This is a genomic window from Agaricicola taiwanensis (assembly GCF_014635245.1).
GTDB lineage: Bacteria > Pseudomonadota > Alphaproteobacteria > Rhizobiales > Methylopilaceae > Agaricicola > Agaricicola taiwanensis.
In genome coordinates this window covers 1-57671 of record NZ_BMCP01000001.1, presented here as the reverse complement: position 1 = coordinate 57671, position 57671 = coordinate 1, and the positions used below count along the sequence as shown (strand labels likewise).

Annotated in this window: 50 protein-coding genes and 1 tRNA gene (1 of these 51 running past the window's edge); 30 read left to right on the top strand and 21 right to left on the bottom strand. The window is 64.0% G+C overall.

Annotated elements, in window-relative coordinates:
• Both IEV58_RS00255 and IEV58_RS00250 read right to left on the bottom strand, forming a co-directional pair.
• Positions 1 to 1689, bottom strand: the 5' portion of a protein-coding gene (locus IEV58_RS00255; protein ID WP_188407678.1) for a hybrid sensor histidine kinase/response regulator. Its footprint begins 840 nt before the window's first position; only the first 1689 of its 2529 coding nucleotides appear in the window; the start codon lies at positions 1687 to 1689; the stop codon falls past the left edge of the window.
• A 31-nt stretch (positions 1690 to 1720) separates the two neighbouring features.
• Positions 1721 to 3868 carry a GGDEF/EAL domain-containing response regulator gene (locus IEV58_RS00250; RefSeq protein WP_188407677.1) on the bottom strand — a complete coding sequence of 716 codons (2148 nt, stop codon included), beginning with the start codon at positions 3866 to 3868 and terminating at the stop codon, positions 1721 to 1723.
• Positions 3869 to 4258: 390 nt separating this feature from the next.
• On the opposite strand from IEV58_RS00250, the gene IEV58_RS00245 reads away from it, so the two are divergent.
• From IEV58_RS00245 to IEV58_RS00215, 7 genes are all read left to right on the top strand, one after another.
• Entirely contained in the window at positions 4259 to 6745 is a 2487-nt protein-coding gene (locus tag IEV58_RS00245; RefSeq protein WP_188407676.1) for a mechanosensitive ion channel domain-containing protein, read from the top strand.
• Positions 6746 to 6749: 4 nt separating this feature from the next.
• Positions 6750 to 7268, top strand: coding sequence for a CAP domain-containing protein (locus tag IEV58_RS00240; protein WP_188407675.1), 519 nt, complete (start codon positions 6750 to 6752; stop codon positions 7266 to 7268).
• A 78-nt stretch (positions 7269 to 7346) separates the two neighbouring features.
• Positions 7347 to 8612, top strand: coding sequence for a D-alanyl-D-alanine carboxypeptidase family protein (locus IEV58_RS00235; RefSeq protein WP_229729084.1), 1266 nt, complete (start codon positions 7347 to 7349; stop codon positions 8610 to 8612).
• 13 nt (positions 8613 to 8625) lie between these two features.
• Positions 8626 to 9702 (top strand): CobW family GTP-binding protein, encoded by a 1077-nt coding sequence (locus IEV58_RS00230; protein ID WP_188407673.1) that lies wholly within the window; start codon positions 8626 to 8628, stop codon positions 9700 to 9702.
• Between the two features lie 107 nt (positions 9703 to 9809).
• On the top strand, positions 9810 to 11612 hold the full coding sequence (locus tag IEV58_RS00225; protein ID WP_188407672.1) for a long-chain-acyl-CoA synthetase: 1803 nt from the start codon (positions 9810 to 9812) through the stop codon (positions 11610 to 11612).
• A gap of 2 nt (positions 11613 to 11614) precedes the next feature.
• Positions 11615 to 12154 carry a DUF924 family protein gene (locus IEV58_RS00220; protein ID WP_188407671.1) on the top strand — a complete coding sequence of 180 codons (540 nt, stop codon included), beginning with the start codon at positions 11615 to 11617 and terminating at the stop codon, positions 12152 to 12154.
• A gap of 113 nt (positions 12155 to 12267) precedes the next feature.
• A complete protein-coding gene (locus IEV58_RS00215) occupies positions 12268 to 14787 on the top strand; it encodes a GNAT family N-acetyltransferase (protein ID WP_188407670.1) in 2520 nt (839 codons plus the stop codon).
• 5 nt (positions 14788 to 14792) lie between these two features.
• Here IEV58_RS00215 and IEV58_RS00210 read toward each other — a convergent pair whose 3' ends face one another.
• On the bottom strand, positions 14793 to 16298 hold the full coding sequence (locus tag IEV58_RS00210) for a glycosyl transferase family protein (protein ID WP_229729083.1): 1506 nt from the start codon (positions 16296 to 16298) through the stop codon (positions 14793 to 14795).
• 175 nt (positions 16299 to 16473) lie between these two features.
• Here IEV58_RS00210 and IEV58_RS00205 point away from each other — a divergent pair, with 175 nt between their 5' ends.
• The 3 genes from IEV58_RS00205 (at position 16474) to IEV58_RS00195 (ending at position 21416) form a co-directional block, all read left to right on the top strand.
• A complete protein-coding gene (locus tag IEV58_RS00205; protein ID WP_229729082.1) occupies positions 16474 to 18663 on the top strand; it encodes a TonB-dependent receptor domain-containing protein in 2190 nt (729 codons plus the stop codon).
• A 102-nt stretch (positions 18664 to 18765) separates the two neighbouring features.
• Positions 18766 to 19977 (top strand): putative DNA modification/repair radical SAM protein, encoded by a 1212-nt coding sequence (locus IEV58_RS00200; RefSeq protein ID WP_188407669.1) that lies wholly within the window; start codon positions 18766 to 18768, stop codon positions 19975 to 19977.
• A gap of 2 nt (positions 19978 to 19979) precedes the next feature.
• Positions 19980 to 21416, top strand: a complete 1437-nt coding sequence (locus IEV58_RS00195; RefSeq protein ID WP_188407668.1) for a UdgX family uracil-DNA binding protein — start codon at positions 19980 to 19982, stop codon at positions 21414 to 21416.
• Here IEV58_RS00195 and IEV58_RS00190 read toward each other — a convergent pair.
• Entirely contained in the window at positions 21381 to 22436 is a 1056-nt protein-coding gene (locus IEV58_RS00190; protein WP_229729081.1) for an ABC transporter substrate-binding protein, read from the bottom strand. The two genes, IEV58_RS00195 and IEV58_RS00190, sit on opposite strands and share 36 nt — an antisense overlap.
• Before the next feature lie 174 nt (positions 22437 to 22610).
• On the opposite strand from IEV58_RS00190, the gene zapE reads away from it, so the two are divergent.
• The 9 genes from zapE to lpdA all read left to right on the top strand — a co-directional run bounded on the left by zapE (position 22611) and on the right by lpdA (position 33696).
• The gene (zapE, locus tag IEV58_RS00185) at positions 22611 to 23780 is read left to right on the top strand and encodes a cell division protein ZapE (RefSeq protein ID WP_188407667.1); all 1170 of its coding nucleotides are present in this window, start codon (positions 22611 to 22613) and stop codon (positions 23778 to 23780) included.
• Positions 23781 to 23919: 139 nt separating this feature from the next.
• The gene (gene mdh, locus IEV58_RS00180; RefSeq protein WP_188407666.1) at positions 23920 to 24885 is read left to right on the top strand and encodes a malate dehydrogenase; all 966 of its coding nucleotides are present in this window, start codon (positions 23920 to 23922) and stop codon (positions 24883 to 24885) included.
• 83 nt (positions 24886 to 24968) lie between these two features.
• A complete protein-coding gene (gene sucC / locus IEV58_RS00175; RefSeq protein ID WP_188407665.1) occupies positions 24969 to 26168 on the top strand; it encodes an ADP-forming succinate--CoA ligase subunit beta in 1200 nt (399 codons plus the stop codon).
• A complete protein-coding gene (gene sucD / locus IEV58_RS00170) occupies positions 26168 to 27052 on the top strand; it encodes a succinate--CoA ligase subunit alpha (RefSeq protein ID WP_188407664.1) in 885 nt (294 codons plus the stop codon). Before sucC ends, sucD begins: the two co-directional genes overlap by 1 nt.
• 116 nt (positions 27053 to 27168) lie before the next feature.
• Positions 27169 to 30129, top strand: a complete 2961-nt coding sequence (locus tag IEV58_RS00165) for a 2-oxoglutarate dehydrogenase E1 component (protein WP_188407663.1) — start codon at positions 27169 to 27171, stop codon at positions 30127 to 30129.
• A gap of 44 nt (positions 30130 to 30173) precedes the next feature.
• On the top strand, positions 30174 to 31409 hold the full coding sequence (gene odhB / locus IEV58_RS00160; RefSeq protein WP_188407662.1) for a 2-oxoglutarate dehydrogenase complex dihydrolipoyllysine-residue succinyltransferase: 1236 nt from the start codon (positions 30174 to 30176) through the stop codon (positions 31407 to 31409).
• A 19-nt stretch (positions 31410 to 31428) separates the two neighbouring features.
• The gene (locus IEV58_RS00155) at positions 31429 to 31869 is read left to right on the top strand and encodes a VOC family protein (RefSeq protein ID WP_188407661.1); all 441 of its coding nucleotides are present in this window, start codon (positions 31429 to 31431) and stop codon (positions 31867 to 31869) included.
• Positions 31869 to 32279 (top strand): MAPEG family protein, encoded by a 411-nt coding sequence (locus tag IEV58_RS00150; RefSeq protein WP_188407660.1) that lies wholly within the window; start codon positions 31869 to 31871, stop codon positions 32277 to 32279. The genes IEV58_RS00155 and IEV58_RS00150 overlap by 1 nt, the downstream gene beginning before the upstream one ends.
• A 16-nt stretch (positions 32280 to 32295) precedes the next feature.
• Positions 32296 to 33696, top strand: coding sequence for a dihydrolipoyl dehydrogenase (gene lpdA / locus IEV58_RS00145; protein WP_188407659.1), 1401 nt, complete (start codon positions 32296 to 32298; stop codon positions 33694 to 33696).
• Positions 33697 to 33883: 187 nt separating this feature from the next.
• On the opposite strand, the gene IEV58_RS00140 is transcribed toward lpdA, so the two are convergent.
• The 4 genes from IEV58_RS00140 to fsa are packed head-to-tail and all read right to left on the bottom strand — an operon-like array spanning position 33884 to position 36294.
• The gene (locus IEV58_RS00140; protein WP_188407658.1) at positions 33884 to 34849 is read right to left on the bottom strand and encodes a tyrosine recombinase XerC; all 966 of its coding nucleotides are present in this window, start codon (positions 34847 to 34849) and stop codon (positions 33884 to 33886) included.
• 47 nt (positions 34850 to 34896) lie between these two features.
• Positions 34897 to 35325: a cupin domain-containing protein gene (locus IEV58_RS00135; protein WP_188407657.1), complete on the bottom strand. Its 429-nt coding sequence runs from the start codon at positions 35323 to 35325 to the stop codon at positions 34897 to 34899.
• Positions 35325 to 35627: an antibiotic biosynthesis monooxygenase family protein gene (locus IEV58_RS00130; RefSeq protein ID WP_188407656.1), complete on the bottom strand. Its 303-nt coding sequence runs from the start codon at positions 35625 to 35627 to the stop codon at positions 35325 to 35327. The genes IEV58_RS00135 and IEV58_RS00130 overlap by 1 nt, the downstream gene beginning before the upstream one ends.
• Positions 35628 to 35640: 13 nt before the next feature.
• Positions 35641 to 36294 carry a fructose-6-phosphate aldolase gene (gene fsa, locus IEV58_RS00125; protein WP_188407655.1) on the bottom strand — a complete coding sequence of 218 codons (654 nt, stop codon included), beginning with the start codon at positions 36292 to 36294 and terminating at the stop codon, positions 35641 to 35643.
• Between the two features lie 75 nt (positions 36295 to 36369).
• Here fsa and IEV58_RS00120 point away from each other — a divergent pair, with 75 nt between their 5' ends.
• From IEV58_RS00120 to IEV58_RS00080, 9 genes are all read left to right on the top strand, one after another.
• Entirely contained in the window at positions 36370 to 36762 is a 393-nt protein-coding gene (locus tag IEV58_RS00120) for a VOC family protein (RefSeq protein WP_308790690.1), read from the top strand.
• Complete coding sequence (locus tag IEV58_RS00115; protein ID WP_188407654.1) at positions 36759 to 38921, top strand: primosomal protein N'; 2163 nt, start codon at positions 36759 to 36761, stop codon at positions 38919 to 38921. Before IEV58_RS00120 ends, IEV58_RS00115 begins: the two co-directional genes overlap by 4 nt.
• 220 nt (positions 38922 to 39141) lie before the next feature.
• Positions 39142 to 39702, top strand: a complete 561-nt coding sequence (locus tag IEV58_RS00110; protein WP_188407653.1) for a F0F1 ATP synthase subunit delta — start codon at positions 39142 to 39144, stop codon at positions 39700 to 39702.
• Entirely contained in the window at positions 39702 to 41231 is a 1530-nt protein-coding gene (atpA, locus tag IEV58_RS00105) for a F0F1 ATP synthase subunit alpha (protein ID WP_188407652.1), read from the top strand. The genes IEV58_RS00110 and atpA overlap by 1 nt, the downstream gene beginning before the upstream one ends.
• Positions 41232 to 41251: 20 nt before the next feature.
• Entirely contained in the window at positions 41252 to 42124 is an 873-nt protein-coding gene (locus IEV58_RS00100) for a F0F1 ATP synthase subunit gamma (protein WP_188407651.1), read from the top strand.
• A gap of 21 nt (positions 42125 to 42145) precedes the next feature.
• A complete protein-coding gene (gene atpD, locus IEV58_RS00095; protein ID WP_188407650.1) occupies positions 42146 to 43591 on the top strand; it encodes a F0F1 ATP synthase subunit beta in 1446 nt (481 codons plus the stop codon).
• Positions 43592 to 43620: 29 nt separating this feature from the next.
• Positions 43621 to 43866, top strand: coding sequence for a hypothetical protein (locus tag IEV58_RS00090; protein ID WP_188407649.1), 246 nt, complete (start codon positions 43621 to 43623; stop codon positions 43864 to 43866).
• 21 nt (positions 43867 to 43887) lie between these two features.
• A complete protein-coding gene (locus IEV58_RS00085) occupies positions 43888 to 44310 on the top strand; it encodes a F0F1 ATP synthase subunit epsilon (RefSeq protein ID WP_188407648.1) in 423 nt (140 codons plus the stop codon).
• A gap of 134 nt (positions 44311 to 44444) precedes the next feature.
• The gene (locus tag IEV58_RS00080; RefSeq protein WP_188407647.1) at positions 44445 to 45410 is read left to right on the top strand and encodes a DUF2167 domain-containing protein; all 966 of its coding nucleotides are present in this window, start codon (positions 44445 to 44447) and stop codon (positions 45408 to 45410) included.
• Here IEV58_RS00080 and IEV58_RS00075 read toward each other — a convergent pair.
• The 8 genes from IEV58_RS00075 to IEV58_RS00040 form a co-directional block, all read right to left on the bottom strand.
• Complete coding sequence (locus tag IEV58_RS00075) at positions 45352 to 45861, bottom strand: RNA pyrophosphohydrolase (RefSeq protein WP_188407646.1); 510 nt, start codon at positions 45859 to 45861, stop codon at positions 45352 to 45354. The two genes, IEV58_RS00080 and IEV58_RS00075, sit on opposite strands and share 59 nt — an antisense overlap.
• Before the next feature lie 10 nt (positions 45862 to 45871).
• Positions 45872 to 47104, bottom strand: a complete 1233-nt coding sequence (locus IEV58_RS00070) for a divergent polysaccharide deacetylase family protein (RefSeq protein WP_188407645.1) — start codon at positions 47102 to 47104, stop codon at positions 45872 to 45874.
• 54 nt (positions 47105 to 47158) lie between these two features.
• Positions 47159 to 48538: a S41 family peptidase gene (locus tag IEV58_RS00065; RefSeq protein ID WP_229729080.1), complete on the bottom strand. Its 1380-nt coding sequence runs from the start codon at positions 48536 to 48538 to the stop codon at positions 47159 to 47161.
• Positions 48538 to 49815 (bottom strand): murein hydrolase activator EnvC family protein, encoded by a 1278-nt coding sequence (locus tag IEV58_RS00060; protein WP_229729079.1) that lies wholly within the window; start codon positions 49813 to 49815, stop codon positions 48538 to 48540. Before IEV58_RS00060 ends, IEV58_RS00065 begins: the two co-directional genes overlap by 1 nt.
• 60 nt (positions 49816 to 49875) lie before the next feature.
• Positions 49876 to 50352, bottom strand: a complete 477-nt coding sequence (gene rlmH, locus IEV58_RS00055; RefSeq protein WP_188407643.1) for a 23S rRNA (pseudouridine(1915)-N(3))-methyltransferase RlmH — start codon at positions 50350 to 50352, stop codon at positions 49876 to 49878.
• A 15-nt stretch (positions 50353 to 50367) separates the two neighbouring features.
• Positions 50368 to 50763 carry a ribosome silencing factor gene (gene rsfS / locus IEV58_RS00050; RefSeq protein WP_229729078.1) on the bottom strand — a complete coding sequence of 132 codons (396 nt, stop codon included), beginning with the start codon at positions 50761 to 50763 and terminating at the stop codon, positions 50368 to 50370.
• 101 nt (positions 50764 to 50864) lie between these two features.
• The gene (locus tag IEV58_RS00045; protein WP_188409011.1) at positions 50865 to 51446 is read right to left on the bottom strand and encodes a nicotinate-nucleotide adenylyltransferase; all 582 of its coding nucleotides are present in this window, start codon (positions 51444 to 51446) and stop codon (positions 50865 to 50867) included.
• A 41-nt stretch (positions 51447 to 51487) separates the two neighbouring features.
• Positions 51488 to 52729: a glutamate-5-semialdehyde dehydrogenase gene (locus IEV58_RS00040; protein WP_229729077.1), complete on the bottom strand. Its 1242-nt coding sequence runs from the start codon at positions 52727 to 52729 to the stop codon at positions 51488 to 51490.
• A 125-nt stretch (positions 52730 to 52854) separates the two neighbouring features.
• Between IEV58_RS00040 and IEV58_RS00035 the strand changes: the two genes are divergently transcribed.
• Entirely contained in the window at positions 52855 to 53622 is a 768-nt protein-coding gene (locus tag IEV58_RS00035; RefSeq protein ID WP_188407641.1) for a DUF72 domain-containing protein, read from the top strand.
• Here IEV58_RS00035 and proB read toward each other — a convergent pair.
• The 5 genes from proB to rplU all read right to left on the bottom strand — a co-directional run bounded on the left by proB (position 53607) and on the right by rplU (position 57305).
• On the bottom strand, positions 53607 to 54752 hold the full coding sequence (gene proB, locus IEV58_RS00030; RefSeq protein WP_229729233.1) for a glutamate 5-kinase: 1146 nt from the start codon (positions 54750 to 54752) through the stop codon (positions 53607 to 53609). The two genes, IEV58_RS00035 and proB, sit on opposite strands and share 16 nt — an antisense overlap.
• A complete protein-coding gene (gene obgE, locus IEV58_RS00025; protein ID WP_188407639.1) occupies positions 54749 to 55789 on the bottom strand; it encodes a GTPase ObgE in 1041 nt (346 codons plus the stop codon). Before obgE ends, proB begins: the two co-directional genes overlap by 4 nt.
• An 84-nt stretch (positions 55790 to 55873) precedes the next feature.
• Complete coding sequence (locus IEV58_RS00020; protein WP_188407638.1) at positions 55874 to 56485, bottom strand: GNAT family N-acetyltransferase; 612 nt, start codon at positions 56483 to 56485, stop codon at positions 55874 to 55876.
• Positions 56486 to 56597: 112 nt separating this feature from the next.
• Positions 56598 to 56867, bottom strand: a complete 270-nt coding sequence (rpmA, locus tag IEV58_RS00015) for a 50S ribosomal protein L27 (protein WP_188407637.1) — start codon at positions 56865 to 56867, stop codon at positions 56598 to 56600.
• A gap of 33 nt (positions 56868 to 56900) precedes the next feature.
• Entirely contained in the window at positions 56901 to 57305 is a 405-nt protein-coding gene (gene rplU / locus IEV58_RS00010; protein ID WP_188407636.1) for a 50S ribosomal protein L21, read from the bottom strand.
• A gap of 203 nt (positions 57306 to 57508) precedes the next feature.
• Here rplU and IEV58_RS00005 point away from each other — a divergent pair.
• Positions 57509 to 57598: transfer RNA gene (locus tag IEV58_RS00005), tRNA-Ser, on the top strand.
• The last annotated feature ends 73 nt before the right edge of the window (positions 57599 to 57671 follow it).

Below are 57671 nucleotides of genomic sequence, written 5' to 3'. Positions count from 1 at the left end.
GGTTGCCGGCGTCCCGGAATAGCGGCTGGCAAAGCGCAGCGCCGACAAAAGTTCATGGCTGCTTGGGCGCGACGAGACGGCGCTGGCGAAGCGTTGCTCGGTCACCTGCCTCTGGATTATCTGCGGGTTGCTCCTGAGAAGGATGTGCCCCCGCGGCGACAGTGACGCCGACCTGGTCAACTCCTCCATGACCTGCTGATCCGCCGAGACGAGGTTCTCATCGATAAGCACGGAATAGCGGTCGGCATGATCCGCGCGCAGGGTGGCGAGTTCAGCCACGCTCTCGACCGTCGTCGGCTCGATGTCGAGCCGCTGAAGCTGGTCACACAGTCGCTGGCGCAACAGCGCATCCGATGTCAGGAGGATGACCCTTTGGCCGGTCGCAGCAAGATCGGAGGCGCGCGCGAAGTCGATCTCGAAGGGTATTTCGAACCAGAAGGTACTGCCGGCGCCCCGTGTGCTGGTGAGCCCGATGGTGCCACCCTGCAGTTCGACCAATTGCTTGCTGATGGTCAGGCCAAGGCCGGTGCCACCGTGGCTGTCTATGATGGTTTCGTCGGCTTGCGTAAAGCTCTCGAAAATGCGGGCTTGGGCGTGGGGCTCTATGCCGATGCCGGTATCCGTCACATCGAACCGCAGGAGGGCGCTGTCCGCTGTCTGCCGCACCGTCGTTACCGCGATGGTGACCGATCCCCTGTCGGTAAACTTCACGGCGTTGCCGGCCAGGTTGACCATGATCTCCTGGAGATGGCGGAGGTCGCCCCGCAGGGCGAAGGGCGTGTCGGGGGTTACGAAGACGTTGAGGTCTATGCCTTTGGCATGTGCCTGGGCGGTAACCATGGATCTCACGTCGTGCAGCACGCTGTGAAGATCGATATCGACCACGCTGCTGGGCATCTGCCCCGCTTCCAGGCGTGAGAAATCCAGCAGACTGTTGATCAAACTGAGCAGTGCGCTGGCCGAGACGCGGATCGTCGAGCTCATGTCGCGCTGTTCGGCGTTCAATGTCGTGCCATTCATCAACTCGCTCATGCCGATGATGGCATTCAGCGGCGTGCGCAGCTCATGACTGATGCTGGCGAGGAACTGGCTTTTCGCCTTGCTGGCCTCCTCGGCCTGACGCTTGGCCTCGTAGAGCTTGCGGATCAGCGTGGAGGCATAGAGCGGGATGACCACCAATGCCCCGAGCAGACCCATGGCGAGATGGGGATTGTTCTGCCAGTACGGTGTGGTCCCGATCACCGCGCCGAAGCCGGCCACCGCGATGCCGCCAGCGATGGCGAGGCTTTTGACACCAAAGCGGAAGCCGTTGCCGAGGATGACCCACAGGTAGAACGGATAGAGCAGAGACGTCAGCTCGCCGCCCGCATAAAGGCCATAGGAGATGATGGCGTGATCGCAGACCATGGCGATCACGCGCCTGAACTGCGAGACGTTGTTGCGAAGGCCGAGGTCGGCCAGAAGGCCGAGCGACGCCAGGAAGTAAAGCCCCAGGAACATCACGGGGCCGCCCATGATCTCGCCGGCGCTCTGGACCCCTAAGGCATGCGCGATCAGAAGATAGGCGAGAACAAGAACCGCGATGGCCAACCGGTTCAGGGCCATCTCGTGCTCGCGGTCCTGGCGCGCGGCAAAGTGCGCCTGAAACCGCTTTACGAGAGAAGATCTCCTGTTTGGTTGATCGGGCATCGGGCCTCGGCTCCAACAGTTCGGATGGCCATCAGGCCCTCAGCGACCGCGGATTTTGTTCCTCGACCCGCGCCAGCAGGTCTTCCAAGGGCATCGGCCGGCCGAAGTAGTAGCCCTGGAACTCATCACATCCTTCCGCCCGAAGTATGGCGGCTTGCTCGGCGGTTTCCACGCCTTCGGCGGTAATGCAGAGCTTGAGGCTGTGACCCAGGCTGATGATGGCCCGCACGATGGCCGCATCGCTGGGATTATTCTCCAGATTGCGGATGAAGCACTGGTCGATCTTGAGGCGATCGACCGGGAAATTCCTGATGTAGGAGAGCGAGGAATAACCGGTGCCGAAGTCGTCGATTGAGAAGGACACGCCGAGATCCTTCAGCTTCAGGAGATCGCGTGCCACGGCCTCCGTGTTCTGCATGAGGATGCTTTCGGTCAACTCCAGCTCAAGCTGCCGCGGATTGAGCTTGGTGTCATTGAGTATGTCGATCACCAGTTGGCAGACATCCTGCTTGCGGAACTGGACGGGCGAAAGGTTCACCGCTACGCGGAGCGGCGGCAGGCCGGAACGCGTAAATTCCGCCGCCCTGCCGCACGCTTCCCGCAGAACCCATTCGTTGATGGGTACGATCAGCCCGTTCTCCTCGGCCAGCGGCAGGAAGGTGGTGGGCGATATCATGCCGCTGCCGGGATGCTGCCAACGCAGCAGCGCTTCGGCTCCGATGATCTGACCGCTCGCGACGTCGATCTGGGGCTGGTAGTGCAGGACAAATTCATCGCGCTGCAACCCACGGCGCATGTCCGATTCCAGCACCATGCGATCCCGCGCCTGCACGTTCATGTCGGGAGCATAAAGGCGATAGGCGTTCCGGCCCGCCGCTTTCGCCTGATACATTGCGACATCGGCGTTTTTCATCAGGAGATCGACATCCGACCCATCGGAGGGATGGGTGGTGATGCCAAGGCTGGCACTGGTCGTGATCTCCTGCTCGTCTATGACGAAGGGCTCCGACAGGGCCGCCAGGATCCGCTCGGCAAGATCCGTTGCCTCTTGCGGACGCATGACGCGTGTCTGAAGGATGGCGAATTCGTCGCCACCGAGCCGTGCCACGGTATCGCTGTCACGTACGACGCCGCACAGGCGCTCCGCTACACTTTTCAGGAGGCGGTCGCCGATCTGGTGCCCCAGTGCATCGTTGATCGACTTGAAATGGTCAAGATCCAGAAGATGCAGCGCAAAGGGCCGGTCGCCACGCCGGGTGCGCGCCAGTTCGCGGCGCAGCCGGTCCTGCAGCAGCACCCGGTTGGGCAGATCGGTGAGGGTGTCGTGATGCGCCAGATGCAGCAGATGGCTCTCGGCACGCTTGCGATCGGTGATGTCGAGAGAGGTCGTCAGGACATTGATGATCCGACCCGCGCCGTCGCGCAACGGGGACTTTGTCGTGAGATAGAAATTGGTGTTGCCGGAGGCATCGACAATTTCCTCCTCGAAGCTGGTGATCGGTTTGCCGCTGCGGAACACCAATTGGTCGAGTGCCAGGCTGCGCTCGGCGCGTTCGGCGCCGATGATATCGCTCATCTGGCGATTGATGACGCTGTGGGAATCAAGGCCGTGCATGGCTGCCTTGTGCGCATTCATGAAAATGCAGCGGCCCTTGCGGTCCGTGGCGCTGATGAGGGCGGGAACGGTGTCGATGACCTGAGCGAGCTTCTCAGAGCTGTCGCGCAACGCGGCCTCGCGCGAGCGCTCGCTGTGCAGAAGCTCCAGTTCAAGGCTGGTCGCGCGGCTTTTGATGATGAGCTGCTGCTTTCGCAGCTTGAGAAGGTTGCGCGCTCGGGTCACGAATTCATGATGATCGACAGGGCTTTGCAGGAAGTCGGTGGCACCCGCTTCCAGAGCCTTGAGCCGGAAACTGCGCTCTTCATAGACGGTGATGACCACCACCGGCACATCGACACAGTCTGGCTTTTCACGGAAGCGGGCGGTGAAGGTCGCCCCATCCATGGTCGGCATCTTGTAATCGGTGATGACCAGGTCCGGCGTGTTGGTGTCGATCCAGGCGAGAGCTTCGATCGGATCACCGAAGGTTCTCACCACGGCGTTGGTTTCGATGGACGCGGCAAGCTGCGCAAAGATATTGCGGTTTGTGCTCCGGTCGTCGAGGATCACGATGAGCGACATACGCTTACACCATCCTTTGGTCGCCGAATGGCACATCGGCGATCTGTCTCAACCAAACTTGCAGGCTTCGCCGGATTATACAACCTCAGCGTTCCAGCACCCCCAGCTGATACGTTTATACGAGACTGCTTAATAAATGCCCCTCTGAATCAGCAACCTCCTCATTTTCACCGGAGTTGATGTCTTCCCGCTTCTCAATTGCATTGCTCGAAACTTCGGAGTTATTGCCTAAATTGCGAGCAATCGCCGCTTTAGACCATTTGCTTACCGAAGGTTGAGAAGGGCGACGGCTACCTACGGGAATCGGTAAACTCACTGCGCGCCTCGCCGCCGCCTCAATGTTCGCACAAGGCACACTCCATCTTGGTCAACCGCGCGTCCATGTCTCCGATGTTCCGATCCCGCCTGTTGGTTCTGGCTCTCCTGCTTCCGCTCGGCTTGGGCTGGGGCGTGCCCGTCTCAGCACAAGAGGCGCAGCAGCCCTCGCCGGCGATCAGCACGGTGGTGGCCGAGGCGAACACCGATCTTGACCGCGTCAAGGCCGCGCTCGACCCCATTGAGGCCAGCCTCTCCCGCGAGGACCTGTCCGAGACTGAATTGGCCGACATACGCGGGCGGGTCGAGCCGCTGCGCACGCAGCTGGAAGCGATCATCGTCCGGCTGCAACCTCAGATTGATAACATCAATCGGCGTCTGGCGGAACTGGGGCCGGCGCCGGCGGATGGCGCCACCGAGGGCGCAGAGGCGGTGGAAGAACGGACCGCGCAAAATGCCGATCTGCGCGCCGTCGACGAGGCGATGCGCCGCGCCCGTGTGCTGCTTCTCCAGGCGGCGGAAACATCCGAGACGGCTGCGGAACGACGGCGCGCCAAATTCACGACGGAACTCTTCGCCCGGCATTCCTCGCTGCTGAGCCCAGATCTCTGGCTTGCGACGGCGGAAGGCTTCAGCCGCGACATCACCAGTGCCTCGTTCATCATTCGCGATGTGGCGGCCCGCTTCCGGGACCGGATGACGCCGGTCAATGGCGCTATCCTGGGCTTCAGCCTGGTGTTCGCGCTGCTCCTCGGGGGTCCAGGCCGCAAATGGGCCAATGCCATGGGGCAGCGCTACGCGGTGCAGCAGGTGCCGCCGCATCGCCTGCGACGTTCCGCTCACGCGGTCTGGGTCCTGGTGGTGACGCTGATCGCACCGACCGTCGCCGCGCTCGCCGTGCTTTATGGTCTGCGGCTGGCGCAGATCCTGACACCACGACTGGAGCCATTGGTCGTCACCCTTGTGTTCGTGGTTGCCTTCACCGCCTTCGTGGATGGGCTCGCCAAGGGGATTCTGGCGCCGGAAAAAGCCTCCTGGCGGCTGCCCCAGATGTCGGACGATCTCGCCTCCGGCATCCGAATCCAGGCCGGCTTGGTCTCGATCGTCTATTCGCTGGGACTGATCATCTCGTCGCTGAACCTCGTGGTGATGACCAGGCCTGAAGCGACATTGGTCACCGACGGGCTTTTTGCACTTGCCAATGCCGTGACCTTCGCCATCGCCCTCAGGGTGTTGCGCGCGAACGACGAACCCGAGGGCGAGGAGCAGCCTGCCGGGCCGGAGGCCCATCCGATCCTCGGGTTGTTCCGCATTCTGGTGTGGATCGCAATCGCCGCCATTCTGGGTGCGCTGATCATCGGCTACATCGCCTTCGCCAAATTCCTGGCGCATCAGGTCATCTGGATCAGCATCATCGGAGCGCTGCTTTATCTGTTCTCCGCCCTGATCGACGATCTGTTCACCATCGGCTTTTCGAGCGGCGGCAGCATGTGCCGCTGGATTCACAGCACCGTCGGCCTGAAGCCGAGGTCGGTTGAACTGATCGGCACGCTGCTGTCGGGCTTCTTGCGGGTGCTGCTCTTTGCAATGGCCGCCCTGATCATCCTGGCGCCGTGGGGCATCGGCTCCTACGACGCCTTCGGCTGGCTTCGGGGCCTGACCTTCGGCTTTGCCGTCGGCGGCGTGCGCATTTCGCTATCGACTATCCTGTTTGCCGTCGTCATCCTGATCCTTGGCATTCTTGCAACGCGCGGGATACAGCGCTGGCTGGAGACGCAGGTCCTGCCCAAGACCCGGGTGGAGCCCAGCCTGCAAAATTCCATCAGTACCGGCATTGGTTATCTGGGTGTCATCCTCGCCGGCGTCTTCGCGCTCGGAACGGTGGGGCTCAACCTTCAGAACGTCGCGATCGTGGCCGGTGCCTTGTCCGTCGGTATCGGTCTTGGCCTGCAATCCATCGTCAACAACTTCGTGTCCGGCCTGATCCTCCTGGCGGAGCGGCCGGTCAAGGTCGGGGACTGGGTGGCGCTCGGCACCTCCGAAGGCAATATCCGCAAGATCAGCGTTCGTGCGACCGAAATCGAGCTCTTCGACCGCTCGACGCTCATTGTTCCGAATTCGGAACTGATGACCAAGGCCGTGGTCAACAAAACGCACGCCAATCCCCTTGGCCGCGTAAAGATCACTTTCAGCGTTCCCGCCGATTCCGATCTTGATCTGGTGCGTTCGGCGCTGCTGGAGAGTGCGAAGGCGCATTCGGAAGTGATGGGAGATCCTGCCCCCTCGGTGCTTCTGGACGCCATCGGTTCTGGCGCGTTCGACATGACGCTGCTGGCCTACGTGGCGACCCCGCGCCGCTCTGCGTCGGTCAAGAGCGATCTGCAGTTTGTCATCATCCGGCGCTTCAAGGAGGAAAAGATCGTTCTTCCCGTGGCCGCGCCTGACGAGAAGGCCGAAAGCATCAAAGAAGTGGCCCGCGCCATCGAACAATTATCCGCCCGCATCGAGACCATGTCGGCTCCGACAGGCAACACCAGACCAGCTTCACCAAAGGAGAGTTGAGTTCATGCGTATCTCCCCCATCGCAGCCGTCGTCGCGGCCCTTGTCCTTTCCGCCTGCGCCAAATCTTATGATCCACCCCAGCAACCAGCCTTTATGCGCAGCCTGGTGCCTGCCGGCAGCCAGGTGGATGCCGATGCCGCGGCCGATATGTTCTCTCAATACCGTATGGCCAATGGGCGCGGCCCGCTGGTGGTCGACCCCGTTCTCCAGACCATTGCCCTGGAGCAGGCACGGGCCATGGCGTCAGAACAGAAGGTCGGGCATAATGTCGGCATCGGTACGCTGGACAAGCGTGCGGCGCGGGCGGGTTATGATTACGATAACATCGCCGAGAATGTTGCAGGCGGTTACCACTCGCTGGGCGAAGCTTTTTCCGGCTGGCGCGATTCGAGTGGTCATCGCAAGAACATGCTGATGCCTGAGGCGACGCGAATGGGAATCGCGGTCGCGCAGGCGCCGGGGTCGAAATATAAGGTGTTCTGGGCCATGGTTGTGGCAAAGCCACATTCGCCTGGGCGTTGATAACGGGGAAGAGCACTGGCGCTAGGGGTTCCAAAACGGTATCACGACAAGATGCAGCGGCTCCTGGGGATCATCGCGATGCTTTGGCTCGCGCTCGCGACGGTGACACCGTCGTGGGCGGTCGACGGACGGCCATCCATCGTCATCGACGCCGCGACAGGAAGCGTGCTTCACGCCGAAGAGGCCAGCCGCTCCTGGTACCCGGCCTCGCTGACCAAGCTGATGACCGCTTATGTGGTCTTTGATGCGATCCGCACCGGCGAGCTCACCCTCGACACGCCGCTGACCTATTCCGCCAACGCCGCCGCCACCCCGCCGTCCAAGATGGGCTTCAAGCCCGGAACCGTGGTCACGGTGGACAATGCGCTCAAGATGCTGATCGTCCGGTCCGCCAACGACGTCGCCGTGATGATCGCGGAAAACCTCGGCGGTGCGTTGGGCGTGGATGGTTTCGTGCGGCGGATGAACGCCATGGCGGCCCGGCTCGGTATGACGGGCTCCCGCTTCATCAACCCGCACGGTCTTCCCGGCGAGGGCCAGGTGACGACGGCCCGCGATATGGCCCTGCTGGCACAGGCAATCTATCGCGATTTCCCGGACAATACGGCCTACTTCAAGATCGGCGCGCTCAAGTTCGGCAAGCGCACCTTGCGCGCGTACAACATCCTGCTGGCGCGTTACGACGGCGCCGACGGCATGAAGACCGGTTTCATCTGTTCGGCCGGCTTCAACCTCGTTGCCAGTGCCACGCGCGGCGGGCAGCGGCTGATCGTGGTGGTGCTGGGATCCACCTCCGGCCTCGCTCGGGCCGAAACGGCAGCCCGGCTGATGGAAGAGAGTTTTACCGGCGCGCCGGTCTTCGCGGGTGGCGCGCGCGTCACCCAAATCGGCTCGCGGCTTGGGGAGCCAGTTGATCTGCGGCCGGAGATCTGCGGCCCCCGGCGGGTTGCAAAGGCGACGCCGAGCGAAAGCGACGGTCTCGACGGTGAGGGCGACAAGGGGGAAGTCCAGTCCGTGCTGGCGGAAAAACCCGCGCCCATCGAGCCGGTGACGGTTTTCATCGGACCCAACCCCGACCGCAAGGACGAGGCTCCGATCGCGCTCGCATTGAACCCGCTCAATCCTGTTCCGCTGCCGAGCCCCTTCAACGAAGGAGGGCCAGCGATCGACACCCTCGATCCCGCCAAGATCGTGCAGGAGGTGCGCCGTGCCGTGGCCGGCAATCCGATCCCTCGCGACCCATTCGCGCGGCGGCCGAACCTGGCGGCCAGTTCGAAGGCCACCACACCGCCGAGCCCGGCTGACAGACCAACGCCTTCCTTGCAGCCGCAGGCGCCGCGCTAGCAGGCTGGACGGCATGTCAGCACCCCAGGCACCCGCCCGGCCAACCCCCATACCGATCACGGTGCTCACCGGCTTCCTGGGCGCGGGGAAGACGACCCTGCTCAACGCGCTGCTCCGCCATAGCGAGCTTGCGGACACGGTGGTCCTCATCAACGAGTTCGGTGAGATCGCACTGGATCATCTTCTGGTGGAGCCGGTGGCAGGTGAGGTCTTCGCGCTGCCCGGCGGCTGCCTCTGCTGCGTCGTCAACGACGATCTTCTGGCAACATTGGAGGATCTCATCCGCCGACGTGACAATGGCCGCATTACGCCGTTCCGCCGGATGGTGATCGAAACGACGGGCATGGCGGATCCGGTGCCGATACTGCAGGCGGCGGCCCGCCACCCTTACCTTAGCCTGCGCTATGCGGTTGATGGCGTGGTGGCGGTGATCGCCGCTCCCGGCGCGGAGGCGGTGCTCGATATGCAGGAGGAGGCGCGCCGGCAGGTGCTCTTCGCCGACCGCGTGGTGTTGTCCAAGACATCAGGCGCCTCCGGAGGGGTCATCGACAAAGCTCGACGCGCCGTCGAGAAGATCAATCCCGGCGTTCGAATGCTGGATATGGACCGGGGAGAAGCGGCGCCGGGCGAAATCTTCGATCTTGCGCCGCTGGGGCCTGCCGGTGAGGCGCGCGTAGCACGCTGGCTGCAGGCTTCCATCAATGATCAGCATGTGGGAAATGTCCAAAGCACGGTGCTGTGGCGGGATCAGCCCCTGCCGCCGGGCGCACTTCCGCTCTTCACCGAACTTCTCTCCTCGACCTACGGATCGCAGATCCTTCGCCTGAAGGGCCTTCTCGCGCTCAGTGATGATCCGTCGCGACCCGTGGTGGTCCATGGTGTGCAGCACGTCTTTGAGGCACCGCGGCGCCTGGAGGCATGGCCGGACGATGACCATCGCTCCCGTCTCGTCGTCATCGCCCGCGACCTTCATCCCGCTCTCCTGGCGCGGATCTATGACGCGCTCGCGGGGATCGCGGTGGACGTGCCTGACGCCGCGGCGCTGACCGACAGCCCGCTTTCGCCAAAAAGAGGAGGACTTCTGGGCTAACAGGCGCACGGGATATCTTGCGTCCGGGCTCCGAGCCCGCTTCACTAGGCGCAAGAACGAGAACAATGGCGCGGGCATGTCTCCGCGTGCGTGAGGAGGAATGGCGAATGGGTTTTTTCACCCGGCTGAGGAACGAATGGCTCGGCCTGCGCGGCTCGTTACGCACCCTTCGTCTCATCACACCTATTGCGAAAAATCCCACCCGCGTTTTTCCCTACGTCTTCGAAGAGATCGCGCAGCGGAACGGTGACCGTGAAGCGCTGATCTCGGAACGTGAACGCTTCACCTATCGACAGCTCGACGAGCGCGCCAACCGCTATGCGCGATGGGCGCGGGCCCAGGGGGTCGGCAAGGGCGACGTGGTCGCGCTCCTGATGCTGAACCGGCCGGAATATGTTGCGATCTGGCTTGGCATCACCCGCGCCGGCGGTGCGGTCGCTCTTCTCAACACCAATCTTTCCGGCGCCTCCCTTGCCCATTGCATCAACATCGTGACGCCGAAGGCTGTTATCGCAGGCCAGGAACTCGCCGGTGTGCTCGGAACGGCGCGCCCCATGCTGACCAACGGTCCAGCCGTATGGATGTTCGGAGACGCCGACGGCAGCGACCCGCGCCTGGACACATTGATCGAGGAGTTCAGCGCCGAGTCCATACCAGCCGGCGAGCGGCCGCCGATCACCATCGAGGATAAGGCCCTTTTCATCTATACGAGCGGCACCACCGGCATGCCGAAAGCCGCCAACATCAATCACTACCGGCTGATGGCCATGACCCACGGCTACTGCGGCGTCATGAACGTCAAGCCGGACGACCGGATGTACGATTGCCTGCCGATGTATCATTCCAATGGCGGCGTGCTCGCGGTGGGAGCCCCGCTGGTCGGGGGTGCCACCGTGGTCATCCGCGAGAAATTCTCGGCGCGCGACTTCTGGGACGACGTGGTACGCTGGGATTGCACCCTCGTGTTCTATATCGGCGAACTCTGCCGCTATCTCGTCAATACGCCGGTCAGTCCATCTGAAGCCAAGCATCGGGTGCGCGCCTTCTGCGGCAACGGCCTCAGGCCCGATATCTGGGCCGAATTCAAGACCCGCTTCCGCATTCCTGAAATCCTGGAGTGGTATGCCGCCACCGAGGGCAATGTCGCGATCCTGAATTTCGATGGCACCGAAGGGGCTGTCGGACGTATCGCGAAGTGGGCGGAGCGGCGCTTCGTGGTCAAGATCGTGCGCTTCGATGTGGAGACGGAACAGCCGGTGCGCGGCCCCGACGGCCGCTGCATCGAGTGCGAGCCCGGTGAAGTGGGCGAGGTGGTGGGGCAGATCGTCAATGATCCGAACAAACCCGCCAACCGCTTTGAAGGCTATGCCGACAGGGCTGCCACGGAGAAGAAAATCCTGCGGGATGCCTTCGCGCCGGGTGACGCCTGGTTCCGCACCGGCGATCTGATGAAGAAGGATGAGTACGGCTACTTTTTCTTCGTCGACCGGATCGGCGACACCTTCCGCTGGAAGGGCGAGAATGTCTCCACGTCCGAGGTGGCTGAAGCGATCAACACCTTCCCCGGCATCAAGGAAACCAACGTCTATGGCGTCAACCTGAAGGGCCGGGACGGGAGGGCCGGGATGGCCGCCGTCGTGACGGACGGCCAGCCGCTGGATCTCATCGGCCTGCGCGAGCATATGGAGCAGCACCTGCCGGATTACGCCCGACCGCTGTTTCTGCGGATCCAGCCGGAAATCGAAGTGACCGGCACCTTCAAGCAAAAGAAGGTTGAACTGGTGAAAGAGGGCTTCGATCCGGCCGTCGTCCCCGACGCCATCTGGTTCAACAGCCCGGAGACCAAACGGTTCGAGCGGCTGGACGACGAGATGTATCGGCGCATCCAAGACTGCGAGATCCGTCTGTGACGATGTTCGATCCACGCGCCGTGGTCGCCTTCTGGCGAGCGGCGGGACCAAGCCGCTGGTTTCTCTCCGACCCGTTGTTCGACATGCTGGTGCGATGGCGGCTGGGGCCGGTGCATCAGGCCGCGGCTCGCGGCGAGCTTCAGGATTGGCTGCGTGGCCCGATAGAAGCTCTTGCGCTGACCATCGTGCTCGACCAGGTGCCGCGCAATATCTATCGGGGCACCCCGCGCGCCTTCGCCACCGATGGTCTGGCACGCCATGCGTCGGATGTCGTCCGCGCCATGGGATGGGACAGGCGTGTGCCACGCGCGCTTCGCGCCTTCTTCTATCTTCCCCTGGAGCATTCGGAAGATCTGGCCGACCAGGAGCTTTGCTGTGCGCTGTTCCAGGCCATGAAGGATGCCGACGGCCTGCGGTGGGCGGAGATCCATCGCGACATCATTGCCCGTTTCGGGCGGTTCCCGCATCGAAACGAGATCCTTGGCCGAACGACGACGGCCGAGGAGGCACGCTTCCTGGCTGAGGGCGGCTTCAGGGGATGATGCGTCCGGCCGTGCGTTTTTTGTCGGGTGGGCGGGTTTAGCCCCAACGGTTCCTTAAGCGCGCCGCAATAAACCTATTTATCCGGACCTTCCGATTTGAAGCAGCGCGATTCATGGCCGACACACCACAAGCAGGACAGGCGGAGGCGCCTCCGCAAGGCTGGCGCGCACGCACGGCCTCCTGGCGTGCCGACCGCAGCGACCGCGCCGTCGCGCAACGCGCGGCCGGCAGCGCCTTTCTGATCCGCATCTTCAACGCCGGCCTCGGCTTCATCACCCAAATCCTGTTCGCTCGCTGGATGGGTGAATATGAGTACGGCATCTATGCCTATGCCTGGGTCTGGGTGCTGCTCCTCGGCGGTCTTTCAACGCTGGGCATCGCCTCGACCACGCAGCGTTTCGTCCCGGAATATACCGAACGCAATGATGCCAGCGGCCTGCGGGGCTTCCTGCTCGGCGCACCCCTCTTGGTCATCACACTGGCCTCGGCGATCACTCTGATCGGTTGTCTGTTGCTGTGGCTGTTCGGTTCACCCAGCGGTCAGATCCCGGTTCTTCTGCTGGCCGCGGCTCTGTTGTGCCTGCCGGCCTATGCCTTGTCCGATGTGCAGGACGCGATCGCCCGCTCCTATAACTGGATCAATCTGGCGCTGATGCCGGTCTATGTGTTCCGGCCGGTCCTCATTCTCGTGCTGGTGGCGGGCATGATGGTCTTCAGCCTCCCGTCCAGTGCGGCCTGGGTCGTGGCGGCCAGTGCGGTTGCCGTGGTCGTCTGTTCCTTCGGGCAGATGGCGGCGCTTCTCGTGCGGCTCAAGGACCGCCTCTCGGGCACACGGCGCTACGAGCCCCGCCGCTGGTTGAAGGTGGCGCTGCCGGTTTTCATGATCGACGGCTTCTACCTCTCGCTCACCTACACCGATGTCCTGATCCTGGAGAGATTCGCCTCGCCGGAGGACGTCGCCGTCTATTACGCCGCCACCAAGATCATGGGGCTTGGAGCGTTGATCTATTTCGCCGTCTCGGCGGCGACAGCCCATCGATTCACCGAATATGCCGCCGCCGGCGAAACCGAGCGGCTGAACAGTTTTATTCGCGACGCCGTGCGCTGGACATTCTGGCCGTCAGTTGTGGTTGTGCTCGGACTGGTGGTGACCGGAAAGCCGTTCCTGTGGCTGTTCGGCGAGGCCTTCACCGCAGGCTATATCCTGCTGCCGATCCTCGGTATCGGCGTCATCGCCCGGGCCTCGGTCGGCCCCTGCGAGCGGCTGCTCTCGATGCTGGGCGAGCAAAATCGCGCGGCCGCCATCTATGGCGGAGTTTTCGCATTCAACCTCCTGCTCAACATCGTACTGGTGCCGAAGTTCGGCATGATCGGATCGGCCACGGCGACCTCGCTGGCGCTGATGCTGGAATCGGGGCTGCTGTTCTGGCTGGCCAAACGCCGCCTGGGCCTCCATTCCTTCGTGTTCGCCGGCCGTCGGCCGCCGATCGAGGTTGCTCCCGCCGCGCAGGACCTGAGGCTGGAGGAATGCGACGTGCGTCAGGTCGAGGCGCATCTGGAAGCCTGGCGCGACCTTGCGGTGCGGGCGGTTGAGCCCAACGGCTTCTATGATCCTGACTTTGCACTTGCAGCGGCCCGCCATCTTACCGGCAGCGACAAGGTGCGCTTCCTCCTGGTGTGGAACGGCCCCCAGTTGGAGGCGCTGGTGCCGGTCAAGGCGCTGACGCGGCGCTACATCATCCCCTTTCCGCTGACCTCGGTCTGGCCCGCCTATGCGCCGCTTTCCACGCCGCTGCTCGACCGGGACCGCGGCGCGGAGGCCTTTCGTCTGGCGCTCGATCACATGGCGGCATCAGGCGCGCGGGCCTGCCTGATCCCGCGCCTGTCGGATGCCGGTGCCGCCGCCGTACAGATGACTGCCGCGCTCACCGCCAGCGGACGCCGCGTCTATCGTCTCGACCCGCATGCCAGGGCTCTTCTCAGTGTCGGCGGCGATCCGGTCGCTCGCATCAAGGATCTGGTGACCGCCAAGAAAGCCAAGGAACTTGCGCGGTTGCGCCGCCGGCTGGCCGATCTTGGAACGATCTCCATCGACACCGCCTCCGACCGGACAGGGGTCATGGACGCGCTCGAGCGCTTTCTCACTCTTGAGGCGGCCGGCTGGAAGGGACGGCGGGGCACCGCTCTTGCCAATGACCCTGGGCGGCTGGCGTTCGTGCGGGAAGCCTTTGCCGGCCTGGCGCTGAGGGGGCGGGCCGAGGTCGTGCTGATGCGTGCGGGCGACCGCGATGTCGCCGCTGGCCTGGTCCTTCGGCAGAGCGGCCGCGCGTTCTACTTCAAGACGGCCTATGATGAAGAGGCGGCACGCTATTCACCGGGGGTCCTGCTGTCCCTGGCGCTGACCGGCATCTTCCTGGCCGATCCCCGGCTCGTCGATGTCGACTCGGTGGCCGACGCCGACCACCCCATGATCGACCACCTGTGGCGTGACCGGCTGCCCATCGCCGACTGGCTGGTGGAGTTGAGACCGGCCGATCCGGCGTTCGATGTGGCGCGTGGACTGGAACTCGGCTGGCGCGCCGCCCGCCGCGCAGTGCTTCGTCTGCGCAAGAGCGGAAAGGCGTCTAGCTGAGCAACTCAGCCGGCGTTCCGCTGTCGCCAAAGGGCTTTGGCCTCAGCACGGGTTTCCGCGTAGCTCATTTCATCCCGCTTGAGCGCCAAAAGAGCTGCCGCCGCGGTCGACACGATAACCTCTTCAGCACGATCGTCACGGGCGCGGCCCGCCCAGACGGCATCCCAATATTCCAGCCGGGTGAGATCGATCGGGGGTTCGGCGCGCGGCTCGGGCGTGGACGGCACGATCAGCTTGCGCGGGAGGCGGTCAACCAGCCTGAAGATGGTGGTGGAGCGGAAGGGGGTTGCCTGCGCGACGTCACGGCTGTTTCCGAGGGCGGCGAGGTTCGGCCATTGCAGCATCGCGGCAGCGTCGCGGTGAAGCTCCCGGTAGGACGCGCGGGAAACGCCAAGAAGACTGGTGTTTGCGCCCAGTGGGTTCAACATGGCCACGAGAACGTTGAGCGGTGAACGCATTTCGAACAGGCCGTAAAGCGACATGAGCCCGTGCAATTGGGTGGAGAGGGAATCGAGCTGGATCACTGCGATGTGATCCTTCTTCAGCTGCGCGGATGCTTCCCCGGCGGACAGGCACCGGCCGATCCCGGCCATGCGGGCGGCAGCTTCCAGATGATTGCCGCTCTTCTTCTGGGTGTGGATCAGTATCCGATGCCCGGCCTTGGCAACCAGCCTTGCCGCATGAAGAAACCAGGGGGCTTCCCGGCTCTTGGGTGAGATATAGGCCGGCCAATCAAGATCGGCATGCGCCGCCGACAGCCCGGGCGCGCCGCAATGGCGGCGGCTGGCGCGAACAAGTCCCGCAAGTTCGGCGGCAGTCAGGCCGCGGTATTGCATGACGACCAGGAACGCGCCGATCTGGATGGGATCGGCATCGCCGGCCAGGATCACTGAAAAGGCCTCATCGGCTTCATCCAATGTCAGAGGCCTGGAGCCACTTGTTCCGGCGCCGGTGAGGGCAATATATTTAGCCAGCTTCATTTGTGGCGGGGCGGCTTCTCCGATGCTGGCCAGCTTGCGTGCCATGGCGCCGGGGTCCGGCGCGCCTTCCAGGATGAAGGCTGGCCGCATGGAAAGCGGCACGGCCTGTATGGGCGTGGCAGGGGCGGGCCCCACGGTGGGGCGAGCGGGCGCGGAGCCGGGGCCAGGGCCGGGGCTGTCACCCGCCCTGGCGTCCAGAAGGGTGTCCGACTCCGCGGCGATGGCCCGCAGCCGCTGCCGCAGGCTCTCCGCCAATGGCGTGGGGATCAGCCGCCGGCCGGATCGTATGACGATCGGGTCCTGATAGATCTCGCGGATCTGGGCCAGGAGACGGCTCATGGCAGGAGACGAGATGTTTAGCCGCTCAGCGGCCTTGGCAACGCTTTTTTCCACCAGCAGGGCGTCAAACGCCAGGATCAGCCGCAGTCGCGCCAGACGGCTCGTCGGCAGCCCGGCGGCATCCTCGTCGCGAGTCTTCTTGTCCTGCGGCATCGGAACGCTCAGGGCGCCCGGCATGGTGTTGCTCGTCATCAGTCTTGTTCGATCAAAATGGCTCCTCTGTTCTTAAGATCATCAGAGCATCCACGTCCAGTTTTCATTCCACTTTTCTGAATATGGAATGACTCTAAGATAGCGAGGTTGACCGAAGGAAGCAGGAAAAATACTAGCCCCTCTATTCTATATAAAAGCTTGGGGTGGCGTATCAATGATCGTTTCGGGCGAACAGGTCACGGCGCGTAATACAATAAAGTCTTTGTCGGAATCGGCCGCGCGCGCCGGTATGCAGGACGGGCGGCGCAGAAACCGGGATCTTCACGGGCTGATGATCGGCGCGAGTGTGATTGCATACAGCGTCTTTGGCTTCGGTGGTGCTTTCGCACAGGAGACCGCAGCGGAGGCGACGGGTGAAGATGTCGTTCTTCCCGACATCGTCGTTACCGCCGCCGGTTTTGAGCAAAATGTCGTCGATGCGCCGGCCAGCATCACGGTCATCAGCCGCGAGGATCTGGCCAAAGGCTCCTTCCGCGACCTCACCGACGCGCTCCGGGAAGCCCATGGCGTTACGGTGACAGGTATCGCCAACGAAAAAGATATCTACATCCGCGGTCTTCCGGGGACCTACACGCTCCTCCTCGTCGACGGAAGGCGCCAGAACACCCGCGACGCCCGCCCCAACGGCAGCTCCGGCTACGAGCAGAGCTTCATTCCGCCGCTGTCGGCGATCGAGCGCATCGAAATCGTCCGTGGCCCGATGTCGTCGCTTTATGGCTCGGACGCCATGGGCGGCGTCATCAACATCATCACGCGGAAGGTGAGCGATCGCTGGGGCGGCGAGGTGACGGTGGAGGGCACCGCGCAGCAGCACCGGGACTTCGGCAACTCCGGCCAGACCTCCTTCTATCTGAACGGCCCCATCGCCTCCAACATCCTCGGCATGCAGGTCTGGGGGCGCGGTTATCTGCGCGAGGAAGACGATTTCATCGACGGCTTCACGGAAGCCAAGGAAGGCGATCTCGGCGGGCGGCTGACCCTTACGCCCAACGAAAACCACGACATCATGCTCATGGGCGGGGCCTCGCGCGTGCGCAGGCTGTCGAGCCCCGGGCGTACGCTGGAATTGGATGGGGACGAGACCTATGGCGACTATGATCGCTTCAACTGGTCGGCAACCCATATCGGCCGCTGGGGACCGACAACCTCCGAGTTCTCCTTCTCGCAGGAATGGGGTGAGCGCACGCGCCAGACGCGTGACGCCGCGACGGGAACCTTCATAGAGAACCCGCGCTCGCCACTGATCCGCAATTCGGTGCTGGACGGCAAGTTCACCACGCCCTTCGATTTCTTCGGCAGCCACACGCTGGTGACCGGCGGCCAATATTTCAACGCCATGCTGACCGATCAGAACCCCGGCCGCCGCACCGGCCAGGACGAGGAGTTCGAGGCCAATCAATGGGCGCTGTTCGCCGAAGATGAATGGCGCCTGACGGACACTTTTGCACTCACCGGCGGTCTGCGAATGGACTCGCACGAAGCCTATGGCGAACACTTCAGCCCGAGGCTCTATGGTGTCTGGCACACGCCGCTCTCAGGTCTGACGCTCAAGGGCGGCGTCTCGACGGGCTTCCGCGCGCCCGAAATCCGCCAGACAGCCGACGGCTACGCCCTGACCACGGGCGGCGGCGGATGCACCTATGGTCCGGCCGGCACCTGCGGCGTGATCATCGGCGATCCCAACCTCAAGCCGGAAGAGAGCCGCAGCTATGAGATCAGCGCACTGTGGGACAATTATTCCGGCCTCAGCTTCGGCGCGACCTACTTCTACACCGACTTCAAGGACAAGATCGCCAACGCCCGCGTCTATGACGCCAGCGGCGCGCCGGTTCGCTGGTCGGAAGATCCCAACTACCTGCTCTGGTATCACTACAATATCGATGATGCGATCATCCAGGGCGTGGAGCTGACCGCGACCTGGAAGGCGACCGAGGCGCTGTCGTTCCGTGGCAGCTACACCTATACCGATTCCGAGCAGCAGACCGGCGACTTCAAAGGCTTCCCGCTGGCGCGCACGCCGGAGCACGCGGCAAACCTGCGCGTCGACTGGATCACGCCGATCGAAGGGCTCGCCACCTGGGCGGTTGCCACCTATCACGGTGAGGAGATCGCGGCGGGCGCACGCATCGGCACCAATGGAACGCCGGTTCTGATCAACGGTGCACCTGGCCGCAAGTATGATGCCTACACCATGGTCGATGCGGGCGTGATCTATTCCATGTCAGACAATCTCGACTTGAAGGCGGCCGTCTACAACATCCTGGACAAGGAAGTGGAGGCGACCGATTTCAACACCACGCTGGAGGGCCGCCGTTACTGGCTTGGGCTGACCGCGAAGTTCTGATCCTGGGTGCCGGCGCGGAGCTCTTCCGCGCCGGCACCCAGGCCGAACCTTCCAGCTTGCGCCTACTTGTAATAGGAACAAAAGAAGAACAAATAGCAGCTTATGGATCTGTCCCGTAAGCTCGCAATTCTTGCCGACGCCGCGAAATACGACGCCTCCTGCGCATCCAGCGGGACAAGCAAGCGCGATTCCGTGGGCGGCAAGGGCATCGGCTCCACCGAAGGCGCCATCTGCCACTCCTATGCCCCCGATGGACGTTGCATCTCGCTGCTCAAGATCCTCCTGACCAACGCCTGCGCCTTCGACTGCCTGTACTGCGTCAACCGCGCCTCCAGCAATGTGCCGCGGGCGCGTTTCACGGTGGAGGAGGTGGTCAAGCTGACGCTGGACTTCTATCGCCGCAACTACATCGAGGGCCTGTTCCTCTCATCAGGCATCATCCGTTCGCCCGACTACACCATGGAGCAGGTGGTGAGAGTGGCGAAGAGCCTGCGCCTCGATCACGACTTCAAGGGATACATCCACCTGAAGACGATTCCCGACGCCAGTGACGAGCTTCTGGCGGAGGCGGGGCTTTATGCCGACCGGCTGTCCATCAACATTGAATTGCCAACGGAAGGCGGCCTGAAGCAGCTTGCCCCCGAAAAGGATGTGCGCGCCATCCGCCGCTCCATGGGCCGTCTGCGCGTCCGGATCGATGAGGCCGGCGAGGAAAAGAAGGCGCCGCGTTTCGCACCGGGCGGCCAGAGCACGCAGATGATCGTCGGCGCCGATGCGGCCGATGACCGGGCGATCCTGTCGACCAGTTCGAACCTCTACAGCTCCTACCGCTTGAAGAGGGTCTATTATTCCGCCTTCAGCCCCATTCCGGATGCCAGCCAGTCGCTGCCGCCCAAGGCGCCGCCGCTGATGCGCGAGCATCGGCTCTATCAGGCCGACTGGCTGATGCGCTTCTATGGCTTTGACGTGAATGAGATCGTCGAAGGCGAGGACGGTCACCTGGCGCTGGACATGGACCCCAAACTTGCCTGGGCCCTACGCCATCGCGAGCGCTTCCCGCTGGATGTCAATCGGGCCACGCGGGAAGAGCTGCTGCGGGTGCCGGGCTTCGGCAAGACGGCGGTGGAACGCATCCTGACCGCGCGGCGGGTGCGGGCGATCCGGGCAGAGGACCTGCTGCGGCTGCGGGTGCCGGTGGCGCGTGTGCTTCCCTTCCTGATCTTTCCCGATCACAGTCCGCACCGCCTGCTCGATCGAATGGACTTGAAGTCGCGGCTGGTGGCCCCGCCGCGGCAGCTTTCCCTCGGGATCTGAACATGCACCGCATTGCTCTGGCGCATCAGACGGATTTTGCGGGATGGCGGCGGCAAGCACGGGACCTTTTGTCCCGCCGGGTGCCGCCTCATGCCGTGACCTGGTCCGTCGGATCCAGCGATGATCTTTTTGCCGACATGGAGACATCGCTGCCGCCGGTGGTGGATGACGGGCCTGTGTCCGTGCCACGCGGCTTTGTTGCGCTCGCGGAAACACTCGTTCAGCATTGCGATCCCGAGCGCTTTTCCTGGCTTTATTCGATGCTGTGGCGCCTGCGCCAGGAGCCGCGGCTTCTGGAGGTGTCCGTCGATCCGGATGTGGCCCGGCTGGAAGCCATGGCGAAAGCGGTTCGGCGCGACATCCATAAGATGCGGGCCTTCGTGCGGTTCCGGCAGACCCTTCTGGATGGCGAGGAATGGTATGTCGCCTGGTTCGAGCCCGAACACCATATCGTCGAAGCAAACGCGCCCTTCTTCATGCGCCGGTTCACCTCCATGCGGTGGTCGATCCTGACGCCCGATGTCAGCGCGCACTGGGACGGTTCCGAACTTATCTTCGGGCCTGCCGCATCACGCCTGGACGCGCCTGGCGATGATGCTCTGGAAGAGTTATGGCGCGGCTATTATGCCAGCATCTTCAATCCGGCGCGGCTCAAGATTGGTGCCATGCGCGCCGAGATGCCGGTGAAATATTGGCGGAACCTGCCGGAGGCGACGCTCATTCGTCCTTTGATCGAGGAGGCGCAGCGCAGGGTGAATGAGATGGTGAGGAGCGGAACGACCGAACCCAATGCTCGGCCCCAGAGGCCGCATCAGCCTTCGGTGCCGGCGCGGCCGAAAGGTGGCACGTTGGATGCCGTCCGGCTGGACGCGGCCGATTGCCGGGCCTGCCCCTTATGGGCGCCGGCGACCCAGACGGTATTCGGTGAGGGTAATGCCAAGGCGCCGGTGATGTTCGTCGGCGAACAGCCTGGCGATCAGGAGGATTTGGAAGGGCATCCCTTTGTCGGCCCGGCGGGGCGGATGTTCGACAAGGCGCTGGAAGAGGCCGGCATCTCCCGTGACCGGGCCTATGTCACCAATGCCGTCAAGCACTTCAAGTTTGTTCCGCGCGGCAAAAGGCGCATCCACCAGAAGCCCGCGACGCCCGAGATCCGCGCATGCCGGCCGTGGCTGGAGCGGGAAATCGAACTCGTGAAGCCCCGTCTCGTGGTGGCCATGGGGGCCACCGCTGTGCAGTCGGTGTTCGGCAAAGCCATGCCGATCGGGAAAAACCGGGGTCAGATCCTTGAGCTCGACAGCGGTATGCAGGCACTGATCACGGTACACCCGTCATTCCTGCTGCGCCTTCCCGATGAAGAGGCCAAGCTTGCGGAATACGGGAACTTTGTTGGCGATCTGCGCTTAACCGCCGCGTTCTTCGGCGCGCGGGCCGCTTGAGGCGGAGTGATCCAGCAGACGCTCGCCCTTCGGCGGCAGATAGGATGCATCGAAGATATCCGTCGCCGCCGGCATCTCCTCAGGGTTCTGCGTCTCAGCGATAAGGGCGATGGAACGAGCAAGGCGCTCCACGTCAACATCGCCCAGGCCATTTTCCTTCGCCTCAGGCGTTATGATCGCGTCCAGAGCGGCCTTCAGCCGTTCACGTTCCACGTCCATCCTCGCGCCGGGGTTTCGATCGACGACGCTGCGCAGAGCGGCGTCGGGCTCGGCGATCACCGCCTTCAGGCCGCGGATCAGCGCGCGAAGGAATCCCTTGACCGCCTCCGGATTGTCCTTTGCGAAAGCCGGCGCCACCATCAGCGCGTTGCCATAGAGGTCAACGCCGTAATCCGCCATGCGAAGGACGACGATGTCATTGGCCGGGACGCCCTTGTCACGGAGGTTGATGGCAGCCGACCAGCTATAGCCGGTCACGGCATCGACCTCGCCGGCGGCCAGCATGGGCTCCCGCACGGCAAAGCCGAGATTGACGATGCGAATGTCGTCGGTCTCGATTCCGTTGGCTTTGACGAACAGCGGCCATTGCGCGAAGGCGCCATCGCTCTTGGGTGCTCCGAGAGTTTTGCCTTCCAGGCTCCTGGGATCGCTGATCCCCCGGCTTTTGCGACCCACGATCGCGAAGGGCGACCGATCGTAGAGCATGAAGACCGCGAGAGGGCGCACCTCATCATCCCGCGGACGAAAGCGGATCAGGCTGTTGATGTCCCCCAGGGCCATGTCATAGGCGCCAGTGGCGACACGGCCCACTGCGTCCACCGATCCTGCGCCGGGCTCGATTTCGACGTCGAGCCCTTCTTCCTTGAAGAACCCGCGATCGAGCGCCACGAGAAAGGGCGCTGCCGGGCCCTCAAAAGCCCAGTCGAGAGAGAAACGCAGCGGCGTTTGCGCTATGGCTGTTCCGGATGAGGCAATGGCTGCGCAAAACGTCAGCGCGATGACGAAGGCGAGGCGCGTCACTGGAAAATTCTTTCGGGTCGAGATGTTCTCAAGAAAAGGCACTATGGCCCTAAATAGTTTCCAACTGTGTCAACAGCTTGCCGAAATTCGCAACTTTGACGCATCTTTTTCCGTCTGGTAGAGCGCTTCTTATTCTTTTTCGACGATCGCCCCTCGGACGGCCCCAAAACTTCCATGACCGATACGGTTCTTGAGCGATATGCGGCGCTGGTCGCGGCCGGTGAGCTGACGCGTGACCCCGCCCAGGAGCATGCTGCCCGTGCGCTCGATGGCATTAACGCCGCGCTTGCGGGGTACCGGCTGGGCAGGAAAACCTCCGCGCTCGGCTGGCTCTTCGCACGAAAGGCTCCGGAGGCGCCAAAGGGGCTCTACATCTGGGGAGAGGTCGGACGCGGCAAGACCATGCTCATGGACCTCTTCTTCGAGCGTGCGCCGGTGCGCCGTAAGCGGCGGGTGCACTTCAACGCCTTCATGGCCGATGTGCATGCGCGGGTGCACGCCTGGCGCCAGCAGCTCGCGGCGGGAGATGTCAAGGGTTCCGATCCGATAGCGCCGGTTGCCGAAGCGCTGGCGGAGGAGGCGTGGCTCCTTTGTTTCGACGAATTCCAGGTCACCGATATCGCCGATGCGATGATCCTCGGCCGCCTGTTCGAACGTCTGTTCGAAAAGGGCGTGGTCGTGATCGCAACCTCCAACGTGGCGCCGTCCAATCTCTACCGGCATGGCCTCAATCGGGCTCTGTTCCTGCCCTTCATCGCCATCGTTGAAGAGCACATGCGGGTGCTGAGGCTTGATGCAGCCGAAGATTTCCGGCTCATCAAGCTGGAGGGTGTGCCGGTCTGGCACGTGCCGGCCGACGAGAAGGCGGCAGAGGCACTCGACGATGTCTTCATGCGCCTGGCGGTCGGTGCGCCTCCCGCGCCCGTCACGCTCAACGTCCTCGGCCGGACCGTTACGGCGCCCCGCGCGGCAATGGGCGTTGCCCGGTTCACCTTCGCCGAGCTGTGCGATCAGCCCTTGGCCGCCGCGGACTATCTTGCCATCGCCGAGCGGTTTCACACGCTGATCATCGACGCCATTCCGCAGCTGACGGAGGAGAAGCGCAATCCAACCAAGCGTTTCATCCTTCTGATCGACACGCTCTATGAGAGCCACGTAAAGCTCATTGCCTCCGCCGCGGCGGAGCCGGAGAGCCTTCTGGCGGACGGCAACCATCACGCCTTCGAGTTCCAGCGCACGCTGTCGCGCCTCACGGAAATGCGCTCGGCTGCCTGGCTCGCAGCCCCCCACGGCCGGGGCGAAGAGCCGAGAGATGCAGGCACTGGCGGCCTTGCCGAGACGTGAATTTTCCGCCGGTTGCGATGCCGCCGGAACAAAATCGTACTGCGATTAACGCTTAGCCTTGAACCTCACGTCAAATGGGGCTAGGGACTCCCCGGCCCGTCAAGGTCTCCACTCACCTCTCACGCGCGCAAAGATATCCATGGCCCGGAACAAGATTGCACTGATCGGCGCTGGCCAGATCGGCGGCACGCTCGCCCATCTGGCGGGGCTCAAAGAGCTCGGCGACATCATTCTCTTCGACATCGTCGAAGGAACCCCCCAAGGTAAGGCTCTCGACATCGCGGAATCCTCCCCCGTCGACGGCTTCGACGCCAAACTCTCGGGCGTCAATTCCTATGCCGGCATCGAAGGTGCCGACGTTGTGATCGTGACGGCCGGCGTGCCGCGTAAGCCCGGCATGAGCCGTGACGACCTTCTCGGCACCAACCTCAAGGTCATGGAACAGGTGGGCGCAGGCATCGCCAAATACGCGCCGAACGCCTTCGTGATCTGCATCACCAACCCGCTCGACGCCATGGTCTGGGCGCTGCAGAAGACCTCCGGTCTGCCGGCCAACAAGGTCGTCGGCATGGCGGGTGTTCTCGACAGCTCGCGCTTCAGCCACTTCCTCGCGGAAGAGTTCAACGTCTCCATCAAAGACGTCTCGACCTTCGTGCTGGGCGGCCACGGCGACACCATGGTGCCGCTCGTCCGCTACTCCACGGTTGCCGGCATCCCGCTGCCGGACCTCGTCAAGATGGGCTGGACCACCAAGGATCGCCTCGACCAGATCGTTCAGCGCACCCGCGACGGCGGTGCCGAGATCGTCGGTCTCCTGAAGACCGGTTCGGCCTTCTATGCACCGGCCGCCTCCGCGATCCAGATGGCGGAAGCCTACCTCAAGGACCAGAAGCGTGTTCTGCCCTGCGCGGCGCAGCTCAATGGCGAGTACAGCGTCGACAATCTTTATGTGGGCGTTCCTGTCGTCATCGGCGCGAACGGCGTGGAACGCATCGTCGAGATCGAACTGGACAGCGGCGAGCAAGCCATGCTCGACAAATCCATCGAAAGCGTGCGCGGTCTTGTCGAGGCTTGCCAAAAGCTCGCCCCAAATCTGGGCGCATAAGGACTTCTCATTCACGCAGCGGCCCTCGGGCCGCTGCGCTTGCATCGGGGGCCTGGGAAACCGGGCAAAAATGGACTTAAAACATGAACATTCATGAGTATCAGGCGAAAGCCGTACTGAAGGAATTCGGCGTGCCCGTCTCGCGCGGCGTCGCTGTTTTCTCGGCTGATGAGGCCGAGAAGGCCGCCAACGAACTGGGCGGACCGCTCTGGGTCGTCAAATCCCAGATCCACGCCGGCGGACGCGGCAAGGGCAAGTTCAAGGAAGCCGCAGCGGGCGAAAAGGGCGGTGTGCGCCTCGCCAAGTCGGTTGACGAGGTCAAGACCTTCGTCTCCCAGATGCTGGGCAACACACTGGTGACCATCCAGACCGGCCCCGCCGGCAAGCAGGTCAACCGCATCTACATCGAAGATGGCTCGGACATCGAGAAGGAATTCTATCTCTCGCTGCTGGTCGACCGCGCGACCTCGCGCGTCTCCTTCGTGGTCTCCACCGAAGGCGGCATGGACATCGAAGAGGTGGCTCATAACACGCCTGAGAAGATCGTGTCCTTCTCGGTCGATCCCGCGACTGGCATCATGCCGCACCACGGCCGCACCGTTGCCAAGGCGCTCGGCCTCACCGGCGATCTCGCCAAGCAGGCGAACACCGTCGTGGCGCAGCTCTACACGGCCTTCGTCGCGAAGGACATGGAGATGCTGGAGATCAACCCGCTGATCATCACCACCCAGGGTCAGCTCAAGGCGCTCGACGCCAAGGTGTCGTTCGATTCCAACTCGCTTTACCGTCACCCTGACGTGGTTGCCCTGCGCGACGAGAGCGAAGAGGACGCCAAGGAAATAGAAGCCTCCAAGTATGACCTTGCCTATATCGCACTCGACGGCACGATCGGCTGCATGGTCAACGGTGCCGGCCTCGCCATGGCAACGCTCGATATCATCAAGCTCTATGGCGAAGAGCCTGCCAACTTCCTGGACGTGGGCGGCGGCGCTTCGGAAGAGAAGGTGACGGCGGCGTTCAAGATCATCACCTCCGATCCGAACGTGAAGGGCATCCTCGTCAACATCTTCGGCGGCATCATGAAGTGCGACGTCATCGCGCGCGGCGTCATCGCCGCCGTGAAGGCCGTCGGGCTGCAGGTCCCGCTGGTGGTGCGCCTCGAGGGTACCAACGTCGAAGAAGGCAAGACCATCATTCGTGAGTCCGGCCTCAACGTCATTCCCGCCGACGATCTCGATGACGCGGCGCAGAAAATCGTCAATGCCGTGAAGGGTGCCCGCTGATGTCCATCATGATCGACAAGAATACGAAGGTCATCTGCCAGGGCTTCACCGGCAAGAACGGCACCTTCCACTCCGAGCAGGCCATCGCCTATGGCACCAAGATGGTCGGCGGCACCTCACCCGGCAAGGGCGGCTCCACGCACCTCGGCCTGCCCGTGTTCGATACGGTGGCCGAAGCCCGTGACAAGACCGGTGCCGATGCCTCGGTCGTCTATGTTCCGCCGGCAGGCGCCGCGGACGCGATCCTGGAAGCCATCCAGGCCGAGATCCCGCTCATCGTCTGCATCACCGAGGGCATCCCGGTTGCCGACATGATCAAGGTCCGCCGCGCTCTCGACGCTTCCAAATCGCGTCTCGTCGGCCCGAACTGCCCTGGCATCGTGACGGCTGGCGAATCCAAGATCGGCATCATGCCCGCCAACATCTTCAAGCGTGGCAACGTCGGCATCGTCTCGCGCTCTGGCACGCTGACCTATGAAGCGGTGTTCCAGACCAGCCAGGAAGGCCTCGGCCAGACCACCGCTGTCGGCATCGGCGGCGATCCGGTCAAGGGCACCGAGTTCATCGACGTGCTGGAAATGTTCCTGGCCGACGACGCCACCCAGTCGATCGTGATGATCGGCGAGATCGGCGGTTCGGCCGAGGAGGATGCAGCGCAGTTCCTTGCTGACGAGGCAAAGCGCGGCCGCAAGAAGCCAATGGTTGGCTTCATCGCCGGCCGCACGGCTCCTCCCGGACGCCGTATGGGTCACGCCGGCGCCATCATCTCCGGCGGCAAGGGCGGCGCCGAGGACAAGATCGCAGCCATGGAGGCCGCGGGCATCCGCGTGTCGCCATCGCCGGCGCGCCTCGGAAAAACCCTCGTTGACGTGTTGAAAGGCTGACGCCGCTTAATACTTAACGTGTACACTTCTTTCGCCCGCCGGTCTCCGGCGGGCGTCGCCACACCTCGAAACTCGAACCGATCCGGGCGCAACGCCCACGACAGAGACCAGCGATCATGTCACGCCAACAGGCGAACGAAGCCCTTCTCGCGACCTCCTTCCTCTACGGCGGCAACGCGAGCTACATCGAAGACCTCTACGCCCGCTACAAAGAAAATCCCGGCTCGGTGGATGCCGAGTGGCAGAGTTTTTTCGGAGGGCTGAAGGACACCGACGCTGATCCGGTCAAGAATGCGAAGGGCCCCTCCTGGGAGCGGCCGAACTGGCCGATCCACGCCAACGGCGAGCTGGTCTCGGCTCTCGACGGCAACTGGCCGGCCGCGGAAAAGGCGCTCGGCGACAAGATCAAGGGCAAGGCCGCCAAGTCCGGACAGGAGCTGTCTCCCGAGCAGGTGCAGCAGGCAACGCGCGACAGCGTGCGCGCGCTGATGATGATCCGCGCTTACCGCATGCGCGGCCACCTCGCCGCCAAGCTCGACCCGCTCGGCATCGAACAGGAAAAGCCGCATGAGGACCTCGATCCCGCGAGCTACGGCTTCAGCGATGGCGACCGCGACCGCAAGATCTTCATCGACCATGTGCTCGGCCTTGAGTTTGCGACCATCAATGAGATGCTCGCCATCCTGAGGCGCACCTATTGCTCGACGCTGGGCGTCGAGTTCATGCATATCTCCGAGCCCGCTGAAAAGGCGTGGATCCAGGAGCGCATCGAGGGTCCGGACAAAGAGATTTCCTTCACGCCTGAGGGCAAGAAGGCGATTTTCCAGAAGCTGATCGAGGCGGAAGGCTTCGAGAAGTACCTTGATGTCAAATACACCGGCACCAAGCGCTTCGGCCTTGATGGCGGCGAGTCGCTGATCCCCGCGCTCGAGCAGATCATCAAGCGCGGCGGCAACCTCGGCGTGAAGGAGATCGTTTTCGGCATGGCCCATCGTGGCCGCCTCAACGTCCTGACCCAGGTGATGGCCAAGCCACACCGCGCTCTCTTCAACGAATTCAAGGGCGGCTCCTGGAAGCCGGATGACGTCGAAGGTTCAGGCGACGTGAAGTACCATCTCGGTGCCTCCTCTGATCGCGAATTCGACGGCAACAATGTCCACCTCTCGCTCACGGCCAACCCGTCCCACCTGGAGATCGTCGATCCCGTGGTGCTGGGTAAGGTGCGTGCCAAGCAGGACCAGCTCAAGGACGCCGACCGGGTCCAGGTGCTGCCGTTGCTGATCCACGGCGATGCCGCCTTTGCCGGCCAGGGCGTGGTGGCCGAGTGCCTGGGTCTGTCCGGCCTCAAGGGCCATCGCACCGGCGGTTCGATCCACTTCATCATCAACAACCAGATCGGCTTCACCACCAATCCGCGCTTCTCGCGGTCCTCGCCCTATCCCTCCGATGTGGCGAAGATGATCGAGGCGCCGATCTTCCACGTGAACGGCGATGACCCGGAAGCGGTGACCTTCGCCGCCAAGATCGCGACCGAGTTCCGGCAGAAGTTCCACAAGCCTGTCGTCATCGACATGTTCTGCTACCGCCGGTATGGCCATAACGAGGGCGACGAGCCCGCGTTCACCCAGCCGCTGATGTACAAGCGGATCAAGTCGCATCCGACCACGCTTGAGATCTATGCCAAGAAGCTGAAGGACGAGGGCGTCCTGACCGACGAGCAGGCGGAAGAGATGCGCGCGGCCTGGCGCGCCAAGCTCGAAGGCGAGCATGAGGCAGGGCAGAGCTACAAGCCCAACAAGGCCGACTGGCTCGACGGCCGCTGGTCGGGCCTGAAGGCGGCGCAATCCGCCGATGATGACGCGCGCCGCGGCAAGACCGGCGTGGATGTCGCCGAGCTGAAGGCCATCGGTCAGGCGATCACCAAGGCGCCTGAAGGCTTCAACGTCCATCGCACCGTCAAGCGCTTCCTCGACAATCGCGCCAAGGCGATCGACACCGGCGTGGGCATCGACTGGGCAACGGCGGAGGCGCTGGCCTTCTGCACGCTGCTGAAGGAGGGCCACCCCGTGCGCCTGTCCGGCCAGGACGTGGAGCGCGGCACCTTCTCGCAGCGCCACTCCGTGCTGACGGACCAGGAGAACGAGGATCGCTACCTGCCGTTCAACGAGCTCTCCGAAGGCCAGGCGCGTTACGAGGTCATCAATTCGATGCTCTCGGAAGAGGCGGTGCTCGGCTTCGAATACGGCTATTCGCTGGCGGAGCCCAACGCGCTGACGCTGTGGGAAGCCCAGTTCGGCGACTTCGCCAACGGCGCCCAGGTGGTGTTCGACCAGTTCATCTCCTCGGGCGAGCGCAAGTGGCTGCGCATGTCCGGCCTAGTCTGCCTCTTGCCGCACGGCTATGAGGGCCAGGGACCGGAACACTCCTCGGCACGTCTGGAGCGCTACCTCCAGCTCTGCGCCGAGGACAACATGCAGGTCGCCAACTGCTCGACGCCGGCCAACTACTTCCACATCCTGCGCCGTCAGCTGAAGCGCGAGATCCGCAAGCCGCTGATCCTGATGACGCCGAAGTCGCTGCTGCGCCACAAGCGCGCCGTGTCGAAACTGGACGAGCTCGGTGCCGACTCCACCTTCCACCGGGTGCTGTGGGATGACGCCCAGCTCAATCCGGGGGCGGAAGGCGTCAAGCTCGTTTCCGACGACAAGATCCGCCGCGTCGTGCTCTGCTCGGGCAAGGTCTACTATGACCTTTTCGAGGAGCGCGAGAAGCGCGGCATCAATGACGTCTACATCATGCGCGTGGAGCAGCTCTATCCGTTCCCGCTCAAGACGCTTGCCGCGGAAATGGCGCGCTTCAAGAACGCGGACGTCATCTGGTGCCAGGAAGAGCCCAAGAACATGGGGTCCTGGTTCCATGTGGAGCCTTACCTTGAGTGGGTGCTCAATCAGGCGGGAAGCAAGTCCAAGCGGCCAGCCTATGCGGGCCGCGCCGCCGCCGCATCGCCTGCCGCCGGCACCATGTCAAAGCACCTTGCCGAACTCCAGAGCTTCCTCAACGAAGCGCTGGGCAGCTGAACTTAGTTATGTGAAAGGCCCGCGAGGGCATTTGGGGAAAAGAAATGGCGACCGAAATCCGCGTGCCCACTCTTGGCGAAAGCGTGACCGAGGCAACCATCGGTAAATGGTTCAAGAAGCCCGGCGACGCTGTGTCCGCCGACGAACCTCTGGTGGAGCTTGAAACGGACAAGGTAACGGTTGAGGTGCCGGCTCCGGCAGCCGGAACGCTCGGCGAAATCGCCGTGCAGGAAGGCGAAACCGTCGAAGTGGGCGCCTTGCTCGGCTCCATCGACGCGGGTGCTGGCGGCGGCAGCGCACCGGCCGCCAAACCTGCCGAGGCGAAAGCCGAAGCGCCGAAGGCCAGCGCTCCGGCCGAGAAGGTATCCGACAAGAGCGCACCGGCCGATGCCGGCCAGGCTCCGTCGGTCCGCAAGCTCGCCGCGGAATCCGGTGTTGATCCCGCCGGTGTCTCCGGCACGGGCAAGGACAACCGCGTGACCAAGGGCGACATGCTGGCCGCGATCGCCACCGGTGGCGCTGCTTCGGCAGCTCCGGCCACGTCTGCCGCGCCGCGTGCGGCCTCCGCTCCTGACGATGCCTCGCGCGAAGAGCGCGTGCGCATGACCAAGCTGCGCCAGACCATCGCGCGCCGCCTGAAGGACGCCCAGAACAGCGCGGCCATGCTGACGACCTTCAACGACGTCGACATGTCCGCCGTGATGGACCTGCGCAAGACCTACAAGGATGTGTTCGAGAAGAAGCATGGCGTGAAGCTCGGCTTCATGGGCTTCTTCGTGAAGGCCGTGATCTCGGCGCTGAAGGATGTTCCGGCCGTCAATGCGGAAATCGACGGTACCGACCTCATTTACAAGAACTACTACCACATCGGCGTTGCCGTCGGCACCGAGAAGGGCCTGGTCGTTCCGGTCGTCCGCGATGCCGATCTGCTGTCGGTGGCCGGCGTGGAAAAGGCCATCGGCGACTTCGGCCGCAAGGCACGCGACGGCAACCTCAAGCTTGAGGACATGCAGGGCGGCACCTTCACCATCTCCAACGGTGGTGTCTATGGCTCGCTCATGTCGACCCCGATCCTGAACGCGCCGCAGTCGGGCATCCTCGGCATGCATCGCATCGAAGAGCGTCCGGTGGTGAAGAACGGCCAGATCGTCATCCGTCCGATGATGTATCTGGCGCTGTCCTATGATCACCGTATCGTCGACGGCAAGGAAGCCGTGACCTTCCTGGTGCGCGTCAAGGAAGCCATCGAGGATCCCACCCGTCTCGTGATGGATCTCTGAGCCGCGCAGGACACTCGTCATGGCCTTCGGACCGACACCGCCAGCGATCCAGGTGCACCTTTGTGTTACTCGGGGAAACGAGGCGATCCGGTTTTATGAGAAGGCCTTCGACGGCGTCTGCACCATGAAACAGATGGCCGATGATGGCGTGCGTGTCATGCACGCCAACATCGACCTCTTCGGCAGCGAGATCATGCTGCACGACGAATTCCCCGAGCATGACTCCGAGGTCCTGTCGCCTCTCAACCGGCAGGGCGCCAGCGTTGCGATCAATATCAATCTGCCCGCGGCGGAAGATGTCGATGCGGCCATGGCTCGTGCGGAAAAGGCCGGCGCCGTCGTGATCATGGCTCCACAGGACACGTTCTGGTGCGCGCGTTATGGCCGCCTGCGTGACCCCTATGGTCACGTCTGGGCCTTCAATGCACCGCTGCCGCCGGCGCAGGCGAGTCAAAGCTGATGGAACCTGCCGTAACGCTCCCCATCGAGATCACGATTCTTGGCTGGAGCACGCTTCTGGTGCTGTTCCAGGTGGGCCTCCAGGGGATGCTGGCGACGCGGGAGCTCGGCGGTCAATATAACGCCAGCCCCCGCGACGAGGGGCTGAAGCCGAAGGGCCTTCATGCCGGGCGTGCCGAGCGTGCCCTTCGCAATCTTCTTGAAACCTATCCGATCTTCGTAGCGCTGGCCTTGGCGCTGACCATCACCGGTCAGGCGGGCGGCCTCGGTGCAGCGGGATCGATCATCTGGATCGTCGCGCGCATTGCCTATGTGCCGCTTTATGTGCTTGGCATCCCCTATGTCCGCAGCCTCGCCTGGGTCGGCTCCGTCGCCGGCCTTCTGATGATGCTCATTGAACTTCTCGCCTGATCAGGAACTTGCTCACATGGCTTATGATCTCACCGTCATTGGAACCGGCCCCGGCGGCTATGTCTGCGCGATCCGCGCGGCCCAGCTCGGCATGAAGGTGGCCGTCGTCGAGAAACGCGCCACCCATGGTGGCACCTGCCTCAACGTCGGCTGCATTCCGTCCAAGGCGCTGTTGCAGGCGTCCGAACGCTTCGAGGAAGCAGGGCACATGTTCGCCAAGATGGGCATCAAGGTGTCCGCTCCCGAACTCGACCTTCCGGCCATGATGGCGTTCAAGGAAGAGGGCATCAACGGCAACGTCAAGGGCATCGACTTCCTGTTCAAGAAGAACAAGATCGATGTCTTCAGCGGCGTTGGCGTCATCGAGGGCGCGGGCAAGGTGAAGGTCACGTCCGACAAGGGTGAGGCCCAGACCATCGAGACCAAGAACATCGTGATCGCCTCCGGCTCCGATGTGGCGCGCCTCAAGGGCATCGAGATTGACGAGAAGCGTGTCGTCTCCTCGACCGGTGCGTTGACGCTGGAGAAGGTGCCAGGCCACCTCATCGTGGTCGGCGGCGGCGTCATCGGCCTGGAGCTTGGATCGGTCTGGAAGCGTCTGGGCGCCAAGGTCACCGTCGTGGAATTCCTCGATCGCCTGATCCCGGGCATGGATGGCGAAGTGGCCAAGCAGTTCCAGAAGACGCTGGGCAAGCAGGGCTTCGAATTCAAGCTGTCGTCGAAAGTGACGGGCGTCGACACCTCCGGCAAGACGCTCAAGGTGCAGGTCGAGCCCGCCGCGGGCGGTGCTGCCGAGACGCTGGAAGCCGATGTGGTGCTGGTCGCGATCGGCCGCGTGCCCTACACCGAGGGCCTCGGCCTCGAGACGGCAGGCGTCGAGAAGGACGAGCGCGGCCGCGTCAAGGTCGACGGCCACTACAAGACCAATGTGGACGGGATCTACGCCATCGGTGACGTCATCGTGGGCCCGATGCTGGCGCATAAGGCCGAGGATGAGGCGATCGCCGTGGCCGAGATCCTGGCCGGTCAAGCCGGCCATGTGAATTACGACGTGATCCCCAGCGTCATCTACACCTTCCCTGAAGTTGCCTCCGTCGGGAAAACCGAAGAGGAGCTCAAGGAGGCCGGCGTCGCCTATAATTCGGGCAAGTTCCCCTTCATGGCCAATGCCCGTGCCAAGGTGAACAACACCACCGAAGGCTTCGTGAAGGTGCTGGCCGATGCCAAGACCGACCGCGTGCTGGGTGTTCACATCATTGGACCCGAGGCGGGCGAGATGATCCATGAAGCGGCGGTGCTGATGGAATTCGGCGGTTCGTCCGAAGATCTTGCCCGCACCTGCCATGCGCATCCGACCCGCTCGGAAGCCGTGAAGGAAGCGGCGCTCGCGGTGGAAAAGCGCGCCATCCATATGTGACGCGCTCCCTGGCTTCACGAAAGCAGAAAGGCCCGGATCGACGTCCGGGCCTTTCTTCTTTGAGGTCTCGACTTGGAGGATAGGCCCGAAGCAGCTTGGCCGGGTCAAGCCATGATCCGCTTCGACAATTCGTGGCAGCTTAACAGATTCCCTGCGGGACATCCGCCCGCATTTTTGCAGCAGCGCTTCACAATCTCGCGCGGGGATGGCTGGCGGCATGAATGGCCATGAGCCGGGCGGAATCCACTTCGGTGTAGATCTGGGTCGTCGACAGGCTGGCGTGGCCAAGAAGTTCCTGAATGCTGCGCAGGTCGCCACCGCGCGACAGGAGATGTGTCGCGAAGGAATGGCGCAGGGCATGGGGCGTTGCGGTCTCGGGAAGACCCAGTGCTCCACGCAGCCCCTCCATGGCACGCTGGACGATCCGCGGCGACAAGGGGCCGCCCTTGGCCCCCACGAACAGCGGGCCGTCCGGGGGCAGGTTCCAGGGGCAGAGGGACAAATAGGCCTCCACCGCCTGGGCGACAGGAGCTATCACCGGCAGGCTGCGCTGCTTGCCGCCCTTGCCGGTGATGGTCATGGCGCGCCCCGCCTGGGGCGCCTCCCGACGGGTGAGGGACAGAGCCTCGGAAATCCGCAACCCGCATCCGTAGAGCAAGGCCAGCACCGCCGCGTCCCGCGCAAGCACCCAGGGTTCGCGGGCCTCGCCGGCGCGGGTTTCAGGATCGGTCATGGCACGGGCGGGCAGAGGTGCCACGGGTTTCGGCAGGCTTCGCGCGACCTTGGGCGCACGGACAGCTGCGAGGGCGGCGGACAATCCGATGCCCTTGGGATCGACGTAGCGGGCAAAAGACCGGAAGGCGGCGAGAGCCCGCATCAGCGAGCGGCTGGTCAGGCCCTCGGTGCGGCGCGCGGCCAGATAGGCCCTGATGTCGCGCGGAGCAAGCCTGGCGATCTCTTGCAGCGATGGAGCAGAGCCCAGGTGCTGACACAGGAAGCCCAGCACGAAGCGCATGTCGCGCCCATAGGCTTCCACGGTCTTTGCCGCGACGCGGCGTTCGTCCGTGAGATAACCGAGCCAAGCCGCATAGGCCGCGCGCACATCCGGCGCGATGGGAAAGACAGGACCGAGATCGGGGACGGAAGCGTTCATGCCAACGAGAGTGCGGACGGCATGGTTAAGATTGCTTTGCGATGGTCTTATGGGATCGGCGACCAGCCGGGAGGCGCGAGCTCAAAGGCCTCGAAGGAGAAGCCGGGCGCCACCGTGCAGCCGACCAGCGTCCAGTCGCCCAGCGTTTCGGCCGCCTGCCAGCAGTCCGGTGGGACCACCGCCTGCGGTTCATGGCCGGCCAGAAGATCGGCGCTTAAGGTTAGCGTGCGAGGCGCCCGGTCACCGTCCTGGAACAGGGAAAGGATCAAGGGCGCGCCGGCGTAGTGATGCCATGTCTCGCTGGCGTCCCGGACGCGATGCCAATGCGAGCGCTCGCCCTTCTTCAGGAGAAAGTAGATTGCCGTGCTGTGGCCGCGCTCAGGGCCGTGTGCGTTGTCACGAAAGGTTTCGCGGAACCAGCCGCCCTCGGGGTGAGGGCGGAGGTCCAGACAGGAGATGATCTCCTCGGCGGTCATCAGCCCTTGGCCGCGACCGGCTCGGCGAAGTGCTCGACCTCGGGCGGGCTTGCGAAGAATGGCCCGATGACGCCGCGCCACTTGGCGAAGAGCTCGGATTCGCGGAAGCCGACGGTGTGATCGTCGAGGCTGCGCCAGCGCACGATCAGGTGGTAGGTCGAGGCGCGCTCCACGGATGGCCGCAGTTCCAGGCCGTGGAAGCCCTCGCTGGCCGAGATGTGCGTGATGGCCTCGGGGAAGGCGGCTTCAAAATTCTGCTCTTCGCCCGGTTTGATGCGGAGAATGGCGTGTTCGAGGATCATGGGGTCTCACCTTTCACAGGATGCTTTGGCCGGTCTTCTTCCAATCGGCGACGAAGGTCTCAAGGCCCTTGTCGGTGAGCTGGTGCTGTACCAGGCTCTTCAGGACCGAGGGCGGCACGGTGGCGACATCGGCGCCGATAAGCGCGGCAAGCTTCACGTGATTGGCCGAGCGGATAGAGGCGGCCAGGATCTCCGTTTTGAAGTCGTAGTTGTCGTAGATCACCCGGATCTCGCGGATCAGATCCATGCCGTCGACGCCAAGATCGTCGAGGCGGCCGATGAACGGGGAGATGAAGGTGGCGCCGGCCTTGGCGGCAAGGAGCGCCTGATTGGCGGAAAAGCAGAGCGTCACGTTGACCATGGTTCCCTCGCCGGTGAGTGTCCGGCAGGCCTTGAGGCCGTCCCAGGTGAGGGGAACCTTCACGGTGACATTGCTGGCGATCTTGGCGAGGTGGCGTCCTTCGGCGATCATGCCGTCGGCATCCACTGCGGCGACCTCCGCGGAAACAGGGCCGTCCACCACGTCACAGATCTCAGCGATGATCTCGCGCATCGGCCGATTGGCCTTGAGAATCAGCGAGGGATTGGTGGTCACGCCGTCGAGAAGGCCCAGTTCGGCCAAGGCCTTGATCTCGCCGATGTCGGCAGTATCAACGAAGAACTTCATTTGCCACGCTTCCTTCCATGGTGTTTCCCGCCGTCATGGGCCAGCATTATTTCAGGCGCAAGAAGGAACTTGCACATGATCATCGATCACATGGGCTTCGGCGTTGCGGACTATGAGCGCTCGAAGGCCTTCTACACCGCCGCGCTCGCTCCGCTCGGCATTCGTCTGATGACGGAAATCGCGGCCAAGGACAACATCAGCCTGCACGCGGCGGCGGGTTTTGGACGAGACGGCGAGCCGCTCTTCTGGATCGGAGCGGAGGGCCGGACGAGACCCTTCATGCACATTGCGTTCGCGGCACAGAACCGGGCACAGGTGGATGGCTTCCATGCGGCCGCCGTTGCCGCAGGTGCGACAGATAATGGTGCGCCAGGCCTTCGCCCGCAGTATCACCCGCATTATTATGCCGCCTTCGTCCTCGACCTTGATGGACACAACATCGAAGCCGTCTGCCACACGCCCGCATGATCCGCCACACCGCTCAAGTCCTCCTCCCCGTCGCGCTCGACCGGGCCTTCACCTATGGCGTGCCCGAGGGCATGGAGGTGGCCCCCGGCGATGTCGTGCACGTTCCGCTGGGGCGGCGGGAGGCGGTCGGCGTGGTCTGGAGCGGCGCGGGGGAGGACGTTCCTCCAGCGCGGCTGAAGAACATCATCGACAAGCTGGATCGCACCGCCTTGCCCGAACAGTTGATCCAGTTCGTGGACTGGGTGGCGGCCTACACGCTCAATCCGCGCGGTATCGTGCTGCGCATGGCGGCGCGCGGCGGCAATCCGGTCGAGGAGGCGCCGCGTGTCGTCCTGCAGCCCACCGGCCGCAGCCCCGGGCGGATGACGCCGGCCCGGGAAAAGGTGCTGTCCGTGCTGGCAGCATCGGCGCAGATGAGCAAAGCCTCGCTTGCGGCCGCGGCGGGTGTGTCCTCCGGCGTCGTCGATGGGCTTTTGAGGGAAGGCGCGCTGGAGCGGCTGGAACTTCCCCCGGAGCCGCTGCCATCTCTTGATCCAGATCACCACCCGCCGGTGCTCTCGGACCAGCAGCAGGCGGCTGCCACGGCCCTGATCGAGAAGGTGCGATCACGGACTTTTTCCGCCACGCTTGTGGAGGGTGTCACCGGCTCAGGTAAGACCGAGGTTTATCTTGAGGCCGTGGCCGAGGCGCTCCGGCTCGGGCGGCAAGCCCTGGTGATGCTACCGGAAATCGCGCTGACCGGCGCGGTCATCGAACGCTTCGCCGCCAGGTTCGGGGCGGAGCCTGCGGCCTGGCATTCCACCGTGCCGTCGAAGCAGCGTGCCAAGACCTGGGAAGCGGTGGCCAGGGGAGAGGCCAAGGTCGTGGTGGGCGCGCGGTCGGCGCTTTTTCTGCCGTTCCGGGACCTCGGCCTCATCGTCGTGGATGAGGAGCACGACCCGGCCTTCAAGCAGGAGGAGATGCCGATCTATCACGCACGGGACATGGCGGTTGTGCGCGCAACCCTTGCCGCCTGCCCGATCGCATTGGTGTCGGCGACACCCTCGCTCGAAACACGCGCCAACGCTGCCCGTGGCCGTTACGACCACCTCCTGCTGCCGGAGCGCTTCGGCTCCCGTGCGCTGCCCACCATCGCGGTCGCCGATATGGTCGCCCGCCCACCGCAGCGAGGCCGCTTCATCGGCCCCGATCTGGAGGGGGCGGTGCGTTCCACGCTGGACGCCGGCCACCAGGCCCTCTTGTTCCTGAACCGGCGCGGCTATGCGCCGCTGACGCTGTGTCGGGCCTGCGGGCATCGACTGCAATGCCCCAACTGCTCCGCCTGGCTGGTGGAGCATCGCTACCGCGGTCAGCTCGCATGCCACCACTGTGGCCACAACGAGCCCATTCCGAGGGAATGCCCCTCCTGCCACACGCCCGACAAGCTTGCGCCGGTGGGGCCGGGCGTCGAGCGACTGGCCGATGAGGTGCGGGCGGTGTTTCCGGAGGCGCGGCTTTCGGTCCTGTCGAGCGATCTCATGCATGGGGTCGATCAGCTTCGCGCCGAACTGAAAACGATCGCCGAGGGACAGGTCGATCTGGTGATCGGCACGCAGCTCGTCACGAAAGGCCACAATTTTCCGGGCCTGGCGCTGGTCGGCGTGGTCGACGCCGATCTCGGTCTCGGCACGGCCGATCCGCGTGCGGCGGAACGTACCTTTCAGGTGCTGGACCAGGTGACGGGGCGGGCCGGCCGCGGCGCCGTCGCCGGCCGCGCGGTGCTGCAGAGCTTCGACGCGCGGCACCCGGTGATGAAAGCCATCGTCTCCGGCGAGCGCGCGGGCTTCTATGAAACCGAAATGGAAACGCGCGAGGCGGCGGGCCTGCCGCCCTTCGGGCGCATCGCCAGTCTCGTGGTCTCGGCGGCGGAACGTCCGGCGGCCGAACATTTCGCGCGCCGCCTGGCGCAGGCTGCGCCACGGGCGGACGACCTGCGCATTCTTGGACCCGCGGAAGCGGCGATCGCGCTGCTGCGCGGGCGGCACCGGATGCGGCTGACGGTCAAGGCGCCGCGCGGCTTCGATCTGTCTGGCTACGTCAGGCAGTGGTTGGCCGAGGCGCCGCAGCCTTCAGGAAACACCACGGTGACTGTGGACATCGACCCGTTGAATTTCCTGTGACGCGCCTCATGCGCAAGGCCCGCAAAAATCAACCATTCCACATGCTTCAAGGTCTGTTGCACCCATTGTTAAGCTGTGTTAGTCAACGCCCGGCTCGTGAACGGGGGCGTTCGGCGGGCCGGCCGGATAACGGCGCATTCCACGTATTTCGCCAAGGGCTTGAACGCGGGAAATCCGCGACGTTCTTTCCTTGGCCTAACGGATCGCGAGAGACAGGCGAGTGGCGGACGACGATCTTACTGTAAGCGGCATGGCAGGGCGCTACGCGACAGCGCTGTTCAGCCTCGCCGAAGAAGCAAATGCCGTCGATGCGATCGGTGCCGATCTTACCCGTTTCGAGGCTATGATGGCCGATAGCGCCGATCTCCGGCGCCTCGTCGAAAGCCCGGTTTTCTCGTCAGACGATCAGTTGCGGGCCATCGGTGCCATCCTCGACAAGGCAGGCATCACCGGCCTGACCGGAAATTTCCTTCGCCTCATCGCTCAGAACCGCCGGCTGTTCGCTCTGCCGAGCGTGATCCGGGGCTATCGCCAGCTGGTCGCGCAGTCGCGCGGTGAGGTGACCGCCCAGGTGACGGTGGCCGGGCCCCTGGCGGACGACAAGCTTGCTGCCGTGCGTGCCGCGCTCGCCGAGAGTGTCGGCAAGGACGTCAACATGAACGTGACGGTCGATCCGTCGATCCTTGGCGGCATCATCGTGAAAGTCGGCAGCCGCATGGTCGATGCATCGCTGCGTACCAAGCTCAATTCAATCAAACTTGCCATGAAAGAGGTCGGCTGATGGACATTCGCGCCGCCGAGATCACTGCGATCCTGAAGGATCAGATCAAGAATTTCGGTCAGGAGGCTGAGGTCTCCGAAGTCGGACAGGTTCTGTCCATCGGTGACGGTATCGCCCGCGTTTATGGCCTGGATCAGGTCATGGCCGGCGAGATGGTCGAATTCCCCGGTGGCATCCGCGGCATGGCTCTCAACCTTGAGAGCGACAACGTGGGTGTCGTGGTGTTCGGTTCCGACCGCGACATCAAGGAAGGCGACACCGTCAAGCGCACCGGCGCCATCGTGGACGTGCCTGTCGGCAAGGGCCTGCTCGGCCGCGTCGTCGACGCCCTCGGCAACCCGATCGACGGCAAGGGCCCGATCGAGAGCGCCGAGCGTCGCCGCGTCGACGTCAAGGCCCCGGGCATCATCCCGCGCAAGTCGGTGCATGAACCCATGCAGACCGGCCTCAAGGCCATCGATGCCCTGATCCCGATCGGCCGCGGCCAGCGCGAGCTGATCATCGGCGACCGCCAGACCGGCAAGACCGCCGTGGCGCTGGATGCCATCCTGAACCAGAAGTCGATCAATGCTTCCGGTGACGAGAAGGCCAAGCTCTACTGCGTCTACGTGGCCATCGGTCAGAAGCGCTCCACGGTCGCGCAGTTCGTGAAGACCCTGGAAGAGAACGGCGCGCTGGAATATTCAATCGTGATCGCCGCCACGGCGTCCGATCCCGCTCCCATGCAGTATCTGGCACCCTTCGCCGGCTGCGCCATGGGCGAGTACTTCCGCGACAACGGCATGCATGCCCTGATCGTTTATGATGATCTGTCCAAGCAGGCCGTGGCTTACCGCCAGATGTCGCTGCTGTTGCGTCGTCCGCCCGGCCGTGAAGCTTATCCGGGCGACGTGTTCTATCTGCACTCCCGCCTGCTGGAGCGCGCCGCAAAGCTCAACGACGAGAACGGCTCCGGTTCGCTTACCGCGCTGCCCGTCATCGAGACCCAGGCCAACGACGTGTCGGCCTACATCCCGACCAATGTGATCTCGATCACCGACGGCCAGATCTTCCTTGAAACCGATCTGTTCTACCAGGGTGTCCGCCCGGCCGTGAACGTCGGCCTCTCCGTCAGCCGCGTGGGCTCCTCGGCCCAGATCAAGGCGATGAAGCAGGTTGCCGGCAAGATCAAGGGTGAGCTCGCCCAGTATCGCGAGATGGCCGCCTTCGCGCAGTTCGGTTCGGATCTCGATGCCTCCACGCAGAAGCTCCTGAACCGTGGCGCTCGCCTCACGGAACTCCTGAAGCAGCCGCAGTTCTCGCCGCTGAAGGTGGAAGAGCAGGTCGCGGTGATCTTCGCAGGCACCTCGGGCTATCTCGACAACCTGCCGGTCTCCAAGGTTCGCAGCTTTGAAGAAGGCCTTCTCGGTCATCTTCATGGCCAGCACCAGGAACTGCTGGACACTATCCGCACGTCGAAGGAGCTTTCCGACGACAGCCGCAAGAAGCTGACGGCTGCCATCGAGGCCTTCGTCAAGACCTTCGCTTGATGGTCTGACGGGCGCGCTCCATGGCCAGTCTCAAGGAACTTCGCAACCGGATCGCCTCGGTCAAGGCGACGCAGAAGATCACCAAGGCGATGCAGATGGTCGCCGCGGCGAAGCTGCGTCGCGCCCAGACCCGGGCGGAAGCCGCGCGTCCCTACGCCGAACGTGTCGAGCAGGTTCTTGCGAACCTGGCGACCGCCATCGCCGGGACGCCCGATGCGCCCCGGCTCCTCGGCGGCACCGGCAAGGATCAGGTCCATCTCCTGGTTGTCGCAACGGCCGAGCGCGGCCTCTGCGGTGCGTTCAACTCGTCCATCGCCCGCCTTGCCCGCGACCATGCCAACCGGCTGATCGCCGAAGGCAAAGAGGTCAAGATCCTCTGCGTCGGCCGCAAGGGATATGACATCCTGCGCCGGCAGTTCGGCAGCCGCATCATCGAGGTTGTCGACCTGAAGCACGTCAAGCAGGTCGGCTACAGCGAAGCAGAAACGATCACCGACAAGGTGCTCGAGCTGTTCGAGCAGGGAGAGTTCGACGTCGCGACGCTGTTCTTCGCCCGGTTCCGCTCCGTCATCCAGCAGATCCCGACAGCGCAGCAGATCATCCCCGCCAGCATTCCCGCTGAGGTGGAAGGTCCGTCCGCGCCGTATGAATACGAGCCTGAGGAAAGCGAGATCCTCGCCGAACTCCTGCCCCGCAATGTCGCGGTGCAAGTGTTCAAGGCGCTTCTTGAAAATGCGGCGTCCGAGCAGGGTGCGCGCATGAGCGCCATGGACAATGCGACCCGCAACGCCGGCGATATGATCCGGAAGCTTACGCTGAACTACAACCGGACGCGCCAGGCGCAGATCACCAAAGAACTCATCGAGATCATCTCGGGCGCGGAAGCGCTCTGAGCGGCCACGGAGAAAGACACCATGGCGAAGACCCCCGCCGCAACCACCTCTACCAAGACCGGCCGCGTGGCCCAGATCATCGGCGCTGTCGTCGACGTTCAGTTCGACGGTCACCTGCCCGAGATCCTCAACGCGCTTGAGGTCGACAACCAAGGCAACCGCCTTGTGCTTGAAGTGGCCCAGCATCTCGGTGAATCCACCGTGCGCACCATCGCCATGGACTCCACCGAAGGTCTCGTGCGCGGCCAGCCCGTGACCGACACTGGTGAGCCAATCCTGGTTCCGGTGGGTGACGGCACCCTCGGCCGCATCATGAACGTCATCGGTGAGCCGGTCGACGAAGCCGGTCCGGTGCAGTTCGAAACCCGCCGCGCGATCCATCAGCCGGCTCCCTCCTATGCCGAACAGGCAACGGAAGCCGAGATCCTCGTCACCGGCATCAAGGTGGTGGATCTGCTGGCCCCTTACGCAAAGGGCGGCAAGATCGGACTGTTCGGCGGTGCAGGCGTCGGCAAGACGGTTCTGATCATGGAGCTCATCAACAACGTCGCGAAGGCGCACGGCGGTTACTCCGTGTTCGCCGGCGTCGGTGAGCGCACCCGCGAGGGCAACGATCTCTACCACGAGATGATCGAATCCAACGTGAACAAGCTCGGCGGTGGCGAGGGCTCCAAGTGCGCCCTGGTCTACGGCCAGATGAACGAGCCTCCCGGAGCACGCGCCCGCGTCGCACTGACTGGCCTGACCGTGGCGGAGGACTTCCGCGACAAGGGCCAGGACGTGCTGTTCTTCGTGGACAACATCTTCCGCTTCACGCAGGCCGGTTCTGAAGTGTCCGCTCTGCTCGGCCGCATCCCCTCCGCGGTGGGCTATCAGCCGACGCTGGCGACGGACATGGGCGCCCTGCAGGAGCGCATCACCACCACCACCAAGGGATCGATCACCTCGGTGCAGGCCATCTACGTGCCGGCCGACGATCTGACCGATCCGGCTCCGGCCGCATCCTTCGCTCATCTCGACGCGACCACCGTTCTGTCGCGCTCGATCGCGGAGAAGGGCATCTACCCGGCCGTGGATCCGCTGGACTCCACCTCGCGCATGCTCGACCCCCGCGTCCTCGGTGAAGAGCACTACAACGTGGCGCGCCGCGTTCAGGAGATCCTGCAGCGCTACAAGGCCCTCCAGGACATCATCGCGATCCTGGGCATGGACGAGCTGTCGGAAGAGGACAAGCTGGCCGTCTCCCGTGCCCGCAAGATCGAGCGCTTCCTTAGCCAGCCGTTCCACGTGGCCGAAATCTTCACCGGCTCGCCCGGCAAGCTCGTCAGCCTTGAGGACACCATCAAGGGCTTCAAGGGTCTGACCGAAGGCAAGTACGATCACCTGCCGGAAGCTGCCTTCTACATGGTCGGCTCCATCGAGGAGGCTGTCGAGAAGGCCCAGCGTCTGGCTGCTGAAGCCGCCTGAGACCTGCTACGCTCAAAACGAGATCCATTATGAACATCAAGGTTATCTGCCTCATTCTGGGTCTCGTCGCCGGCGCGCTGGCGGGCTATGTCACGCGTCCCGAAAGCGCCGAGATCAAGCTGCCCGGCGTCAACATAGAGGTCACCGGCACCGGCACCGCCCAGGGCGGCGGTGAACTGACCAGTGATCAGATGACGCACATCGGCATCTTTGCCGTGATAGGCGCCATCGTCGGCCTCGGCGTCGGCTTCATTGCCGGCCGCGGCCGCGCCTGATTTTCCCGAGGATAGTCTCTCATGGTCGCCTTTCCCTTCGATCTCGTCTCTCCCGAACGACTCCTGATTTCCGACCAGGTCGAGGGCGTGATTGCGCCCGGCAGCGAAGGCGAGTTCATGATTCTTGCCGGACATGCGCCGTTCATCTCGACCCTGAAGCCGGGCATCGTGACGGTGGAGGGAGGCACGGCTCCGCAGCGGCGTTTCTTCGTGCGCGGCGGCTTTGCCGAGGTGACGCCAGAGAAGGGCCTGACCATCCTTGCCGAGGAAGCCATTCCCTTCGAGGAGCTGGACGCGGCCCGGATCGCCCAGGAGATCAAGAACGCCGAGGAAGATGTCGCCGATGCCTCGACCGAGGAAACCCGGCGCAAGGCGGAAGAGCGCCTCAACCGCATGCGTGAAATCCAGAGCGCGTTGGGCGGTACGGTTGCCGCCGCGCATTGAGCTTCGCAACTATTAAGTCTGGTGTCGAAAAAAGGCCGCCTCCGGGCGGTTTTTTTGCATCAACTTATCGTCAACCATACCGCTTGCGCGTATCATCGGCAGACAGGGGTTATGCGCATCACGCGGGGGCAATCATGCGTAGGTTCTTGCTCGAGCACTTCTCGCTCGTTGCCATTTCGATGGCTTTTTTCCTGACGGAGCCGGCTCTGGTTGCCGCGCAGGAGGTCAACTACAACCCCATAAATTTTTCCGCGCCGCTGACTTTATCACGCGGCGAAATCCGTCCAGCATCCGGCGGCGCTCTCTATCTTAACGCCGAAGAGCGCTGCACCTTTGTGACGACAGAGTGGGGTTTCGACCCTGCGGGCTGCGCTGCCCTCGACGCGCTGGTGTTTGTGCCGGCGGATGGAATCGATACGCTTATCATCGCCAAGCCGATGGGCGATGGATACATCGATACGAGCGACTGGGATGCCTCGTCCGCTGAGGCCATTGAGGAGATCTGGAACAGCCTCGCAGAGAGCCTCAGGAAGCAGGGTGAACGTCTGGGCCAGGAGATCGTCCCCATCGGCTGGCAGGTACGCCCGACGCTTCATAAGGATGCAGGCTACCTATTTTACTCGTTCATTATGGACTGGGACGGCGAGCGCGTGATCAATGCTCGGGCCGGGCTTCTGGACCGCCACGGCTACATTCAGTTCTCGATTGTCCCCGCCGACATGAACGCGTCCGCGCTGGACATGCGCAGCCTAGCCGATCAAGCGCTCAGACTTTACACCTCGAAACCAGGAACCTCTTACGCGGAGTTTACATCGGGCGATAAAATCGCCGCAGGCGGCGCGGTAGGCGTTCTAGCTGCACTGACAGGCGTAAAGTACGGCAAGGAAGCCGCCACGGGGCTGATAGCCGTTCTACTCGCTTTCGCCAAAAAGCTCTGGATACTGCTTCTCCTGCCGTTCGTCTTCGTGAAGCGGCTGTTCAAAGGCGGGTCCAAGGCCGCGCCAACGCCCTCGGCATCCGAGCTCCCGGCGCAGGACGATATCAACCCTGTACCAGATGACGAAAACGATCGATCACCTGGAGGTAAACCTCCCGCTTGAAGGGGATGATGAGCTCCGGCACGCGGTCCATGTCTTCCCAGCGCCAGACCGAGAACTCAGCCTTGTGAGCGCCGCCGCCGGGGGTCAGCACATCGATCTCGCTTTCGGGCCCGGTGAGGCGCACGGCATACCACTTCTGCTTCTGGCCGCGGAAAACGTTCTTCCAGCGCTGTCCAACGACGCCGGGCGGGAAGTCATAGGTCAGCCAGCCATCGGTCTCAGCGAGCTTCTCCACCGATCTGACGCTGGTTTCCTCGTGTAACTCGCGCAGCGCTGCCAGCCAGGTATCCTCGCCCTCGTCGATGCCGCCCTGCGGCATCTGCCACCATTGGCCGGGTCCCTCCGGATCGTCGGGAGCATCGGCGCGGCGGCCGATGAAGACCTTGTTCTCGGCATTCAGCAGCATGATGCCGACGCAGGGGCGGTAAGGGAGGCTCTCGGGATTGGTCATTGAACTTCCGTCAGCTCGGCTTGTCGTGATTGACGATGGCGCTGACCGGGACCAGAACAAAGCCACGGCTGTTGAGGCCCTTGGCCCATTCGGCGACACGGTCGATGGTGATGGGAAGCGTGGAGCCGATGCCGATCGCCATGCCGTCGGATCGGGCGATGTCCTCCAGCCGGGCGAGGGCGGCATCGATCTCTGACGGCGTCGTCTGGCTGTCGATCACCACCCGCGCTCGCCGTGCGGTGGCGCCCGTCTTTTCGGCAAGGGTCTCGGTGAGGCTGCGGGGCGAGCTGCCATCGTCGACGAACATCAGGCCGCGGCGACCGATCTCGGTCATGACGGGCGCCAGCGAACCCTCGCTTGAGGTAAAGCGCGCGCCCATGAAATTGGCGACGCCGACATAGCCGCGCATGCGGCCCAGGATCCACCGCAGCCGCTCCAGGTTGACGGGGTCGGGTTCGCTGGTCAGCAGCGTCTGGGGGCCCGGATCATTGTTGGGGTAATCAAACGGCTCCATGGGGAGCTGCAGCATATATTCGTGGCCGTCGCCGCGCGCCTTGCTGCTCCAGCGCTCCAGATCTTCGCCATAAGGGGCGAACGCCAGGGAGATATCGGCCGGCAGCTTGGCGATGGCTTCCGCCGTGACGTTTTCGCTCACACCGAGACCGCCGATCAGCAGGGCCACCTTGGGACGCGGATCGAGCATGGCCGCGCTTGGGCGGGCATAGGCGGTCATGGGCCGAGTACCGTCGGCGCCCACGCGGGGCAGGTCCAGGCCCGCCACCTGCTCGATGAGCTTGGGGTCCGGATCGCGCACGGTGGCGCCTCCGGCATCGCTGCCGGGGCTTCCGGGCACCCGGATCACCATCGGGCCACTGCCCGGGCCTGCGCCCGGGGCGTCGGCGTCGCCGGGCCCTACCGGCCGAATCACGACCTCACCACTGGCCGATCCCGCGCTGCTGCTGCCGGGGCCGACGACGGGACCGCCGCCTGGCGTCGAGACGATGGGAAGCGGGGGATCCTGGGGGTTGGGCGCCGCCGCGACCGGGGTCGTCCGGCGGATGATGGTGGCGACCGCCTGCGGCTCTCCGCCGAGCGGATCCTCGGTCAGGATGATCCACGCGCCGAGGCCGGCAACAGCGGCGATCCCGACAAAAATCAGCGGTTTCCTGATCGGAATCGACGGCAGGGCCCGCGCTTTGCGCGAGCCCGTCCCGAGAGGTCTCGATAGCTCGTTGGTCGTCATGCCTCGCCGCCCGCTGTCGCGGCGGCGAGGCTCAGCGGGCCTGGCTGGTGCCGCTCAGTTCTTCGCGCCGCCCGCGTTGTCCGCAGGAACCTTGGCCGACTGGCTCTTGATGCCGCAATCGGCCGGAATCGAATCCTTGTTCGGAGGGAAGTTCGCATCGGTCTTCTCTCCGCGCAAGAGCGCGAGCGCCTGTTGCAGCTGAACGTCCTCAGCCGCCTCCTGTGGGACGTAGGTGGAGGAGGCCGAACGCTCCTCGCCGCCCTCATTGGTCAGATGGCCCTCGAGGCCAGCCTCGCCCTTGCTGTCGACCTTGTCCTTCAACTCTTCCGGCACGTTGGGAAGCAGCAGGATGTCCGGCTCGATGCCTTTGGCCTGGATGGAGCGCCCGCAGGGCGTGTAGTAGCGGGCCGTGGTGAGGCTGAGAGCGCCCTGATTGCCCATGCGCGTCAGCGTCTGGACCGAGCCCTTGCCGAAGGAGCGGGTTCCGAGCACCGTGGCGCGGCGGTGATCCTGGAGGGCGCCGGCAACGATCTCGGAGGCGGAGGCCGAACCGCCGTTGGTCAACACGATGACCGGCTTGCCGTCGGTCAGGTCACCGGACCGGGCGCTGAAACGCTGCACGTCGTCGGCCTTGCGGCCACGCAGGGAGACCACTTCGCCGCGCTCGAGGAAGGCATCCGACACCTGCACCGACTGATCAAGCAGGCCGCCCGGATTGTTGCGCAGGTCGACGACATAGCCCTTCAGCTTGTCGGCCGGGACCTTGCTTTTGATCTCCTCGATGGCCGAACGCATGTTGTCAAAGGTCGGCTCGGAGAAGGAAGCAATGCGGACATAGCCGACGTTGTCGCCTTCGACGCGATGGCGCACAACACGTACCTTGACGATGTCGCGAACGATCTTGATGTCGATCGGCTCCGCGCTGTCGCGCTTGATGGTGAGGGTGATCGGCGTGTTCACCGGGCCGCGCATCTTCTTGACCGCGTCCTGAAGGGACATGCCCTCGACGTCCTCGCCATCGATCTTGACGATGAAGTCGCCGGCGCGGATGTCGGCGCGGGAGGCGGGCGTGCCATCGATCGGGCCGACGACCTTCACCAGCTTGTTCTCCATCATGACCTCGATGCCGAGGCCGCCGAACTCGCCGCGGATATCGACCTGCCGGTCCTCATATTTCGAGGCATCCATATAGGCCGAATGGGGATCGAGCGACTGCAGCATGCCATTGATGGCCGCATCGATCAGCTTCTGTTCCTCAGGGGCTTCCACATATTCGGAGCGCACCCGCTCGAACACATCGCCGAAGAGGTTCAGATACCGGTAGGTGTCGGCGCTCGCCGCCACGGCGGTTCCGAGCAGACCGTGCTGCTGGACCACGCCCATCGCAGTTGCGCCGAGAAGCGCTCCCGCCAGAACCAAAGACGCCTTGCGCATCAGCTTCTCACCTTTTCGTTGGAGGCCGCCGCCCACCAGGGGGCCGGATCGATCGACGATCCATCTTTTCGGAACTCAATGTAGAGCACGGGCTTGCCGGCCGCCAGCGGCTCGGTGGAGGCGACCTGCGTTCCGCCCTGGCCCATCTGGGCAACGGGCTCACCCGTCAAGACAAACTGCCCAAGTTCCACCGTGATGTTTTCCATGCCAGCTAGAAGCACATGGTATCCGCCACCCGCGTTCAGGATCAAGAGCTGTCCATAGGAACGGAAGGGTCCGGCGTAGACTACCCAGCCGTCGCAGGGGGCGGTGACCTGGGCGCCCGCGCGCGTGGCGCGCGTCTGCCCCTTGGTCGTGCCGCCGAAGCCGTCCGGCACGCCGAAGCCTTTCACCTGCGTGCCCGTCGCAGGCAAGGGCAGCAGGCCCTTCGCCGAGGCAAAAGCAACCGCCGGCGCCAGTCGGCCCGGATCGCCCAGCGCGGCAAGCTGGGTGCTCGGGGGCGGCGGTTCGGTCGGACTTTCCGCCGCCGCCGCCGCTTCCGCCGCCTGCTTCGCCGGAGCGACCTCGGCTTCCATGCGTGCTATCAAACTTTCGAGATCGCTTACCTCGCGGGCAAGTTCGGCCGTCCGCTTTTCTTCCACCGTGAGCTCCCGCTCGCGATCGCTCAGCATGGCCTGGCGCGTCGCCACCAGCGCCGACAGGCGGACGCGAGCGTCATCCAGCCGTTTTTTTTCGTCGGCGAGGCCGGTGCGCTCCGCCTCGATCTCCCGGCGCACACGGGTGAGTTCCGCAAGATCGCTGGACAGTGCCTCGGCCTCGATCCGCAGCTCCGGCAGCACCGAGCCAAGAAGCATGGACGAACGTACCGCGGTCAGGGCGTCGGCCGGCTCCACCAAAAGCGCCGGCGGCGGCTGCAGCCCCATCCGCTGCAGCGCGCCAAGAAGGGTTGCCAGCACATCGCGGCGGGATGCGAGATTCTCGCGCACGTCCTTCTCGCTGGCCGTCATGGAGCCGAGGCGGTCCTCGCTCTCGGTCAGGCGCCGTTCCGTCTCCCGGATGGTCTGGGCGGTATCGATGAGCTCGGCGCTCAACTTGCCCCGTTCGCCTCTGAGCGTCTCAATCTCGCGCTTCAGGGCTTCCTGGGTGATGCGGGCGCGTTCGAGCTGTTCCCGGGCGCTGTCGAGCTCCTGCGCGCGCGGTTTCGCATCCGGTTCCTGCGGGAAGGCAGGTCCGGCCGCAAGCACGGCAAGGAGGGCCAAGGCGTAGCGCAGCGACATTTCTCCCATTGAGACTGAGCCGGCTTAACGGAACGTCAACCCTGATGCAGCCGATGGCGATCAGACCCGATGATAGGGATGACCGGACAAGATCGTCGTAGCGCGATAAAGCTGTTCTGCGGCAAGAATGCGGACGATCTGATGCGGCCAAGTGAGCCGTCCAAAGGAAATGGTCAAGGCAGCGCCGTCGCGCAGCGAGACTGCGAGGCCGTCGGGGCCGCCGATCACAAGTCCGAGCGCTGCCTCCCCCCGGTCCCGGAAATTCCGCAGGGCCTCGGCGAAAGCGGGACTGTCGAGCATCTGGCCGCGCTCATCCAGCGCGATGTAGCAGGAGGGCAGGCGCGCGGAGAGCGCGTCGGCTTCCTCGCGCTTGCGCTGCTCACTCTGAGAGCCGCGGCTTTCCGGCAGTTCAACGGTGGTGATGGGGCCGAGCGCCAGCGCGCGTCCGGCCTGCGATGCGCGCTCCATGTAGCGGTCGGCGAGCGCGCGCTCAGGGCCGTCCTTCAACCGCCCGACGGCGGCAAGCACAATTTTCATAGGCTCTCGTGACGCCTAGACGACGAGACGTTCGACCGGACGATCCGCCGACCAGATCTTCTCGAGGTTGTAGAAGGCGCGCACTTCCGGCCGGAAGACATGGACGATGACATCGCCCGCATCGATCAGCACCCAGTCGCAGGCCGGCAGACCCTCGACGCGGGCACGACCGTGCCCGGAATCTTTCAGAGCCTGTACGAGACGGTCGGCGATGGCGTTCACATGCCGGTGCGAGCGGCCTTGCGTGACCACCATGGCATCGGCAAGCGACGACTTTCCGGCGAGATCGATGTGTATGGTCTCTTCGGCCTTGGCGTCTTCCAAGGCGGTCAGAATCAGCCTGACAAAATCCTCACCTTCCACATTGGGAAGAGTGGAGGGGGAAGCCGCGAGATTGGGCGACTCCGTCAAAGGTGTTGCAGACAGTGGCGCAGCCCTCGTTCAGCCTTTCGGAACACGCGCGGGATTGCCGTGTTTCGATGCAAGTAATGTAAGATTTCAGAGCGCTGTCTTCAACCTTTCTTCGACGCTGCCGCAGCCTTGGCACGCAGAGCGGTTGAAGAAAGAGGCGAACGCGGGCCATGGATCAGGGTCCAGGCGGGGGGCTGCAGCCCGGCGAGGAGGCGTGCATCCGCCTCCGGCAGCCTGTACTGTGCCATAGCGAGCGCTGCAGGGGCGGAGGTTGCCTTCAGCGTCCAGCCCGGGCGGTCGATCACCGCAATTGGCACTTGCTCCATGATGGCGCGCCAGCGCCGCCAGCGGTGGAAGCTCGCCAGGCTATCGGCCCCCATGATCCAGACAAAGCGTACGCTCGCCGCCTTCGCCTTGAGCCATGCCAGGGTATCGATGCTGTAGGTGAAGCCGAGGCGCGCCTCGATGTCAGTCACGACGATGCGCGGATCGGTGGCGAGCCGGGTGGCCGCGGCCATGCGCTCGGAGAGGGGAGAGAGTTCGCTCCTCGCCTTCAGGGGATTTCCGGGTGTGACCAGCCACCAGAGCCGATCAAGGCCCAACCGGGCGAGCGCCAGCCGGCTGACATGGAGATGGCCTGCATGCGGCGGGTTGAAGGAGCCGCCATAGAGACCGACCACCATGCCGGGCGCGTGGGGTGGCAGGCGCGGCAAGGCGTCAGCTGTCACGGTCGGGTCTGCCCCGTACCGCGCACACGGTAGTTGAAGGAGGTGAGCTGCTCGACGCCCACCGGCCCTCTTGCATGGAAGCGGCCGGTGGCAATCCCGATCTCGCCGCCGAAACCAAACTCGCCGCCGTCAGCAAACTGGGTGGAGGCATTGACCATGACGATGGCGCTGTCCACCTCGCGCAGGAAACGTTCGGCCGCCTCGGCATCATCGGTCAGGATGGCGTCGGTGTGGTGCGAGCCGTAGCGTTCGATGTGCCGGATGGCGTCATCGAGCCCTTCCACCACCTTCACCGCGATGATGGCGTCGAGGAATTCGGTGGCCCAGTCATCCTCCGTCGCCGCCGTCACGCGGGGATCGACCTGCTGCGTATCGCCATCGCCGCGCACGGCGCAGCCGGCGTCCAGCAGCGCTTTGACGAGCGGCGCGAGGTGGGTCGGCGCCAGTTTGCGGTCCACCAGCAGGGTTTCGGCAGCGCCACAGATGCCGGTGCGGCGCAGCTTCGCGTTCATCACCACGCCTCTGGCGGTCTCAAGCTCACAGGGGCCGTGGACATAGACGTGCACATTGCCGTCGAGATGGGCGAAGACGGGCACCCGGGCTTCGTTCTGTACCCGTGCCACAAGGCTCCTGCCGCCGCGCGGCACGATCACGTCGAGATTGCCCTCGAGGCCGGCGAGCATGGCGCCCACGGCGGCGCGGTCGCGGGTCGGCACATATTGGATCGCATCCTCCGGCAGCCTCGCGCTGCGCAGGCCCTTCATCAGGGCGGCGTGGATGGCAGTGGAGGAATTGAAGCTGTCGGATCCGCCCCTGAGCACCACGGCATTGCCGGCCTTCAGACAGAGCGCACCGGCGTCGGCTGTGACATTGGGGCGGCTTTCATAGATCACGCCGATGACGCCGAGCGGAACACGAACCCTCTCGATCTTGAGGCCGTTGGGGCGTTCCCAGGCGGCCATGACGGCGCCGATGGGGTCGGGCAGGGCGGCGATCTCCTCAAGGGCGGCTGCGATGCCGTCGATCCGGCCGGGCGTCAGGGTCAGCCGGTCGATCAAGGCAGGGCCGAGGCCCGCCTCGCGCGCGGCGGTGAGGTCCTGCGCATTGGCTGTCAGGATTGCCTCGCTGCTCTCGCGGACCGCGGCTGCCATGGCTCGAAGCGCATCGTCACGCGTCCCGCCGGCGCTGAGTGCCAGGATACGGCCGGCGGCGCGGGCGCGCCGGCCGATCTGCGTCATGAGAGAAGCAACGTCCGGATGCGACGCTTTCGCGGCAGCGGCGTTAACAGGAGCAGCAACAGACACAGCCATGGCACTTGCTTTTTCGTTCTCGCGAACGGCCCGGCTGCCCAGGGAGGAACAGCATGGCCCAGATCCGCATCGGATGTTCCGGATGGCATTACACCGGATGGCGCGGCCTCTTCTACCCGGAGAAGATGCCGACGAAGGATTTTCTGGCCTATTATGGCCAGTGCTTCAGCACAACGGAACTCAATAATCCGTTCTACCGCCTGCCGAAGGCCCAGACGGCCGCTGCCTGGCGCGAGGGAACACCGGAAGGCTTTCTGTTCGCCTGGAAGGCGTCACGCTATCTTACCCACCTGAAACGGTTGAAGGACCCGGAGGAGCCCCTGTCACGCATGATGGGCGTCGCCGGACATCTCAAGGAGAAGCTCGGACCCATTCTCGTTCAGCTGCCGCCCAGCATGAAGGTTGATCGCGAGCGGCTGGCGCGGTTTCTCGGCGCCCTGCCGAAGGGTCAGCGCTTCACCCTCGAGTTTCGCCATCCAAGCTGGTACGAAGCCGAGGTTTTCGATCTCCTGAGCGATCACGACGTGGCGCTTTGCCTGTCGGATCACGCCGATGCGCCGGCGCCATGGGAGGTCACCGCGAGCTTCGTCTATGTGCGCGGGCACGGGCCGGGCGGGCGCTATTATGGCCATTACAGCGACGAGACACTGAAGCAATGGGGCGACGACGTCGGGCGCTGGCGCAGCGGGCGCCGTGATGTCTTCGTCTATTTCGACAATGACCAGAAGACTGCGGCGCCCAAGGATGCGCGGAAGCTGATGGACATTGTCGGCGGGGCGGCCCTGTGGACGCCGGACACTCTTTCTCAGGATCCGGGGTGATCGAGCACGAGATCATCCCGGTGGATCATCTCGTCGCGTCCGCGATAGCCGAGGATGGCTTCGATGTCCTTGGTGCGATGGCCGCGGATGCGTTCCGCGTCGTCCCAGTCATAGGCGACGAGACCACGTCCAAGGACACGGCCATCAGGCGCCACCACCATGACGGCGTCGCCCCGGGAAAAGCTCCCTTCAACCTGCGTGACGCCCGCCGGCAGAAGTGAACGACCCGCGAGCAGCGCCTTCTCCGCGCCCGCATCGAGATGGAGACGCCCGCGCGGCTCCAGCGAACCGCCAATCCAGCGCTTGCGTGAGCCCAGGGGGGTCGCGGGGGTGAGGAACCAGGTGCAGCGCTCGCCGACTTCAATGGCCGACAGCGGGGTGGGCCTGCTGCCGGATGTGATCACCATATGTGTTCCCGCCGCGGTGGCGATCTTGGCCGCATCGATTTTGGTGCGCATGCCGCCGCGCGACAGGATGGACGCGGCGCCACCCGCCATGGCTTCGATCTCGGGGGTTACCTGCGGCACCAGCGGCAGATGCACCGCCTTGGGATCGAGGGCCGGCGGCGCGCTGTAAAGGCCATCGATATCCGACAGAAGCACCAGGCAGTCTGCGCTGGTCATGGTGGCGACGCGGGCCGCCAGCCGATCGTTGTCGCCATAGCGGATCTCGCTGGTGGCCACCGTATCGTTCTCGTTGATGATGGGGACGGCCTTCAGCTCCAGGAGCTTGCCGATGGTCTCACGCGCGTTGAGATAACGGCGGCGCTCTTCCGTGTCGCCCAGCGTCACGAGCACCTGCCCCGTGGTGAGGCCATGCCGGCCGAAGCTTTCCGCCCAGGCGCGCGAGAGCGCGATCTGGCCGACAGCGGCGGCGGCCTGGCTTTCCTCCAGCTTCAGAGCGCCCTGGCCAAGGCCGAGCACGCTGCGCCCAAGAGCGATAGCGCCGGAGGAGACCACGAGGATATCGGCCCCGCGCGCCGCATGTCGGGCCATGTCATCGACGAGGCCGTCGAGCCAGACACGGCGAACGGCGCTTGCCTCGGCATCGACGAGAAGCGCCGATCCGACCTTTACGACGATGCGGCGAAAGCGCGAAAGGACAGGCGTTGCCGCGGCGGCCTCGATCACGGTGTCCAAGGGGCGACCTCTTCCGTGGCGGGAGCCGCCTCATGCGCGCGGGAGGCATCGATCACCTTCATGATCTCCCGCAGCGCTTCAATCACCCCCTCGCCGGAATGAGCGGACAGTTCGAGCGGCGTCCGGCCACACGCCTTGGCCAGCTTCTTCACCTGCTTCTTGCGGGCATCCTTGTCGAGGCTGTCGATCTTGGAGAGCGCGACGATCTCGATCTTCTCGCCGAGGCCGTGATCATAGGCTTCGATCTCATCGCGCACGGTCTTATAGGCCTTGCCGGCATCGTCCTGGGTTCCATCCACCAGATGCAGCAGCACCCGGCAGCGCTCCACATGGCCGAGGAACCGGTCGCCGAGGCCGATACCCTCATGCGCGCCCTCGATCAGGCCCGGAATGTCAGCGAGCACGAACTCCCGCTGGTCCACCCTCACGACACCGAGCTGCGGGTGCAGCGTGGTGAAGGGATAGTCGGCGATCTTGGGCTTGGCGGCGGTGACCGCCGCCAGGAAGGTCGATTTGCCGGCATTGGGCAATCCGACAAGACCGGCGTCGGCGATCAGCTTCAGCCGCAGCCAGAGCCAGCGCTCCTCGCCTTCCTGCCCGGGATTGGCGCGGCGCGGCGCCTGATTGGTGGATGTCTTGAAATGGGCGTTGCCGAATCCGCCGTTTCCGCCCTTGGCCAGCAGCACCCGCTGGCCGATTTCGGTGAGATCGGCGATGACGGTTTCCTCGTCCTCATCGAGGATTTCGGTTCCCTGCGGCACCTTGAGGACGATGTCCTTGCCACCGGCTCCGGTGCGGTTGGCACCCATGCCGTGCTGGCCGCGGCTGGCCTTGTGGTGCTGCTGGTAGCGATAATCGATGAGCGTGTTGAGACCGGCCACGCATTCGGCCCAGACGTCTCCGCCGCGTCCGCCGTCCCCTCCATTGGGGCCGCCGAATTCGATGAACTTCTCGCGGCGGAAGGAGACGCAGCCTGCGCCTCCGTCACCAGAGCGGATGTAGACCTTGGCCTGATCCAGAAATTTCATGAGTTACAATCCTAGGGCCGCGACAGCGGTATGCCAGGGGCTTTCCTATCCTGAGGAAAGCCCCGCGACAATGCGATGCCGCAGCTACTTGGCGGCGACTAGCAGCGCCTCATCATATGCACCCGTGCGAGCCGCGCGCCATGCGCGAAGACTCGCCCAGACGCCGCGTTCCAGCCGGAAGCGGTCGACAGGGAAGGCACCGCGGAACCCGACGGATCCTTCCAGCCCCGTTCCGCACCACTGGAAGCCGCATTTTTCCAGTACGTTGCGCGAGGCGACATTGGTCACCCGGCAGCGCGCCACCAGACGCGTCAACGCCAGCTGCTCGAAGGCGAGATCGACCAGCGCATGGGCGGTTTCGGTTGCCGCGCCCTGGCCGCGATAGGGTTCGCCGATCCAGTAGCCGATCTCCGGTGCCTCATCCTGCGGCCGAAGGGCAATGGCACCCGCCCCGATCAATGCCTGGTCGTCGCGCCGGATCACCACGAAAGGCGCGGCGGTCGTGGTGACCTGCGCTTTTTGGATGTAATCCTCCGCATCTTTCAGCCCGTAGGGATGCGGAATGGTCGCGGTGTTCTCGGCGATGGTCCGATCATTCGCGAGGGCGGCCAATACCTGGGCGTCGTCCATGCGCGGACGGCGCAGCACGAAGCGGTCGGTGGCGAGTGCGAAGGCGGCGTCGAGACGGTCAAACATGACCCGGGCTCCAGATGCGACACAGGGGAGACGTTTCCCGTCTCCCCTGCCGATCTGATACCCGGCCCGCTGGTTCGACGAGAACCGGCGGGTGGTCGCTTAAACCTGCCGGTTATTCCGCTGCTTCGGCCATGGCCGGAATGACAGCTACATAGGTTCGGCCAGCTTTGGCCTGGAATTGAACGGTTCCGTCCACGAGGGCGAAAAGGGTGTGGTCCTTGCCGAGGCCCACATTGGCGCCGGGATGCCACTTGGTGCCGCGCTGACGAGCAATGATGTTGCCCGGCACGACCACTTCGCCACCAAACTTCTTCACGCCGAGACGGCGACCAGCTGAATCGCGACCATTGCGCGAGGAACCGCCAGCTTTTTTGTGTGCCATGATCTTACGTCCTTATTCTCGTGTTCTAACGGTTTACTCGGCGGTGGCGGTGTCGGTCGCCTGGGCTTCAGCCGGCGCCTCGTCCTTTGCCTTCGCCTTGGTTGCGCGCTTCTTGGGCGCGGAACCGGCCGCTAGGATATCCGTGATGCGGATCACCGTCTCTTCCTGACGATGGCCGCGCTTGCGCTTCGAATTCTGCCGCCGGCGCTTCTTGAAGGCGATGACCTTCTTGCCGCGGGAATGTTCGACGATCTCCGCAACGACCTTCGCGCCTTCAACGAAGGGCGCGCCGAAGCTGGAGTTGTCGCCGTCGTTCAGGAAGATGACCTCACCCAGCTCGACCGTGGAGCCGGCGTCGCCGGACAAACGGTTTACGGTGATGACGTCGTCCTGGGCGACACGGAACTGGTGTCCGCCAGTCTTGATGATTGCAAACATGTCAGTCGTCCTTCGAACCGGCCTCAAGGGGGCGGCTTTTTGTTGATTTTGATCTCACGTGGTGAAAGGGCACGCAGGGCAGCGTGTCCTTCGGGCGCACCTATAGTTCAGAGTGGGTGCTGGAGCAACCGCTAATCCGTGCTGCGGCTCTATTTTACGGCTTGTCGCCAGCCATCGCGGCGTGTAAAGCACGCGCCACGACTGGAGAGGTGCCGGAGTGGTCGATCGGGGCGGTCTCGAAAACCGTTGTGCGGGCAACCGTACCGTGGGTTCGAATCCCACCCTCTCCGCCACTTCAGTCCGCCTCTGGGCACGCCAATCGCCGCCGATTGCCGCACTTGGCCGCCCGCGAGCGTCCTCAGCAGT

Coding starts and splice junctions, on each gene's coding strand:
- sucC (WP_188407665.1), top strand. CDS start 24,969: ATGAACATTCATGAGTATCAGGCGAAAGCCGTACTGAAGGAATTCGGC.
- lpdA (WP_188407659.1), top strand. CDS start 32,296: ATGGCTTATGATCTCACCGTCATTGGAACCGGCCCCGGCGGCTATGTC.
- IEV58_RS00210 (WP_229729083.1), bottom strand. CDS start 16,298: ATGACGAGCAACACCATGCCGGGCGCCCTGAGCGTTCCGATGCCGCAG.
- IEV58_RS00215 (WP_188407670.1), top strand. CDS start 12,268: ATGGCCGACACACCACAAGCAGGACAGGCGGAGGCGCCTCCGCAAGGC.
- atpD (WP_188407650.1), top strand. CDS start 42,146: ATGGCGAAGACCCCCGCCGCAACCACCTCTACCAAGACCGGCCGCGTG.
- IEV58_RS00070 (WP_188407645.1), bottom strand. CDS start 47,104: ATGACGACCAACGAGCTATCGAGACCTCTCGGGACGGGCTCGCGCAAA.
- IEV58_RS00235 (WP_229729084.1), top strand. CDS start 7,347: ATGCTTTGGCTCGCGCTCGCGACGGTGACACCGTCGTGGGCGGTCGAC.
- IEV58_RS00045 (WP_188409011.1), bottom strand. CDS start 51,446: ATGGTGGTCGGTCTCTATGGCGGCTCCTTCAACCCGCCGCATGCAGGC.
- odhB (WP_188407662.1), top strand. CDS start 30,174: ATGGCGACCGAAATCCGCGTGCCCACTCTTGGCGAAAGCGTGACCGAG.
- IEV58_RS00135 (WP_188407657.1), bottom strand. CDS start 35,325: ATGACCGCCGAGGAGATCATCTCCTGTCTGGACCTCCGCCCTCACCCC.
- IEV58_RS00040 (WP_229729077.1), bottom strand. CDS start 52,729: ATGACGCAGATCGGCCGGCGCGCCCGCGCCGCCGGCCGTATCCTGGCA.
- IEV58_RS00020 (WP_188407638.1), bottom strand. CDS start 56,485: ATGTTTGACCGTCTCGACGCCGCCTTCGCACTCGCCACCGACCGCTTC.
- IEV58_RS00060 (WP_229729079.1), bottom strand. CDS start 49,815: ATGTCGCTGCGCTACGCCTTGGCCCTCCTTGCCGTGCTTGCGGCCGGA.
- IEV58_RS00245 (WP_188407676.1), top strand. CDS start 4,259: ATGTTCCGATCCCGCCTGTTGGTTCTGGCTCTCCTGCTTCCGCTCGGC.
- sucD (WP_188407664.1), top strand. CDS start 26,168: ATGTCCATCATGATCGACAAGAATACGAAGGTCATCTGCCAGGGCTTC.
- IEV58_RS00120 (WP_308790690.1), top strand. CDS start 36,370: ATGATCATCGATCACATGGGCTTCGGCGTTGCGGACTATGAGCGCTCG.
- IEV58_RS00100 (WP_188407651.1), top strand. CDS start 41,252: ATGGCCAGTCTCAAGGAACTTCGCAACCGGATCGCCTCGGTCAAGGCG.
- IEV58_RS00090 (WP_188407649.1), top strand. CDS start 43,621: ATGAACATCAAGGTTATCTGCCTCATTCTGGGTCTCGTCGCCGGCGCG.
- IEV58_RS00080 (WP_188407647.1), top strand. CDS start 44,445: ATGCGTAGGTTCTTGCTCGAGCACTTCTCGCTCGTTGCCATTTCGATG.
- IEV58_RS00150 (WP_188407660.1), top strand. CDS start 31,869: ATGGAACCTGCCGTAACGCTCCCCATCGAGATCACGATTCTTGGCTGG.
- IEV58_RS00130 (WP_188407656.1), bottom strand. CDS start 35,627: ATGATCCTCGAACACGCCATTCTCCGCATCAAACCGGGCGAAGAGCAG.
- IEV58_RS00250 (WP_188407677.1), bottom strand. CDS start 3,868: ATGTCGCTCATCGTGATCCTCGACGACCGGAGCACAAACCGCAATATC.
- IEV58_RS00195 (WP_188407668.1), top strand. CDS start 19,980: ATGCACCGCATTGCTCTGGCGCATCAGACGGATTTTGCGGGATGGCGG.
- IEV58_RS00035 (WP_188407641.1), top strand. CDS start 52,855: ATGGCCCAGATCCGCATCGGATGTTCCGGATGGCATTACACCGGATGG.
- IEV58_RS00085 (WP_188407648.1), top strand. CDS start 43,888: ATGGTCGCCTTTCCCTTCGATCTCGTCTCTCCCGAACGACTCCTGATT.
- IEV58_RS00220 (WP_188407671.1), top strand. CDS start 11,615: ATGTTCGATCCACGCGCCGTGGTCGCCTTCTGGCGAGCGGCGGGACCA.
- rplU (WP_188407636.1), bottom strand. CDS start 57,305: ATGTTTGCAATCATCAAGACTGGCGGACACCAGTTCCGTGTCGCCCAG.
- mdh (WP_188407666.1), top strand. CDS start 23,920: ATGGCCCGGAACAAGATTGCACTGATCGGCGCTGGCCAGATCGGCGGC.
- IEV58_RS00065 (WP_229729080.1), bottom strand. CDS start 48,538: ATGCGCAAGGCGTCTTTGGTTCTGGCGGGAGCGCTTCTCGGCGCAACT.
- IEV58_RS00240 (WP_188407675.1), top strand. CDS start 6,750: ATGCGTATCTCCCCCATCGCAGCCGTCGTCGCGGCCCTTGTCCTTTCC.
- rpmA (WP_188407637.1), bottom strand. CDS start 56,867: ATGGCACACAAAAAAGCTGGCGGTTCCTCGCGCAATGGTCGCGATTCA.
- IEV58_RS00155 (WP_188407661.1), top strand. CDS start 31,429: ATGGCCTTCGGACCGACACCGCCAGCGATCCAGGTGCACCTTTGTGTT.
- atpA (WP_188407652.1), top strand. CDS start 39,702: ATGGACATTCGCGCCGCCGAGATCACTGCGATCCTGAAGGATCAGATC.
- rlmH (WP_188407643.1), bottom strand. CDS start 50,352: ATGAAAATTGTGCTTGCCGCCGTCGGGCGGTTGAAGGACGGCCCTGAG.
- IEV58_RS00225 (WP_188407672.1), top strand. CDS start 9,810: ATGGGTTTTTTCACCCGGCTGAGGAACGAATGGCTCGGCCTGCGCGGC.
- IEV58_RS00165 (WP_188407663.1), top strand. CDS start 27,169: ATGTCACGCCAACAGGCGAACGAAGCCCTTCTCGCGACCTCCTTCCTC.
- fsa (WP_188407655.1), bottom strand. CDS start 36,294: ATGAAGTTCTTCGTTGATACTGCCGACATCGGCGAGATCAAGGCCTTG.
- IEV58_RS00140 (WP_188407658.1), bottom strand. CDS start 34,849: ATGAACGCTTCCGTCCCCGATCTCGGTCCTGTCTTTCCCATCGCGCCG.
- IEV58_RS00205 (WP_229729082.1), top strand. CDS start 16,474: ATGATCGTTTCGGGCGAACAGGTCACGGCGCGTAATACAATAAAGTCT.
- IEV58_RS00200 (WP_188407669.1), top strand. CDS start 18,766: ATGGATCTGTCCCGTAAGCTCGCAATTCTTGCCGACGCCGCGAAATAC.
- IEV58_RS00115 (WP_188407654.1), top strand. CDS start 36,759: ATGATCCGCCACACCGCTCAAGTCCTCCTCCCCGTCGCGCTCGACCGG.
- obgE (WP_188407639.1), bottom strand. CDS start 55,789: ATGAAATTTCTGGATCAGGCCAAGGTCTACATCCGCTCTGGTGACGGA.
- IEV58_RS00230 (WP_188407673.1), top strand. CDS start 8,626: ATGTCAGCACCCCAGGCACCCGCCCGGCCAACCCCCATACCGATCACG.
- zapE (WP_188407667.1), top strand. CDS start 22,611: ATGACCGATACGGTTCTTGAGCGATATGCGGCGCTGGTCGCGGCCGGT.
- IEV58_RS00075 (WP_188407646.1), bottom strand. CDS start 45,861: ATGACCAATCCCGAGAGCCTCCCTTACCGCCCCTGCGTCGGCATCATG.